This window comes from Pseudomonas sp. 313, from assembly GCF_000316965.1.
GTDB classification, from domain to species: Bacteria; Pseudomonadota; Gammaproteobacteria; order Pseudomonadales; family Pseudomonadaceae; genus Chryseomonas; species Chryseomonas benzopyrenica.
Genome location: NZ_ANBZ01000048.1, coordinates 1 through 53,738, shown reverse-complemented (window position 1 = coordinate 53,738; position 53,738 = coordinate 1). Strand labels below are relative to the sequence as shown.

Annotated in this window: 46 protein-coding genes, 2 tRNA genes and 1 other RNA gene; 39 read left to right on the top strand and 10 right to left on the bottom strand. The window is 64.1% G+C overall.

All coding sequences use genetic code 11. The features are described 5' to 3' along the window. Positions 1 to 379: 379 nt before the first annotated feature. Positions 380 to 3,214: an excinuclease ABC subunit UvrA gene (gene uvrA / locus C722_RS0111550; protein WP_026083795.1), complete on the bottom strand. Its 2,835-nt coding sequence runs from the start codon at positions 3,212 to 3,214 to the stop codon at positions 380 to 382. A gap of 269 nt (positions 3,215 to 3,483) precedes the next feature. On the opposite strand from uvrA, the gene C722_RS0111545 reads away from it, so the two are divergent. Together C722_RS0111545 and ssb are read left to right on the top strand one after the other, a co-directional pair. Next, positions 3,484 to 4,872 (top strand): MFS transporter, encoded by a 1,389-nt coding sequence (locus C722_RS0111545; protein ID WP_017640641.1) that lies wholly within the window; start codon positions 3,484 to 3,486, stop codon positions 4,870 to 4,872. Positions 4,873 to 4,897: 25 nt separating this feature from the next. After that, a complete protein-coding gene (gene ssb / locus C722_RS0111540; RefSeq protein ID WP_017640640.1) occupies positions 4,898 to 5,476 on the top strand; it encodes a single-stranded DNA-binding protein in 579 nt (192 codons plus the stop codon). Positions 5,477 to 5,521: 45 nt separating this feature from the next. Here the strand turns inward: ssb and ssrA are convergent. Then, positions 5,522 to 5,874, bottom strand: a transfer-messenger RNA (tmRNA) gene (ssrA, locus tag C722_RS25750). 81 nt (positions 5,875 to 5,955) lie between these two features. Beyond that, positions 5,956 to 6,432 (bottom strand): SsrA-binding protein SmpB, encoded by a 477-nt coding sequence (gene smpB, locus C722_RS0111535; protein WP_007162671.1) that lies wholly within the window; start codon positions 6,430 to 6,432, stop codon positions 5,956 to 5,958. Positions 6,433 to 6,604: 172 nt separating this feature from the next. Here smpB and C722_RS0111530 point away from each other — a divergent pair, with 172 nt between their 5' ends. Both C722_RS0111530 and C722_RS0111525 read left to right on the top strand, forming a co-directional pair. Then, positions 6,605 to 7,039 (top strand): type II toxin-antitoxin system RatA family toxin, encoded by a 435-nt coding sequence (locus tag C722_RS0111530; protein ID WP_017640639.1) that lies wholly within the window; start codon positions 6,605 to 6,607, stop codon positions 7,037 to 7,039. Next, complete coding sequence (locus tag C722_RS0111525; RefSeq protein ID WP_017640638.1) at positions 7,032 to 7,337, top strand: RnfH family protein; 306 nt, start codon at positions 7,032 to 7,034, stop codon at positions 7,335 to 7,337. Before C722_RS0111530 ends, C722_RS0111525 begins: the two co-directional genes overlap by 8 nt. A 7-nt stretch (positions 7,338 to 7,344) precedes the next feature. On the opposite strand, the gene C722_RS0111520 is transcribed toward C722_RS0111525, so the two are convergent. Continuing rightward, entirely contained in the window at positions 7,345 to 7,881 is a 537-nt protein-coding gene (locus tag C722_RS0111520) for an outer membrane protein assembly factor BamE (RefSeq protein WP_017640637.1), read from the bottom strand. Positions 7,882 to 7,975: 94 nt separating this feature from the next. Between C722_RS0111520 and fur the strand changes: the two genes are divergently transcribed. Then, positions 7,976 to 8,380, top strand: coding sequence for a ferric iron uptake transcriptional regulator (fur, locus tag C722_RS0111515; RefSeq protein ID WP_007162667.1), 405 nt, complete (start codon positions 7,976 to 7,978; stop codon positions 8,378 to 8,380). Positions 8,381 to 8,443: 63 nt separating this feature from the next. Here fur and recN read toward each other — a convergent pair whose 3' ends face one another. Further along, on the bottom strand, positions 8,444 to 10,111 hold the full coding sequence (gene recN / locus C722_RS0111510; RefSeq protein ID WP_017640636.1) for a DNA repair protein RecN: 1,668 nt from the start codon (positions 10,109 to 10,111) through the stop codon (positions 8,444 to 8,446). Between the two features lie 167 nt (positions 10,112 to 10,278). On the opposite strand from recN, the gene grpE reads away from it, so the two are divergent. From grpE to C722_RS0111465, 9 genes are all read left to right on the top strand, one after another. After that, complete coding sequence (gene grpE, locus C722_RS0111505; protein WP_017640635.1) at positions 10,279 to 10,845, top strand: nucleotide exchange factor GrpE; 567 nt, start codon at positions 10,279 to 10,281, stop codon at positions 10,843 to 10,845. A gap of 93 nt (positions 10,846 to 10,938) precedes the next feature. After that, the gene (gene dnaK, locus C722_RS0111500; RefSeq protein WP_017640634.1) at positions 10,939 to 12,867 is read left to right on the top strand and encodes a molecular chaperone DnaK; all 1,929 of its coding nucleotides are present in this window, start codon (positions 10,939 to 10,941) and stop codon (positions 12,865 to 12,867) included. A gap of 113 nt (positions 12,868 to 12,980) precedes the next feature. Continuing rightward, positions 12,981 to 14,114, top strand: coding sequence for a molecular chaperone DnaJ (gene dnaJ / locus C722_RS0111495; protein ID WP_007162663.1), 1,134 nt, complete (start codon positions 12,981 to 12,983; stop codon positions 14,112 to 14,114). A 54-nt stretch (positions 14,115 to 14,168) separates the two neighbouring features. Beyond that, positions 14,169 to 14,975 (top strand): 4-hydroxy-tetrahydrodipicolinate reductase, encoded by an 807-nt coding sequence (dapB, locus tag C722_RS0111490; RefSeq protein WP_026083794.1) that lies wholly within the window; start codon positions 14,169 to 14,171, stop codon positions 14,973 to 14,975. A gap of 176 nt (positions 14,976 to 15,151) precedes the next feature. Next, positions 15,152 to 16,288, top strand: coding sequence for a glutamine-hydrolyzing carbamoyl-phosphate synthase small subunit (gene carA / locus C722_RS0111485; RefSeq protein WP_017640632.1), 1,137 nt, complete (start codon positions 15,152 to 15,154; stop codon positions 16,286 to 16,288). A 21-nt stretch (positions 16,289 to 16,309) separates the two neighbouring features. Further along, positions 16,310 to 16,966 (top strand): leucine efflux protein LeuE, encoded by a 657-nt coding sequence (gene leuE, locus C722_RS0111480; protein WP_007162660.1) that lies wholly within the window; start codon positions 16,310 to 16,312, stop codon positions 16,964 to 16,966. A gap of 21 nt (positions 16,967 to 16,987) precedes the next feature. Beyond that, complete coding sequence (gene carB, locus C722_RS0111475; protein ID WP_017640631.1) at positions 16,988 to 20,209, top strand: carbamoyl-phosphate synthase large subunit; 3,222 nt, start codon at positions 16,988 to 16,990, stop codon at positions 20,207 to 20,209. Next, entirely contained in the window at positions 20,206 to 20,682 is a 477-nt protein-coding gene (greA, locus tag C722_RS0111470; protein ID WP_017640630.1) for a transcription elongation factor GreA, read from the top strand. Before carB ends, greA begins: the two co-directional genes overlap by 4 nt. 28 nt (positions 20,683 to 20,710) lie before the next feature. Beyond that, the gene (locus C722_RS0111465; protein ID WP_017640629.1) at positions 20,711 to 21,112 is read left to right on the top strand and encodes a hypothetical protein; all 402 of its coding nucleotides are present in this window, start codon (positions 20,711 to 20,713) and stop codon (positions 21,110 to 21,112) included. Here C722_RS0111465 and yhbY read toward each other — a convergent pair. Beyond that, positions 21,100 to 21,411, bottom strand: coding sequence for a ribosome assembly RNA-binding protein YhbY (gene yhbY / locus C722_RS0111460; protein WP_017640628.1), 312 nt, complete (start codon positions 21,409 to 21,411; stop codon positions 21,100 to 21,102). The genes C722_RS0111465 and yhbY overlap by 13 nt on opposite strands. Positions 21,412 to 22,030: 619 nt before the next feature. On the opposite strand from yhbY, the gene ftsH reads away from it, so the two are divergent. From ftsH to pnp, 14 genes are all read left to right on the top strand, one after another. Continuing rightward, on the top strand, positions 22,031 to 23,947 hold the full coding sequence (ftsH, locus tag C722_RS0111455) for an ATP-dependent zinc metalloprotease FtsH (RefSeq protein WP_017640627.1): 1,917 nt from the start codon (positions 22,031 to 22,033) through the stop codon (positions 23,945 to 23,947). 7 nt (positions 23,948 to 23,954) lie between these two features. Continuing rightward, positions 23,955 to 24,818 carry a dihydropteroate synthase gene (folP, locus tag C722_RS0111450; protein WP_026083793.1) on the top strand — a complete coding sequence of 288 codons (864 nt, stop codon included), beginning with the start codon at positions 23,955 to 23,957 and terminating at the stop codon, positions 24,816 to 24,818. Continuing rightward, positions 24,818 to 26,155, top strand: a complete 1,338-nt coding sequence (gene glmM / locus C722_RS0111445) for a phosphoglucosamine mutase (protein ID WP_017640625.1) — start codon at positions 24,818 to 24,820, stop codon at positions 26,153 to 26,155. The genes folP and glmM overlap by 1 nt, the downstream gene beginning before the upstream one ends. Before the next feature lie 66 nt (positions 26,156 to 26,221). Next, entirely contained in the window at positions 26,222 to 26,980 is a 759-nt protein-coding gene (gene tpiA / locus C722_RS0111440; protein WP_026083792.1) for a triose-phosphate isomerase, read from the top strand. Then, positions 26,980 to 27,360, top strand: a complete 381-nt coding sequence (gene secG, locus C722_RS0111435; protein ID WP_017640623.1) for a preprotein translocase subunit SecG — start codon at positions 26,980 to 26,982, stop codon at positions 27,358 to 27,360. The genes tpiA and secG overlap by 1 nt, the downstream gene beginning before the upstream one ends. A 16-nt stretch (positions 27,361 to 27,376) precedes the next feature. Then, a tRNA-Leu gene (locus C722_RS0111430) sits at positions 27,377 to 27,462 on the top strand. An 85-nt stretch (positions 27,463 to 27,547) separates the two neighbouring features. After that, positions 27,548 to 27,624, top strand: a tRNA-Met gene (locus tag C722_RS0111425). 127 nt (positions 27,625 to 27,751) lie between these two features. Continuing rightward, the gene (rimP, locus tag C722_RS0111420; protein ID WP_007162650.1) at positions 27,752 to 28,210 is read left to right on the top strand and encodes a ribosome maturation factor RimP; all 459 of its coding nucleotides are present in this window, start codon (positions 27,752 to 27,754) and stop codon (positions 28,208 to 28,210) included. Positions 28,211 to 28,259: 49 nt separating this feature from the next. Then, entirely contained in the window at positions 28,260 to 29,732 is a 1,473-nt protein-coding gene (gene nusA, locus C722_RS0111415) for a transcription termination factor NusA (RefSeq protein WP_017640621.1), read from the top strand. Positions 29,733 to 29,758: 26 nt separating this feature from the next. Next, entirely contained in the window at positions 29,759 to 32,314 is a 2,556-nt protein-coding gene (gene infB, locus C722_RS0111410) for a translation initiation factor IF-2 (protein ID WP_017640620.1), read from the top strand. 132 nt (positions 32,315 to 32,446) lie between these two features. Continuing rightward, a complete protein-coding gene (gene rbfA, locus C722_RS0111405) occupies positions 32,447 to 32,830 on the top strand; it encodes a 30S ribosome-binding factor RbfA (RefSeq protein ID WP_007162647.1) in 384 nt (127 codons plus the stop codon). A 2-nt stretch (positions 32,831 to 32,832) separates the two neighbouring features. Beyond that, positions 32,833 to 33,747: a tRNA pseudouridine(55) synthase TruB gene (gene truB / locus C722_RS0111400; protein WP_017640619.1), complete on the top strand. Its 915-nt coding sequence runs from the start codon at positions 32,833 to 32,835 to the stop codon at positions 33,745 to 33,747. Between the two features lie 93 nt (positions 33,748 to 33,840). Next, on the top strand, positions 33,841 to 34,110 hold the full coding sequence (gene rpsO, locus C722_RS0111395) for a 30S ribosomal protein S15 (protein ID WP_007162645.1): 270 nt from the start codon (positions 33,841 to 33,843) through the stop codon (positions 34,108 to 34,110). A 174-nt stretch (positions 34,111 to 34,284) separates the two neighbouring features. Then, on the top strand, positions 34,285 to 36,387 hold the full coding sequence (gene pnp / locus C722_RS0111390) for a polyribonucleotide nucleotidyltransferase (protein WP_017640618.1): 2,103 nt from the start codon (positions 34,285 to 34,287) through the stop codon (positions 36,385 to 36,387). A 274-nt stretch (positions 36,388 to 36,661) separates the two neighbouring features. On the opposite strand, the gene C722_RS0111385 is transcribed toward pnp, so the two are convergent. Further along, positions 36,662 to 37,546, bottom strand: a complete 885-nt coding sequence (locus C722_RS0111385; RefSeq protein ID WP_007162643.1) for a LysR substrate-binding domain-containing protein — start codon at positions 37,544 to 37,546, stop codon at positions 36,662 to 36,664. A gap of 113 nt (positions 37,547 to 37,659) precedes the next feature. Between C722_RS0111385 and C722_RS0111380 the strand changes: the two genes are divergently transcribed. The 9 genes from C722_RS0111380 (at position 37,660) to C722_RS0111340 (ending at position 48,671) form a co-directional block, all read left to right on the top strand. After that, entirely contained in the window at positions 37,660 to 39,150 is a 1,491-nt protein-coding gene (locus tag C722_RS0111380) for an aldehyde dehydrogenase family protein (RefSeq protein ID WP_017640617.1), read from the top strand. A 24-nt stretch (positions 39,151 to 39,174) separates the two neighbouring features. Beyond that, on the top strand, positions 39,175 to 40,452 hold the full coding sequence (locus tag C722_RS0111375) for an FAD-binding oxidoreductase (RefSeq protein ID WP_017640616.1): 1,278 nt from the start codon (positions 39,175 to 39,177) through the stop codon (positions 40,450 to 40,452). Positions 40,453 to 40,935: 483 nt separating this feature from the next. Continuing rightward, the gene (locus C722_RS0111370; protein WP_017640615.1) at positions 40,936 to 42,057 is read left to right on the top strand and encodes a branched-chain amino acid ABC transporter substrate-binding protein; all 1,122 of its coding nucleotides are present in this window, start codon (positions 40,936 to 40,938) and stop codon (positions 42,055 to 42,057) included. 96 nt (positions 42,058 to 42,153) lie between these two features. Next, the gene (locus C722_RS0111365) at positions 42,154 to 43,068 is read left to right on the top strand and encodes a branched-chain amino acid ABC transporter permease (RefSeq protein WP_017640614.1); all 915 of its coding nucleotides are present in this window, start codon (positions 42,154 to 42,156) and stop codon (positions 43,066 to 43,068) included. Between the two features lie 4 nt (positions 43,069 to 43,072). After that, positions 43,073 to 44,353 (top strand): high-affinity branched-chain amino acid ABC transporter permease LivM, encoded by a 1,281-nt coding sequence (gene livM / locus C722_RS0111360; protein ID WP_017640613.1) that lies wholly within the window; start codon positions 43,073 to 43,075, stop codon positions 44,351 to 44,353. Further along, positions 44,350 to 45,225 (top strand): ABC transporter ATP-binding protein, encoded by an 876-nt coding sequence (locus C722_RS0111355; protein WP_017640612.1) that lies wholly within the window; start codon positions 44,350 to 44,352, stop codon positions 45,223 to 45,225. Before livM ends, C722_RS0111355 begins: the two co-directional genes overlap by 4 nt. Then, positions 45,222 to 45,938 carry an ABC transporter ATP-binding protein gene (locus C722_RS0111350; protein WP_017640611.1) on the top strand — a complete coding sequence of 239 codons (717 nt, stop codon included), beginning with the start codon at positions 45,222 to 45,224 and terminating at the stop codon, positions 45,936 to 45,938. The genes C722_RS0111355 and C722_RS0111350 overlap by 4 nt, the downstream gene beginning before the upstream one ends. 2 nt (positions 45,939 to 45,940) lie before the next feature. Further along, complete coding sequence (locus tag C722_RS0111345; RefSeq protein WP_017640610.1) at positions 45,941 to 47,662, top strand: aconitase X; 1,722 nt, start codon at positions 45,941 to 45,943, stop codon at positions 47,660 to 47,662. Between the two features lie 250 nt (positions 47,663 to 47,912). Continuing rightward, complete coding sequence (locus C722_RS0111340) at positions 47,913 to 48,671, top strand: SDR family oxidoreductase (RefSeq protein WP_017640609.1); 759 nt, start codon at positions 47,913 to 47,915, stop codon at positions 48,669 to 48,671. Positions 48,672 to 48,727: 56 nt separating this feature from the next. Here the strand turns inward: C722_RS0111340 and C722_RS0111335 are convergent, their stop codons facing one another. The 3 genes from C722_RS0111335 to C722_RS0111325 all read right to left on the bottom strand — a co-directional run bounded on the left by C722_RS0111335 (position 48,728) and on the right by C722_RS0111325 (position 50,576). Beyond that, positions 48,728 to 49,438 carry an anti-sigma factor domain-containing protein gene (locus tag C722_RS0111335; protein WP_017640608.1) on the bottom strand — a complete coding sequence of 237 codons (711 nt, stop codon included), beginning with the start codon at positions 49,436 to 49,438 and terminating at the stop codon, positions 48,728 to 48,730. Next, positions 49,435 to 49,962 (bottom strand): sigma-70 family RNA polymerase sigma factor, encoded by a 528-nt coding sequence (locus C722_RS0111330; RefSeq protein WP_017640607.1) that lies wholly within the window; start codon positions 49,960 to 49,962, stop codon positions 49,435 to 49,437. The genes C722_RS0111335 and C722_RS0111330 overlap by 4 nt, the downstream gene beginning before the upstream one ends. A gap of 86 nt (positions 49,963 to 50,048) precedes the next feature. After that, positions 50,049 to 50,576 carry a DUF3455 domain-containing protein gene (locus C722_RS0111325; RefSeq protein ID WP_017640606.1) on the bottom strand — a complete coding sequence of 176 codons (528 nt, stop codon included), beginning with the start codon at positions 50,574 to 50,576 and terminating at the stop codon, positions 50,049 to 50,051. Positions 50,577 to 50,834: 258 nt separating this feature from the next. Between C722_RS0111325 and C722_RS0111320 the strand changes: the two genes are divergently transcribed. After that, complete coding sequence (locus C722_RS0111320; RefSeq protein WP_157225828.1) at positions 50,835 to 52,463, top strand: glycosyltransferase family 39 protein; 1,629 nt, start codon at positions 50,835 to 50,837, stop codon at positions 52,461 to 52,463. Between the two features lie 10 nt (positions 52,464 to 52,473). Next, complete coding sequence (locus C722_RS0111315; RefSeq protein ID WP_017640604.1) at positions 52,474 to 53,730, top strand: hypothetical protein; 1,257 nt, start codon at positions 52,474 to 52,476, stop codon at positions 53,728 to 53,730. The last annotated feature ends 8 nt before the right edge of the window (positions 53,731 to 53,738 follow it).

Sequence of the window (53,738 nt, the reverse complement as noted above, 5' to 3'; positions counted from 1 at the left end):
GGGTGCTTGGGGTTGCCCTCACCCTAGCCCTCTCCCGGGGGGGGAGAGGGGACCAGGAGCGGTGCGGCTGGGAGCTTGAGGGCTGCCTGACCGCCAAGGTGCGGCTTGAGGTCTGCAAGAGCACCGACAGCCCGGCTGCGCCGGGCTGTCGTGTTTGAAGCGCGGCAAGGGGCCGGTGTAGGTTGGTGCTGAGCGCAGCGAAGCCCAACGATCAGGTCTGCTGCAGGGATCAAGCGAGCTGCGACGGGGCGTTGAGGGGGCGAGGTTGGCTTCCGGATATTGGGCTTCGCTGTGCTCCGCCCAACCTACGACAGCGTTACGCGAGCAATAAAAAGCCCGGCATGTGCCGGGCTTTTTGCGTTCTGGTCAATACTCGGGACTACTCCCGATCACGTTCCAGCAAGGGCTTGAGGAAGTGGCCGGTATAGGACTTCTTGTTGGCCGCAACCTCCTCGGGGGTACCCGTCGCGATGATCTGGCCGCCTTTGGAGCCGCCTTCCGGGCCCAGGTCCACCAGCCAGTCAGCGGTCTTGATGACATCGAGGTTGTGCTCGATCACCACCACGGTATTGCCGTGATCCCGCAGGCGATGCAATACGTCCAACAGCTGCTGGATATCGGCGAAGTGCAGACCGGTGGTGGGCTCGTCAAGAATATAGAGTGTCTTGCCGGTATCACGCTTGGACAACTCCCGCGCCAGCTTCACACGCTGGGCCTCGCCGCCTGACAGCGTTGTTGCACTCTGGCCGAGGCGGATATAGGACAGACCCACATCCATCAGTGTCTGCAGCTTGCGCGCCAGGGCTGGGATGGATTCGAAGAAGGCATGGGCCTCTTCGATGGTCATGTCCAGTACCTCGGTGATGGTCTTGCCCTTGTACTTCACTTCCAGGGTCTCGCGGTTGTATCTCTTGCCCTTGCAGACGTCGCAGGCGACATAGACGTCCGGCAGGAAGTGCATCTCCACCTTGATGACGCCATCGCCCTGGCAGGCCTCGCAGCGGCCGCCTTTGACGTTGAAGGAGAAGCGCCCCGGGGTGTAGCCGCGGGAGCGGGATTCCGGGACGCCGGAGAACAGCTCGCGGATGGGGGTGAAGAGTCCAGTATATGTGGCCGGGTTGGAGCGCGGCGTCCGACCGATAGGGCTCTGATCGATGTCGACCACCTTGTCCAGGTGCTGCATACCGTCGAAGCTGTCGTGGGCCGCGACCTCCAGGGTCGTCGCACCATTGAGCGCCGTGGCGGTTAGGGGGAACAGGGTGTTGTTGATCAGCGTCGACTTGCCGGAGCCCGATACCCCGGTCACGCAGGTCAGCAGGCCAACGGGAATCTCCAAGTTGACGTTCTGCAGATTGTTGCCGCGGGCACCCTTGAGCTTCAGCAGCTTCTTCTTGTCTCGCGGGGTACGCTTGGCAGGCACCACGATCTTCTTGCGGCCCGACAGGTACTGACCGGTCACCGAGTCGGGGTGCTGCATGACCTGGTCCGGGGTTCCTTCTGCGATGATCTGACCACCATGGATGCCAGCGCCCGGACCTATGTCGATGACATAGTCCGCCAGGCGGATGGCGTCCTCGTCGTGCTCGACGACGATGACCGTATTGCCCAGGTCGCGCAGGTGAGTCAGGGTGCCTAGTAGGCGCTCGTTGTCGCGCTGGTGCAGGCCGATGGAGGGCTCGTCGAGAATGTACATGACGCCCACCAAGCCCGCGCCGATCTGGCTGGCCAGGCGGATACGCTGGGCTTCACCGCCGGACAGGGTATCGGCACTACGATCCAGGGTCAGGTAGTCCAGACCGACGTTGACCAGGAACTGCAGACGCTCGCGGATTTCCTTGAGGATCTTGTCGGCGATCTGTTGCCGCTGGCCCTTGAGGGCTAGATCCTGGAAGTACTGGGTGGCATCGCCCACTGGCAGGCGGGTGACCGCCGGCAGGGTCTTGTCGCCGACCCAGACATGCCGAGCTTCGCGCCGCAGGCGGGTGCCATTGCAGTCGGGGCAATGCTGGGTACTGAGGTACTTGGCCAGCTCTTCGCGCACGCTCTGGGATTCGGTCTCGCGATAACGCCGCTCCAGATTCGGCAGGATGCCTTCGAACGGATGGGCACGCTTGACGATGTCACCACGATCATTGAGGTAGCGGAAGTTGACGCTCTCGCGACCGGAGCCGCTGAGGACCGCCTTGCGATGCTTGTCTTCGAGACTCTTGAAGGGGGCGTCCAGACTGAAGCCATAGTGACTCGCCAGCGAACCGAGCATCTGGAAATAATAGACATTGCGCCGGTCCCAGCCGCGAATGGCGCCCTCACTGAGGCTCAGCTCCTCGTTGACCACTCGCCGCGCATCGAAGAATTGCTTCACGCCCAGGCCGTCGCAGGTTGGGCAGGCCCCGGCGGGGTTGTTGAAGGAAAACAGCTTGGGTTCCAGCTCACCGATGGAAAAGCCGCAGATCGGACAGGCGAAGCGCGCGGAAAAGACGATCTCCTCGCCCTTTTCACCTTCCATGGGCGCGATGATGGCGATGTCGTCGGCCAGCTTCAGGGCCGTTTCGAAGGACTCTGCCAGGCGCTGCTGGAGGTCTTCGCGCACCTTGAAGCGATCCACTACCACCTCGATGGTGTGCTTCTTCTGCTTGTCGAGCTTGGGCAGCTCGTCCATCTCGTGCAGGCGGCCATTGACGCGGACGCGGACGAAGCCCTGGGCGCGCAATTCCTCGAACACCGAGAGATGTTCGCCCTTGCGCTCGCGCACGATGGGGGCGAGCAGCATCAGTCGCTCACCTTCCGGCATGGCCAGGACCTGATCGACCATCTGGCTGACGGTCTGGGCTTCCAGGGGCACGTCATGCTCCGGGCAGCGGGGCGTACCGACGCGGGCATAGAGCAGGCGCAGATAATCGTAGATCTCGGTGATGGTGCCCACGGTGGAGCGTGGATTGTGCGAGGTGGACTTCTGCTCGATGGAGATCGCCGGCGACAGGCCTTCGATGGTGTCCACGTCGGGCTTTTCCATCATCGACAGGAATTGCCGGGCATAGGCCGACAGGGATTCCACGTAGCGGCGCTGGCCTTCGGCATAGAGGGTGTCGAAGGCCAGCGAGGATTTGCCGGAGCCGGACAGCCCAGTGATGACGATGAGCTTGTCCCGGGGAAGGGTAAGGTCGATGTTCTTCAGATTATGGGTGCGGGCCCCACGGATGAGGATTTTATCCACGTAGACTTCTGCCTCGTTTTGGCGACGCTTCAATAGAAAAGAGGTCTCTTCCCAGGCTGCGGCTATCTGCCGCGCCTGTGAGAGAGGGGGTAAGGCTGGTAAAATTAGTGGCCCGACAGCGGTGATCGGGCGTTCGTGATCCTGGCGGTCGGGAACGTTCGGACGAGCGCTCGGCTATCTTCACCGCTTCCTCCCTAAATGGTCATTGTCACGACTGTTTTAAAGCTGTGTGGCGACGTAAAAGCCTGTCGCCGACGAGAGGATTATCAATGCTCGACAAGCGCAGTGAAGCCATGAACGGCGTCGAACGCCGTGCCGCCTTTGGGCTGGCTCTGGTCTTCGCCTTTCGTATGCTCGGTATGTTCATGGTGCTCCCGGTCCTGGCGACCTATGGTCAGGAGTTGGCGGATGCCACCCCGGCGCTGATTGGCCTCGCCATAGGTGCCTATGGTTTGACCCAGGCGGTCCTGCAAATTCCCCTGGGGACGCTGTCCGATCGCATCGGCCGGCGCCCCATCATCATTGGTGGACTGCTGGTGTTCGCCCTTGGTGCCGCCATCGCTGCCAATGCCCACTCCATCTGGGGCGTCATCGCCGGACGTATCGTGCAGGGTGGCGGCGCCATTTCGGCCGCCATCATGGCGCTGTTGTCGGACCAAACCCGCGAGCAGCACCGTACCAAGGCCATGGCCACGATCGGCATGAGTATCGGGGTGTCCTTTGCCGTGGCAATGGTGGCTGGCCCCCTGCTGGCCCGTGCCTATGGTCTTGCAGGGCTGTTCTGGGCCACCTGCGGACTGGCGCTGGTCGGTTTGCTGATCGTGCTGTTCCTGGTCCCGCACCAGGCCTCGCCCTTCGCCCACCGGGAGTCGAACCTGGCGCGTCAGGCGCTGGGCGCGACCCTGCGCAATCGCGATCTGTTGCGGCTGGACTTCGGCATCCTCGCGCTACATACGGTGTTGATGGCCAGTTTCGTCGTCCTGCCGCTGGCCCTGGCCGACCATGCCGGCCTGCCAAAGGAAGAACACTGGTGGGTGTACCTTACGGCGCTGGTGGTCGGCTTTTTCGCCATGGTTCCCTTCATCATCTATGGTGAAAAGAAGCGGCGCATGAAGCGTGTGCTGGTAGGCGCCATCAGTGTGCTGGTGCTGTGCGAGCTGTACTTCTTTTTCTTCAGCAACAGCCTGGTGGCACTGGTCATCGGCATCGTAGTGTTCTTTACCGCCTTCAACCTGCTGGAAGCCTCGCTACCGTCGCTGGTGAGCAAGGTGGCCCCGGCCGGTGGCAAGGGCACCGCCATGGGGATCTATTCCACCAGTCAGTTCCTTGGTTCCGCTTTGGGCGGTATCCTCGGTGGCTGGCTGTTCCAGCATGGTGGCCTCTCCACCGTCTTCCTGGGTTGTGCGGCGCTTTGCCTGGGATGGGCGGTGGTAGCTGGTACGATGCGGGAACCGCCCTATGTCACCAGTCTGCGTTTGCCGGTTACGCCCGCGCTAGTCAACGACCAGGGATTGGTCGGACGCCTGTTGGCCCTGGCCGGAGTGACCGATGCGGTAGTGGTGGCGGAAGAACAGGCCGTCTACATCAAGATCGATACTAAAATCGTCGATCGGGCGCAATTGGAGCGACTGGTTAGCCAAACGCCAGTCGCCGCTTGATCGACAGCCCTATCAGGAGATTCATATGGCCCGTGGCGTCAATAAAGTCATCCTCGTCGGCAACGCCGGCGCCGATCCCGAAACCCGTTACATGCCCAATGGCAATGCGGTGACCAATGTCACCCTGGCCACTAGCGAGAGCTGGAAGGACAAGCAGACCGGCCAGCAGCAGGATCGTACCGAGTGGCACAGGGTGGTGTTCTTCGGTCGCCTCGCCGAGATCGCCGGCGAGTACATCCGCAAGGGCTCCCAGGTCTATGTCGAGGGCACTCTGCGTACCCGCAAGTGGCAGGGGCAGGACGGTCAGGATCGCTACACCACCGAAATCGTGGTCGATATCAATGGCAACATGCAGTTGCTGGGTGGTCGCGGTGGCAATGCCGGTGGCAACGATGAATACAACCAGAGCGCGCCGGCGCCCCAGCAACAGCGTGCTCCCCGTCCGCAGCAGTCGGCCCCGCAGTATGACAACGGTGGCAACGGTGGCAACGGTGGTAATGGCGGCAGCGGCAACAGCCGGCCCCAGCAGCAGCCGCAGTCTCGTCCGCAGCAGCAACCGGCTCAGCAGGACTACGACAGCTTCGACGACGACATCCCGTTCTAAACGACGGGCAAAGAAAAAGGGCAGCCAGTGGCTGCCCTTTCTTTTTGGTGGAGGCGGGGGGATTTGAACCCCCGTCCGCCAGCTCTCCGCTATCGGTTCTACATGCTTAGCCCTGTCTACTGAGTTAACCCATTGCGGCCCGACGGGCAGGGTGCTTTGGGCGAGCTGTATAAGTTTTAGCCGTTACGTCTACAGCGAACTTGGCGGCGATCCTGTTCTATCTGACAGTCGTTTCGGGTTTACAGGCATCCCCTAGCGACTGCTAGCCGCGTTAAGCAGCTAGAGCGTAGTTGTCGTCGTTGGCAACTATAAGTTTGCAGCAGCGAATTTACGAGTTCTGCTACCAGCTCGGCATGCCCCTCAAGTTTCGTTACCGGCGTCGAATCCTAATCGCCCCCAAAACTTGCTGGTCGTTCACTATAGGAATTCCGGCCGTCCGACGCAAGTCATTGCTGACGAAACGTTTTTCGGCCGCTTGGCTATTTGGCGTCCTTGCGGATGGCCCTTTGGATCTCGCGGTCGGAATCGCGCTCGCGCTCGGTGGCGCGCTTGTCGAACTCCTTCTTGCCCTTGGCCAGTGCGATCTCGCACTTGACCAGGTGCTTCTTCCAGTAGAGCGACAGGGCGACGCAGGCGTAGCCCTTCTGCTGCACCGCGCCAAACAGCTTGCCCAGCTCGCGCTTGTTGAGCAGCAACTTGCGGGTCCGGGTCGGATCAGCGATGACGTGCGTACTGGCGGTCTGCAGCGGGGTGATGTGGCTGCCCAGCAGCCAGGCTTCACCGTCCTTGAGCAGCACATAGCTGTCGGTCAGCTGTGCCTTGCCGGCTCTCAGGCTCTTGACCTCCCAACCTGCCAGGGAAACACCTGCTTCAAAGCGGGTGTCGACGAAGTATTCGTGTAGCGCCTTTTTGTTCTGCGCGATGCTGCCGGGGGAAACTTTCTTTTGCTTGGCCATGATTCCAGGGTACAGCGAGTCGGGGGAAATGTCGCCACGCGCTTGAGCGGGTATGAGCAAACACGGACAATACCGCGGTTCTGGACTGCGGCAGGCTGATGCGGGAGTAAATTGCGTGCGCCGCCCTCAAATTCAAGGTCCGACACCGAATTCGCTATTCTACGAGGTTCCGATGAGCACGCACATCCAACGTTCGGCGTTGCTGCCCTATCCTGCTTCGGCGCTCTATGCGCTGGTCAATGACGTGGACCGTTATCCGGAGTTCCTACCCTGGTGCTCGTCCGCCCAGATCCTGGAGCAGGACGAAGGCCTGATGCGCGCCGGTCTCACCGTAGCCAAGGGTGGCCTGAGCCAGCAGTTCACGACCCGCAATACCCTGGTGCCGGACGAATCCATCACCATGGATCTGGAAAAAGGTCCCTTCAAGCAGCTGCATGGCGTCTGGTCCTTCAAGGCGCTGGGGGACAAGGCCTGCAAGATCTCGCTGGATCTGTCCTTCGAATACGACAGCGCTATCGTGCGCGCGACCCTGGGGCCGCTGTTCAATCAGGCGGCCAATACCATGGTGGATGCCTTCTGCCAGCGTGCTCGAGCCCTCTATGGCTGAGTGCTTCGCCATCGAAGTAGCGCTGGCATTACCACAACGGCAATGGCTGCTGAGTCTGCAAGTGGAGGAGGGTGCCACTGTCGAGCAGGCGGTGCTGGCGTCGGGGTTGCTGGAACAGCTGCCACCCGAGCAGCGCGAGGGCTATCGGGTCGGTATCTTTGGCAAGCTGATCGTCAAGCCGGATGCGCGAAGGCTGGGAGAGGGGGACCGCGTGGAGATCTATCGCCCGTTGCTCGCGGATCCAAAGGAAAGTCGCAAGCGACGTGCGGAAGAGGCCAGGTTGAAGGCTGGCCTCTAGCTAGGGATCACTGGCCGTCGGTACGAATGCGTTCGGGAGTCGGTACGGCGGCTGGCCGCGCGCTGTCGATTTCCTTCTGGATGCTGTCTTCGGTCGAACCGGGCACGGCTGGCGTTTCCGGCGCTGCTGCAGGGGCAGTGGGTTGCGCTGGCGCAGTGGGATCCACGGTAGTGCCGCTATCGGTACCCATGATCTGCTGTTCACGGCTGGTACCGGGCATGAAATCGCCAGCCAGACCACTCAGCTGGTTTTCGCCATTGAACACCAGGCTGACACGCTCCTGTTTCCGCTGACCGCCGGCGGCCTGCAGGCTGTACAGATAGTCCCAGCGATTTGGATGGAAGGTGTCCTGGATCAGCGGCGAACCCATGATAAACCGGACTTGTTGTCGGGTCATTCCGGGGCGCAACTGGTCTATCATGTCCTGGGTGACGACGTTGCCCTGCTGGATGTCGATCTTGTAAACCCCCGGCAGAGAGCAGCCGGCGAGCATGGCTAGGCCCATCAGAGAGAGCCCGGTCAGCGTTTGCTTGAGGTTTTGCATCGGTGGGAGACTTCCACTATCTTGCTGGGCAACGAAGCACCGATCATACCCGTATTCCCGAGGGCTGCGAAAGCACTCGGCACCGAGAAAGAGCATGGTAGAGAACAACGAACTCCGCAAAGCGGGTCTGAAAGTGACCCTGCCGCGCGTCAAGATATTGCAGATGCTGGATACCACCGAACAGCGCCACATGAGCGCTGAAGACGTTTACAAGGCGCTGATGGAAGCGGGCGAGGACGTGGGGCTGGCAACGGTCTATCGGGTTCTCACCCAGTTCGAAGCGGCCGGTCTGGTGGTGCGCCACAATTTCGATGGCGGTCATGCCGTATTCGAGCTGGCCGACACCGGCCATCACGATCACATGGTGGATGTGGATACCGGCGAAGTCATCGAGTTCACCGATGCCTCGATCGAAAAGCGTCAACGCGAGATCGTCGAAGAACATGGTTTCGAGCTGGTCGATCACAATCTGGTGCTGTACATCCGTCAGCGCAAGTGAAGATCCAGATATGAAAAAGGCGACTCAGAGGTCGCCTTTTTCTTGTCTGTTGGTAGCCTGCTTCTAGCGGCTGACCACCAGTTTGCGGGCATGGGCGAGGGATTCGCGGGTCAGGTCGACTCCGCCCAGCATGCGCGCCACCTCTTCCACGCGCCGTGCGCGGTCCAGCTTGGCCACCGCCGTGCGCGTCTCGTCGGTGCCGCGCTCCTTGTGCACGAACAGGTGCTGATGGCCCTGGGCCGCCACCTGGGGCAGGTGGGTCACCGTCAGCACCTGGCCGCGCTCGCCCAGCTGCCGCAGCAGTTGGCCGACCACCTCGGCGGTCGGACCACCGATACCTACGTCTACCTCGTCGAATACCAGCGTGGGCGTGCGTGAGGTTTGGGCGGTGATGACCTGGATGGCCAGGCTGATCCGTGACAGCTCGCCACCGGAGGCAACCTTGGCCAGCGGGCGCAGGGGTTGGCCCGGGTTGGCGCTGACGCGGAATTCGACGCCTTCGTTGCCCAGCGGTTGGGGCTCACCGGTGCTGCCTGGCGTGAGGGTAATGCTGAAGCGGCCCCCCGGCATCCCCAGGCGCTGCATCTCAGTCTCGACCGCGGCAGCGAGCTCCGGCGCCCGCTGCTCGCGCAAACGACTCAGTTCGCCGGCCTTCTCTTGGTAGTGGCGCTCGAAGGCCGCCAGTTCTTCCTGCAGACGCTCCAGGGCGACGTCGTCGGCGTCCAAGGATTGCAGTTCGTTGCGCAGTTGTTCGTGCAGCTCCAGCAGAGCTTCGGGCTGGACCCGATGCTTGCGGGCCAGGCTGTAGACGCTGTCGAGGCGCTCCTGGACGGCCTGCTGGCGCTCCGGGTCGGCTTCGAAGTGATCGACGAAGCGATTGAGTTCGTTCATCGCCTCCTCGATCTGGATCTGGGCCGAGGCGAGCAGGTTGCTGGCTTCCTGGATCTGCGCCGGCGGGCGGTCGAAGGCGGTCAGGCGTGCCACGCTGGCATTGAGTGCCGACAGCGCATTGCCCTGCTCGTTTTCGGTACAGAGGTCCATGGCCTGGCGGCAGGCCAGCAGGATGTGCTCGGCACTCGCCAGATCGCTCTGCTCCTGTTCGAGCGCCTGCAACTCGCCTTCGGCCAGGGCGAGGTTGTCGAGTTCTTCGAGTTGATAGCTGAGCAGCTGATGACGGGCGCGTTGCTCGTCGCCATTGCGGGTAAGACGCTCCAGGGTCTGGCGCACCTGGCGCCAGCGTTGGGCGGCGAGCTGCACCTGACGGACCAGTTCGCCTGCGCCGGCGTACTCGTCCAGCAGGCGGCGATGGGTGTCGAGGCCGAGCAGCGACTGGTGCTCGTGCTGGTTGTGAATGTCGATCAGCAGGCCGCCGAGGGTCTTGAGATCAGCCAGCGGGCAGGGCGAGCCATTGATATAGCCACGCGAGCGTCCCTCGCGGGTGATGACGCGGCGCAGCAGACAGGGACCGTCCTGTTCCAGGTCGCGCTCGGCAAGCCATTGACGCGCCTCGGGGATATCGGTGGTATCGAAGCTGGCCAGCACATCGGCCTTGTCGGCGCCGGGTCTGACCGCGTCGCTGTCGGCGCGATCGCCCAGGGTGAGGCCGAGGGCGTCGAGCATGATGGACTTGCCGGCGCCGGTTTCGCCGGTAATCACGGTCATGCCGCGCTCGAGGTCGAGGTCGAGGTGTTCGACGATGGCGTAGTTGCGGACGGACAGATGCACCAGCATGCGACGATCTCCGAAAGCGGTTTTCTGGCTGTTTATACAGTGCCTCTTGGGCACTGGCAATCCATACAGCTCTTGAAGCGCCGGCCGGCGGCCCCATATAGGCGCCATCGATCAAGGCGTCGTCCATTAGAGGGCGCGCCCACCGGCAATATCACAGGAGGACTCCCATGGCCGACGAACAGAACTCCCAGAACCCCGAGCACGAGGCCGCGGCCCAGGGTGACGTCCAGCACGAGGACGTCGCCGCCCGCATCGCCACGCTCGAAGAGCAGCTCGCCGCAGCCCAGGATCAGTCGCTGCGCAGCGTCGCCGAGCTGCAGAACGTGCGTCGTCGCGCTGAGCAGGACGTGGAGAAGGCGCACAAATTCGCGCTGGAGAAATTCGCTGGCGATCTGTTGCCCGTGCTCGACAGCCTGGAGCGGGGCCTGGAGCTGTCCAACGCCACCGACGAGACCTTGAAGCCCATGCGCGAAGGCATGGAACTGACCCTGAAGATGCTGCAGGACACCCTCAAGCGCTATCAGGTCGAGGCCGTCGATCCCCACGGCGCGCCCTTCAATCCCGAACACCACCAGGCCATGGCCATGGAGGAGAGCGCCACCGCCGAGCCGGGCAGCGTACTCAAGGTGTTTCAAAAGGGCTATCTGCTCAATGGTCGCCTGCTGCGGCCGGCGATGGTGGTAGTCAGCAAGGCCCCTGCAGCGCAGCAGCCGAGCATTGACGAAAAGGCTTGAAATTCTTTCGCTCGGCCCCATCTGGTAGGCAAGCGAACATCAAAGGCCCCCTGAGCGGGCCGCGCGGAATCTGAGATTTCTGGAGAAGACTACATGGGCAAGATCATCGGTATCGACCTGGGGACGACCAACTCCTGCGTCGCGATCCTCGAAAACGGCAACGTCAAGGTATTGGAAAACGCCGAGGGCACCCGCACCACGCCGTCCATCATCGCCTACACCAACGATGGCGAGACCCTGGTTGGCCAGCCGGCCAAGCGCCAGGCGGTGACCAATCCGCAGAACACCCTGTACGCGGTCAAGCGCCTGATCGGTCGGCGCTATGAAGAAAACGTCGTGCAGAAAGACATCGAGATGGTCCCCTACAAGATCGTCAAGGCCGACAACGGTGACGCCTGGGTCGAGGCCAAGGGCCAGAAGATGGCGCCGCCGCAGGTGTCTGCCGAAGTCCTGAAGAAGATGAAGAAGACCGCCGAGGACTACCTGGGCGAGGCCGTGACCGAAGCGGTCATCACCGTACCGGCCTACTTCAACGACAGCCAGCGCCAGGCCACCAAGGATGCCGGTCGCATCGCTGGTCTGGACGTCAAGCGCATCATCAACGAGCCCACCGCGGCGGCTCTGGCCTATGGCCTGGACAAGGCCAAGGGCGACCACACCGTGATCGTCTATGACCTGGGCGGCGGCACCTTCGACGTGTCGGTCATCGAGATCGCCGAGGTCGATGGTGAGCATCAGTTCGAGGTGCTGGCCACCAATGGCGACACCTTCCTGGGTGGCGAAGACTTCGACATCCGCCTGATCGACTACCTCGTCGAGGAATTCAAGAAAGAAAGCGGCATGAACCTCAAGGGTGACCCGCTGGCCATGCAGCGCCTGAAGGAAGCTGCCGAGAAGGCCAAGATCGAGTTGTCCTCGGCTACCCAGACCGACGTCAATCTGCCGTACATCACCGCCGATGCCAGCGGTCCCAAGCACCTGAACGTCAAGGTCTCCCGCGCCAAGTTGGAGTCCCTGGTGGAAGAGCTGGTCGAGCGCACCATCGAGCCGTGCCGTACTGCCCTGAAGGACTCTGGTCTGGACGTCTCCGACATCCACGAGGTCATCCTGGTGGGTGGTCAGACCCGCATGCCGCTGGTGCAGAAGCGTGTGGCCGACTTCTTCGGCAAGGAAGCGCGCAAGGACGTCAACCCGGACGAGGCCGTCGCCATTGGTGCGGCCATCCAGGGCGCCGTGCTGGCCGGTGACGTCAAGGACGTGCTGCTGCTGGACGTGACTCCGCTGACCCTGGGCATCGAGACCATGGGTGGCGTGATGACCGCGCTGATCGAGAAGAACACCACCATCCCGACCAAGAAGTCGCAGGTGTTCTCCACCGCCGACGACAACCAGGGCGCCGTGACCATCCACGTGCTGCAGGGCGAGCGCAAGCAGGCCGCGCAGAACAAGTCGCTGGGCAAGTTCGACCTGGCCGAGATCCCGCCGGCGCCCCGTGGCGTGCCGCAGATCGAGGTGACCTTCGACATCGACGCCAACGGTATCCTCAACGTGTCCGCCAAGGACAAGGCCACCGGCAAGCAACAGTCCATCGTCATCAAGGCGTCCTCCGGTCTGTCCGAGGACGAGATTCAGCAGATGGTGCGTGACGCCGAGGCCAATGCCGACGAGGATCGCAAGTTCGAAGAGCTGGCCGCGGCCCGCAACCAGGGTGATGCCCTGGTGCACGGCACCCGCAAGATGCTGACCGAGGCAGGCGACAAGGCCACGGCCGAAGAGAAGAGCACCATCGAGAAGGCCATTGGCGAGCTGGAAGTCGCCGTGCGCGGTGACGACAAGGACGCCATCGAAGCCAAGATGAATGCCCTGTCCCAGGCCTCCGCGCCGCTGGCCCAGAAGCTCTACTCCGAGCAGGGCGCTGCCGCGGGTGCCGAAGGCGCCTCGGCCAAGGCGGACGGTGAGGCCAAGAAGCCCGGCGACGACGTGGTCGATGCCGAGTTCGAGGAAGTGAAGGACAACAAGTAAGCCCCGTGCTTACCGCACCTGACGGGCTTCGTGCCCGTCGGATCCGCTACGCGGGAGCCTGCTCCCGCGTTGGCGTGTCTGGAGGGTGAGAAAATTTAAGGTGCAGAAAGTCTATGGCCAAACGTGATTACTATGAGGTGCTCGGGGTCGAGCGCGGCGCTAGCGAAGCCGAGCTTAAGAAGGCCTACCGACGCCTGGCGATGAAATACCACCCGGATCGCAATCCGGGGGACGCTGCTGCCGAGGAGCAGTTCAAGGAGGCCGCCGAGGCCTACGAAGTGCTGTCCGATGCGGGCAAGCGCTCGGCCTACGACCAGTACGGCCATGCTGGCGTCGATCCGAGCATGGGCGGCGGCGGTTTCGGTGGTGCGGCCGGTGGCGCGAGCTTCTCCGACATCTTCGGCGACGTCTTTAGTGACTTCTTCGGCGGGCGCGGCGGTGCCGGTGGTCGTGGCGGTCCGCAGCGCGGCGCCGACCTGCGCTACACCCTGGACCTGGATCTGGAAGAGGCGGTGCGCGGGACCACGGTCACCATTCGCGTGCCCACCCTGGTCGAGTGCAAGGTCTGCGACGGCAATGGCGCCAAGCCAGGTACCTCGGCGTCCACCTGCCCCACCTGCGGCGGTATTGGCCAGGTGCGCATGCAGCAGGGCTTCTTCTCGGTGCAGCAGACCTGCCCGCGCTGCCACGGCAGCGGCAAGATCATTCCCGAGCCCTGCAACGCCTGTCATGGCCAGGGCCGCGTGGAAGAGCAGAAGACCCTGTCGGTCAAGGTGCCGGCGGGCGTCGACACCGGCGACCGCATCCGCCTGACCGGCGAAGGCGAGGCCGGGACCCTGGGTGGCCCCAGCGGCGACCTCTACGTGGTGGTCAATGTGCGCGAGCACTCGATCTTCCAGCGCGACGGCAAGCATCTCTATTGCGAGGTGCCGATCAACTTCACCGATGCCGCCCTGGGTGGCGAGCTGGAAGTGCCGACCCTGGATGGCCGGGTCAAGCTGAAGATCCCCGAGGGCACCCAGACCGGCAAGATGTTCCGCCTGCGTGGCAAGGGCGTGACGCCCGTGCGTGGCGGTGGCGCCGGCGACCTGATGTGCAAGGTGGTGGTGGAAACCCCGGTCAACCTGAGCCGGCGGCAGCGCGAGCTGCTCGAGGAATTCCGCAACACCCTGCAGAGCGACAGCTCCCATTCGCCCCGGGCCAGTGGCTGGTTCGACGGCATGAAGCGCTTCTTCGACGACCTCTAAACCGGCAGGGGCGTCGTCGCGAGGCGGCGCCCGGCCAGCAGCCTGGAGCTGATGATGCGACGTATAGCTGTAATGGGCGCCGCAGGGCGCATGGGTAAGACCCTGATCGAAGCGGTCCAGCAGACCCAGGGCGCTGCCGGCCTGACTGCGGCGGTGGATCGTCCCGAGAGCAGCCTGGTGGGTGCCGACGCGGGCGAACTCGCCGGCATCGGCCGTAACGGGGTGATGCTGTCCGGTGACCTGGCGCGGGTGCTGGATGATTTCGATGTCCTCATCGACTTCACCCACCCCAACGTGACCCTGCAGAATCTGGCGCTCTGCCGCAAGGCGAAGAAGGCCATGGTGATCGGCACCACCGGCTTCACCGCCGAGCAGAAGTTGACCCTGCTGGAAGCCAGCAAGGAAATCCCCATCGTCTTCGCCGCCAACTTCAGCGTCGGCGTCAATCTCTGCCTCAAGCTGCTGGATACCGCTGCCCGCGTGCTGGGTGACGAGGTCGATATCGAGATCATCGAGGCGCACCACAGACACAAGGTCGATGCACCCTCGGGTACCGCGCTGCGCATGGGCGAGGTCGTCGCCCAGGCACTGGGTCGCGATCTGGAAGAAGTGGCCGTCTATGGCCGCGAAGGCCAGACCGGCGCCCGTGATCGCCAGACCATCGGCTTCGCCACCGTCCGCGCTGGCGACGTGGTGGGCGATCACACGGTGCTGTTCGCCAGCGAAGGCGAGCGGGTCGAGATCACCCACAAGGCCTCCAGCCGCATGACCTTCGCCAAGGGCGCCGTGCGCGCAGCCCTCTGGCTCAAGGACAAACAGCCGGCGCTATATGACATGCAGGACGTGCTGGAGTTGCGCTGACCCGCTCGTGGGGGTGCAAGGCGTGATCATTTCGTGTACAATGCAGCTTTAGTGTATCCACTAAAAGCTAGCGCAGAATGAAATCACAACATTAAAACGGGATGACTCTTCGAGATGTCATCCCGTTTTTTTGCACCCTGCGTTTGCCCGCCAAGGCTTGATTTTCGGAGGTCTTCTTGACTAAGCCAGCCATACTCGCACTTGCCGATGGCAGCATCTTTCGCGGTGAATCCATCGGTGCCGACGGCCACACGGTCGGCGAAGTGGTGTTCAACACCGCCATGACCGGCTACCAGGAAATCCTGACCGATCCTTCCTATGCGAAGCAGATCGTCACCCTGACCTATCCGCACATCGGCAACACCGGCACCACGCCGCAGGATGGCGAGGCCGCCCAGGTCTGGGCCGCCGGGCTGATCATCCGTGATCTGCCGCTGCTGGCCAGCAACTGGCGCAACAAGCAATCGCTGCCGGACTATCTCAAGGAAAACGGCACCATCGCCATTGCCGGCATCGACACCCGTCGCCTGACCCGCATCCTCCGCGAGAAGGGCGCTCAGGACGGCTGCATCCTCACTGGCGAAGACGCTACCGAAGAGCGCGCCCTGGAACTGGCTCGCGCCTTCCCTGGCCTCAAGGGCATGGACCTGGCCAAGGAAGTCAGCGTCAAGGAGCGCTACGAGTGGCGCTCCAGCGTCTGGTCGCTGGAAACCGACAGTCACGCCGAGATCCCGGCCGAGCAACTGCCCTACCACGTGGTGGCCTTCGACTACGGCGTCAAGCTGAACATCCTGCGCATGCTGGTGGCTCGCGGCTGCCGCATCACCGTGCTGCCGGCCCAGACCCCGGCCAGCGAAGCCCTGGCGCTGCAACCCGACGGCATCTTCCTGGCTAACGGCCCGGGCGATCCCGAGCCCTGCGACTACGCCATCAAGGCGATCCAGGACGTTCTGGAAACCGAGATCCCGGTGTTCGGCATCTGCCTGGGCCACCAGCTGCTGGCCCTGGCTTCCGGCGCCAAGACGGTGAAGATGCCCAACGGTCACCACGGCGCCAACCATCCGGTGCAGGATCTCGACAGCGGCGTGGTGATGATCACCAGCCAGAACCACGGCTTCGCCGTGGACGAGGCTAGTCTGCCGGCCAATGTGCGGGCCACCCACAAGTCGCTGTTCGACGGCACCCTGCAGGGCATCGAGCGTACCGACAAGGTCGCCTTCAGCTTCCAGGGTCACCCCGAGGCGAGCCCTGGTCCGCACGACGTGGCACCGCTGTTCGACAAGTTCATCCAGGCCATGGCCGCGCGCCGCTAAGACGAGAGGAGGGTAAGGCTCATGCTGGCGAATCTGGGTGTCATCGACTTCTGGACCTATGTGGTCGGGACCCTGTTCGTCATCCTGTTGCCTGGCCCCAATTCCTTCTTCGTGCTTGCTACCAGCGCCCAGCGCGGCATCCGCAGCGGTTACCAGGCGGCCTCGGCCGTGTTCCTGGGTGATGCCGTGCTGATGTTGCTCTCGGCCCTGGGCGTCGCCTCGCTGCTCAAGGCCGAGCCGCTGTTCTTCCAGATCCTCAAATACCTGGGCGCGGCCTACCTGTTCTACCTTGGCTGGGGCATGTTGCGCGGCGGACTAAAGTCCTGGCGCAGTCCGGCCCAGGGCCAGGCCGAGGCGACCCTGCGCGAAGACGTCCACCAGCCATTCCGCAAGGCGCTGCTGCTGAGTCTGTCGAATCCGAAGGCGATCCTGTTCTTCGTCTCCTTCTTCATCCAGTTCGTGGACCCCGGTTACGCCCATCCGGCGCTGTCCTTCCTGGTGCTGGGCGCGGTACTGGAAGCGATCAGCTTCTGCTACCTGTCGTTCCTGATTTTCTGCGGCGTTCGCCTGGCGGCCTGGTTCCGTCAGCGGCGTCGCCTCAGCGCGGGCGCCACCGGTGGCGTCGGCGCCCTGTTCGTGGGGTTCGGTGTGAAGTTGGCCACCGCGACCCTGACCTGATTACCTGCATTCGAGAAGCCCATGCCTAAGCGTACAGACATCAAGAGCATCCTGATCCTCGGGGCCGGCCCCATCGTCATCGGCCAGGCCTGCGAGTTCGACTATTCCGGCGCCCAGGCCTGCAAGGCCCTGCGCGAGGAAGGCTTCCGCGTCATCCTGGTGAACTCCAATCCGGCCACCATCATGACCGACCCCTCCATGGCCGATGCCACCTACATCGAGCCGATCAAGTGGGCGACGGTGGCCAAGATCATCGAGAAGGAGCGTCCCGACGCTCTGCTGCCGACCATGGGTGGCCAGACCGCGCTGAACTGCGCCCTGGACCTGGAGCGTCATGGCGTGCTGGAGAAGTTCGGCGTCGAGATGATCGGTGCCAACGCCGACACCATCGACAAGGCCGAGGATCGCTCGCGCTTCGACAAGGCCATGAAGGACATCGGCCTGGCCTGCCCGGTCTCGGGCATCGCCCACAGCATGGAAGAAGCCTACGGCGTGCTGGAGAAGGTCGGCTTCCCCTGCATCATCCGGCCGAGCTTCACCATGGGCGGCACCGGTGGCGGCATCGCCTACAACCGCGAAGAGTTCGAGGAGATCTGCAACCGCGGTCTGGACCTGTCGCCGACCAACGAGCTGCTGATCGACGAATCCCTGATCGGCTGGAAGGAATACGAGATGGAGGTGGTCCGCGACAAGAAGGACAACTGCATCATCGTCTGCTCCATCGAGAACTTCGATCCCATGGGCGTGCACACCGGTGACTCCATCACCGTGGCCCCGGCCCAGACCCTGACCGACAAGGAATACCAGATCCTGCGCAATGCCTCCCTGGCGGTGCTGCGCGAGATCGGCGTCGAGACTGGCGGCTCCAACGTCCAGTTCGGCATCTGCCCCGACACCGGGCGCATGGTGGTGATCGAGATGAACCCGCGGGTATCGCGTTCCTCGGCGCTGGCCTCCAAGGCCACCGGCTTCCCCATCGCCAAGATCGCCGCCAAACTGGCGGTGGGCTACACCCTGGACGAGCTGCAGAACGACATCACCGGCGGGCGTACCCCGGCGTCCTTCGAACCGGCCATCGACTACGTGGTCACCAAGATCCCGCGTTTCGCCTTCGAGAAATTCCCCAAGGCCGATGCCCGTCTGACCACCCAGATGAAATCCGTGGGCGAGGTCATGTCCATCGGCCGTACCTTCCAGGAATCCCTGCAGAAAGCCCTGCGCGGTCTGGAAGTCGGCGTGGTCGGCTTCGATCCCAAGCTGGATCCGGCCGATCCCGAGGCCGACAGCACCCTCAAGCGCGAGCTGACCGTGCCCGGCGCTGATCGCATCTGGTTCATCGGCGATGCCTTCCGTCAGGGCTATAGCCTGGACAAGGTCTTCGAGCTGACCCGTATCGATCCCTGGTTCCTGGTGCAGATCGAAGACCTGATCAAGGACGAGGAGCGCATCAAGACCCTGGGTCTGGCCGATCTCGACTACGACCTGATGCGCAAGCTCAAGCGCAAGGGCTTCTCCGATGCGCGCCTGGCCAAGCTGCTCGGCGTCACCGAGAAGAACCTGCGGGCCCATCGCCACAAGCTCAAGGTGCTGCCGGTGTACAAGCGGGTGGACACCTGTGCCGCCGAATTCGCCACCGACACCGCCTACCTCTATTCCACCTACGAGGAAGAGTGCGAGGCCAAGCCCAGCGGTCGCGACAAGATCATGATCCTGGGCGGCGGTCCCAACCGCATCGGCCAGGGCATCGAGTTCGACTACTGCTGCGTGCACGCGGCCCTGGCCATGCGTGAAGACGGCTACGAGACCATCATGGTCAACTGCAACCCGGAAACCGTCTCTACCGACTACGACACCTCAGACCGCCTGTTCTTCGAACCGGTGACCCTGGAGGACGTGCTGGAGATCGTTCGCGTCGAGCAGCCCAAGGGCGTCATCGTCCAGTACGGCGGCCAGACCCCGCTCAAGCTCTGCCGGGCCCTGGAAGAGGCCGGCGTGCCCATCATCGGCACCAGCCCCGACGCCATCGATCGCGCCGAAGACCGCGAGCGCTTCCAGCAGATGGTCCAGCGCCTGAATCTGCGGCAGCCGGCCAACGCCACCGCGCGCAGCGAAGACGAGGCCCTGGCCCTGTCCAAGAACATCGGCTACCCGATGGTGGTGCGCCCCTCCTACGTGCTGGGCGGCCGGGCGATGGAGATCGTCTACCAGGAAGAAGAACTCAAGCGCTACATGCGCGAAGCGGTGAAGGTGTCCAACGATAGCCCCGTGCTGCTCGACCACTTCCTCAACTGCGCCATCGAGGTGGATGTGGATGCGGTGTGCGACGGCAAGACCGTGGTGATCGGCGCCATCATGCAGCACATCGAACAGGCCGGCGTACACTCCGGCGACTCCGCCTGCTCGCTGCCGCCCTATTCGCTGCCCAAGCACATCCAGGACGAGATCCGCGAGCAGGTCAAGAAGATGGCCCTGGAACTCGGCGTGGTCGGTCTGATGAACGTGCAGATGGCCGTGCAGGGCGAAGACATCTACGTCATCGAGGTCAACCCGCGCGCCTCCCGTACGGTGCCCTTCGTCTCCAAGTGCATCGGTGAATCCCTGGCCAAGGTGGCCGCCCGGGTCATGGCCGGCAAGACCCTGGCCGAGGTGGGCTTCACCCAGGAGATCATCCCGCCCTTCTTCAGCGTCAAGGAAGCGGTGTTCCCCTTCAACAAGTTCCCCGGTGTCGACCCCATCCTCGGCCCGGAGATGAAGTCCACTGGCGAGGTGATGGGGGTCGGCGACAGCTTCGGCGAAGCCTTCGCCAAGGCTCAGTTGGGTGCCAACGAGATCCTGCCGAATTCCGGTTGCGCCTTCATCAGCGTGCGTGACGACGACAAGCCCGAAGCCGTGCAGGTCGCCCGCGATCTGGTCGGCCTCGGCTTCGAGGTCGTGGCCACCGCCGGTACCGCACGGGTGATCGAGGCGGCCGGTCTGCCGGTGCGTCGCGTGAACAAGGTCACCGAGGGTCGCCCCCATGTGGTCGACATGATCAAGAACGACGAAGTCACCCTGATCATCAACACCACCGAAGGCCGGCAGTCCATCGCCGATTCCTATTCGATCCGCCGCAACGCCCTGCAGCACAAGCTCTGCTGCACCACCACCATTGCCGGCGGCCAGGCCATTTGCGAAGCTTTGAAATTCGGCGCCGAAAAGACCGTGCGCCGGCTGCAAGATCTGCATGCAGGAGTGAAGGCATGACCAAGTACCCGATGACCGTCCAAGGCGCTCGCGCCCTGGAAGAGGAGCTCAAGCACCTCAAGACCGAACTGCGCCCGCAGATCACCCAGGCCATCGCCGAGGCGCGCGAGCTGGGCGATCTCAAGGAGAACGCCGAATACCACGCTGCTCGCGAACAGCAGGGCATGGTCGAGGCCCGTATCCGCGACATCGAAGGCCGCCTGCAGAATGCTCAGGTGATCGACGTGGCCGCCCTGCCGCACACCGGCAAGGTGATCTTCGGCACCACGGTGGAGATCGCCAACACCGAAACCGACGAGACGGTGACCTACCAGATCGTCGGTGACGACGAGGCGGACATCAAGCAGAGCAAGCTGTCGGTGGGTTCGCCCATCGCCCGTGCCCTGATCGGCAAGGAAGAAGGCGACGTGGTGCTGGTGAAGACCCCGGGCGGCAATGTCGAATACGAAATTGTCGCCGTCCGTCACCTCTGATCCTCGCACCGGCGGCTGGCTCGCCAGGTTGCTCGCCGCAGCCTGGCAGCTGGCCCAGGTGTTCTGGGTCGGCCCGCTGGTCGCCCTGCACCTGTGCATCCCCGTGGCGCTCGCCCAGGCGGGCTGGGCGCCCCTGCTGATCCAGTCCGGGCGCGAAGAATTGCTGCGCATGATGCTCAGCGCCGCAGGCGGTGGGGTCTTTACCCAGATCGTGGTGCTGGTGTGGTGGGCGGGTGTGAGCGCCTTGTGGCGTGACCTGCGTGGCCAGCTGCTGCTGGCCAGCGCACTCGCCGTGCTGCTGCAAAACGAACTGGCGCGCTTCTGGGTCGGGCCGACCGCTCTGGCCGGCTACCTGGTCCTGCTGCTCTGCGGTCTGATCTTGGTGCTGCAGCCCGTTCCCGGGCGCGCGCCGGGCAATCAGACGGTATAGCGCACCACATTGGACAGGTTGCGGTTCTGCTCGCGAGCCTTGCGATAGATCAGCGCCATCTTGCCGATCACCTGCACCAGCTCGGCCTTGCTCGACGCGCACAGCTCATCGATCAGGGCGCGACGGTCTTCGCGCTCGGTGACGGCCAGCTTGATCTTGATCAATTCATGATCGTTCAGTGCGCGGTCGAGCTCGCCCAGCACGCCTTCGCTCAGGCCGTTCTCGCTGATGGTGACCACCGGCTTGAGTTGATGACCGATCGCCTTGAACCGCTTTTTAAGCTCGTTGTTGAGCGCCATAATTCACCCCAGATAAAAGCCGAACAGTTTATCCCAGCTGCCCGGTGCCGCCCAGCGATACGCGACAACTTGCCATTAGCCCGGTGGAACCTGCCTTATCCGCTCAAGGAGCACCTCGACAGGCGTAGCGTCGAGTCAGCCTGAAAGGATAGGGATGCTGAAGACTCCGAAGGCTGAGAGAACGCCGGCAGGATGCCGGCGTTGACCCTCCGCTTAGCAAGCTATCAAGTGCTTGCCAAGAGACCTTGTTATTTCCGACTTGGCCCCCATATGAGCGAGCTGAGTGCGTTGGGCTGCTCCAGGGTGCTCTGCTGCTAGGAAGCTGCCGCCTGTTTCAGGGCGGTTGAGTCCTGCGGGCAGAGGCTCAGGCGCCGCCTTCCGCGTCGCGGGACCAGATCGCGCCAGCAGTATCTATTGGGTCGCGGTTTTAGGGGCAATTGAGAGAATTGATGGCCGCAACGTCTGCCTTGCCCTAGAGTCAAAGGCAGAAGACTCATATAGCGTTACAGACGATGTCTGCCGTGGGCCAGGCTTTGTGTAGTAACTTACCGGTCACTGCCGGTTTCGCTTCGAACGGTTTACCCACGAAACCGGCGCAGAGGGTAGTCAATTGAACGACATGGCAAAGAATCTGATCCTGTGGCTGATCATCGCCGCGGTGCTCGTCACCGTGATGAACAACTTCTCCAGCCCCAACGAACCCCAGACGCTCAACTACTCCGACTTCATCCAGCAGGTGAAGGACGGGCAGATCGAGAGCGTGACCGTGGATGGCTATGTCATCACCGGCAAGCATCGTGATGGCGATCCCTTCAAGACCATCCGTCCGGCGATCCAGGACAATGGCCTGATCGGCGATCTGGTCAACAACAGCGTCACCATCACTGGCAAGCAGCCCGAGCAGCAGAGCATCTGGACTCAGCTGCTGGTGGCCAGCTTCCCCATCCTGGTGATCATCGCTGTCTTCATGTTCTTCATGCGCCAGATGCAGGGAGGTGCCGGCGGTCGCGGCGGCCCCATGAGCTTTGGCAAGAGCAAGGCGCGCCTGCTGTCGGAAGACCAGGTCAAGACCACCTTTGCCGACGTCGCCGGTTGCGACGAAGCCAAGGAAGAGGTCACCGAGCTGGTCGAGTTCCTCCGTGATCCGGGCAAGTTCCAGCGCCTGGGTGGCCGCATTCCCCGTGGTGTGCTGATGGTCGGTTCGCCGGGTACCGGCAAGACGCTGCTGGCCAAGGCCGTGGCGGGTGAGGCCAAGGTGCCGTTCTTCACCATCTCCGGTTCGGACTTCGTCGAGATGTTCGTGGGTGTCGGCGCCAGCCGTGTCCGCGACATGTTCGACCAGGCCAAGAAGCACGCTCCCTGCATCATCTTCATCGACGAGATCGATGCGGTCGGTCGTCATCGCGGCAACGGCATGGGTGGTGGGCACGACGAGCGTGAGCAGACCCTGAACCAGTTGCTGGTCGAGATGGACGGCTTCGAGATGAACGATGGCATCATCGTCATCGCCGCCACCAACCGTCCCGATGTCCTGGACCCGGCGCTGCTGCGCCCTGGTCGTTTCGACCGCCAGGTGGTGGTCGGCTTGCCGGACATCCGTGGTCGCGAGCAGATCCTCAAGGTGCACATGCGCAAGGTGCCGGTCGGCGAGCGCGTCGATGCCGGTGTCATCGCGCGTGGTACCCCGGGTTTCTCCGGTGCTGACCTCGCCAACCTGGTCAACGAAGCATCGCTGTTCGCCGCCCGTGCCAACAAGCGCACTGTCGACATGCGCGAGTTCGAGCTGGCCAAGGACAAGATCATGATGGGCGCCGAGCGCAAGACCATGGTCATGTCCGAGAAGGAGAAGCGCAACACGGCCTACCACGAAGCGGGTCACGCCATCGTCGGTCGTCTGGTGCCCGAGCACGATCCGGTCTACAAGGTTTCCATCATTCCCCGTGGTCGGGCCCTGGGCGTGACCATGTTCCTCCCCGAGGAAGATCGCTACAGCCTGTCCAAGCGGGCACTGGAAAGCCAGATCTGCTCGCTGTTCGGTGGCCGTATCGCCGAGGAGATGACCCTGGGTTTCGAAGGCGTTACCACGGGTGCCTCCAATGACATCATGCGAGCGACTTCGCTGGCGCGGAACATGGTGACCAAGTGGGGTCTGTCCGAGAAGCTCGGTCCGTTGCTGTATGGCGAGGAAGAGAACGAAGGCTACCTGGGTCGCTCGGGTGGTGGTGGCGCCGGCAACATGTCGGGCGAAACCGCCAAGCAGATCGACCTAGAAATTCGCCGGATCATCGATGACTGCTATGGCACCGCCAAGCGGCTACTGGACGAGAACCGCGACAAGCTCGAGCTCATGGCCGATGCCTTGATGAAGTACGAGACCATCGACTCCGATCAGATCGACGACATCATGGCCGGCAAGGTCCCGCGCGAGCCGCGTGATTGGCATGACCGTGGTGGTCCTACCGGTGATGCCCCAGCGCCCCAGAGTGGTAGCGATCGTCCGGAAACCCCCATCGGTGGTCCAGCCGGAGAACACTGAAACACCCATGTTCAATCCGTTTCCTTCGACCCGATTGCCTTGCGGCAATCGGGTCCTTGTTTTTGACGCGCCCAAGGTCATGGGCATCCTCAACGTCACTCCCGACTCCTTTTCCGATGGCGGCCGTTACACGGCAGTGGAAAGTGCCCTGCGTCATGCGGAAGCAATGGTGGCGGCTGGTGCGGCCATCATCGATGTAGGGGGTGAGTCCACACGGCCAGGGGCCCCAGCGGTATCCGAGGCTCAAGAGCTCGATCGAGTAATTCCGGTGGTTCAGGCGATCGCTCGGGAGTTGGATGTCGTTATTTCTCTGGATACCTCCGCGCCAGCGGTCATGCGCGCAGGCGCTCTGGCCGGTGCCGGCCTGATCAATGATGTGCGCTCGCTGCGGCGTCCTGGCGCTCTTGAGGCGGCTGCCGCGAGCGATCTGGCGATCTGCCTGATGCACATGCAGGGGGAGCCCAGCACCATGCAGCAGGCGCCCGTCTATACCGATGTCGCAGGCGAGGTAGGTGCTTTTCTGGCCGAGCAGGTCAGGCGCTGCGAAGCGGCTGGTATCGCACGCGAGCGGCTGGTGCTTGATCCGGGGTACGGCTTCGCCAAGACCCTCGAGCACAATCTCGAACTGTTCAAGCGACAAGCCGAGTTGCTCGCCTTTGGGCTACCCTTGCTGGTGGGCGTCTCGCGCAAGAGCATGATCGGCGCGGTCACCGGGCGGCCTGTGGAGGGGCGCCTGGCGGGCGGTCTGGCCCTGGCGGCCCTGGCGCTGGCCAAGGGCGCGCAGATCCTCAGGGTCCATGATGTGGCGGAAACGGTGGACGTGGTGAAGATGATCACCGCGGTCGAAGGCTTCAGGCAGGAACAAAACTGATGGCAAGAAAGTATTTTGGAACCGATGGCATTCGCGGCAAGGTCGGCACCTATCCCATCACCCCGGATTTCATGCTCAAGCTGGGCTGGGCGGCGGGCATTGCCTTTCGCAGTCGCGGCGGTTGTCGGGTGCTGGTCGGCAAGGACACCCGCAACTCGGGCTACATGTTCGAGTCGGCTCTGGAAGCCGGGCTGTCCGCTGCCGGTGCCGACGTCATGTTGCTCGGTCCCATGCCAACCCCTGGGATCGCCTACCTGACGCGGACCTTCCAGGCCAGTGCCGGCATCGTCATCAGTGCGTCACACAATCCCTACTACGACAATGGCATCAAGTTCTTTTCCGGCGCCGGCACCAAGCTGCCCGATGAGCTCGAAACCATGATCGAGGAGCTGCTTGATACGCCCATGACCGTGGTGGATTCGGCGCGTATCGGCAAGGTCTCGCGCATCAATGATGCGGCCGGTCGCTACATCGAGTTCTGCAAGAGCAGCGTGTCGACCGGGACCAGTTTCGCCGGCCTGAAGATCGTGCTCGATTGCGCCAATGGCGCCACCTACAAGATCGCGCCCAGTGTCTTCCGCGAACTCGGCGCCGATGTCAGCGTGCTGGGGGTGCAGCCGGACGGGCTCAACATCAACAAGGACTGTGGCTCCACTCACCTCGAGGGGCTGCAGCAGGCGGTGCTCGACCAGCACGCCGATCTCGGTATCGCCTTCGACGGCGACGGTGATCGGGTGCTGATGGTGGATCACACTGGAGCGGCAGTGGATGGCGATGAGCTGCTCTATCTGATCGCCCGCGATCTCAAGCGTCGTGGTCGCCTCGAGGGTGGGGTGGTCGGTACCCTGATGAGCAATCTCGGTCTCGAGCTGGGACTGGCGGAGCTGGAGATTCCCTTCGTGCGCGCCAAGGTAGGCGATCGCTATGTGATGGCCGAACTCTTGGAACGCAACTGGGTGCTGGGTGGCGAGAATTCCGGGCACGTGGTCTGCTGCCAGTACACCACCACTGGTGACGCCACCATCGCCGCCCTGCAGGTGCTGATCGCTCTGCGCAATGCCGGTCAGACCCTGGCCCAGGCGCGCATGGCGCTACGCAAGTGCCCGCAGGTGCTGATCAACGTGAGGTTCGGCGGCGGCCAGGATCCCTTGGAGAATCCGCGGGTCAAGCAGGCCAGTGCCGAGGTCACCGAGAAGATGGCCGGCAAGGGGCGGGTGCTCCTGCGCAAATCCGGTACCGAGCCGTTGCTGCGGGTCATGGTCGAAGGCGAGAACGAGCGTGAGGTGCGGGCCCATGCCGAGGCGCTCGCTCAGTTGATAACCGAGGTATGTGCTTGATTTGCTTGCATGCCGGTTTTCGATTGAGTAAGATCTGCGCCCACTTCGCTCCCTGAGGTAAAACGCATGCGTCGTTCCCTGGTTGCCGGTAACTGGAAAATGCATGGCTCGCTGCAAGGCGTGTCGGCGCTGGTCGCAGGCTTGAAAGGGTTGGATGACGCAGCGGGTGTCGATGTCGTGGTGATTCCGACATTGGTGCATCTGCCGGGGGTGGCTGAAGCGCTGGCGGCAACGTCGCTGATGGTGGGGGCCCAGACCTGTGCTCCCGTCGCGGGCGAGAAGGCTCTGACTGGCGAGGTATCCTCGACCCAGTTGGCAGAATTCGGTTGCCGTTACGTACTGGTGGGGCACTCCGAGCGGCGTGCTCTGCTGGGCGAGGATGATGTGGTGGTGGCGAAGAAATTCGCGGCCATCCAGGAGGGCGGGATGATTCCCGTGCTCTGTGTCGGCGAAACCCGTGAAGAGCGGGAGGCCGAGCGTACTCTGGATGTGGTGGGTGGCCAGCTGAAGGCGGTCATCGACGCAGTTGGGGTCGCGGCTTTCGCCAAGGCTGTAGTGGCCTACGAGCCGGTTTGGGCGATAGGTACCGGGCTGACGGCGACGCCGGAGCAGGCGCAAGAGATTCATGCGGCGATTCGCGCCCTGGTGCGCGAAGCTGATGCTGGGGTCGCTGAAGGCCTTCAGCTGTTGTATGGCGGCAGTGTCAAGGCTGCCAATGCTGCCGAGTTGTTCGGCATGCCGGATATCGATGGGGGGCTAGTGGGTGGGGCCTCCCTGAATGCTGAAGAGTTCAGTGCGATTTGCCGCGCTGCAGGACGTGGATAATGTTGGAAACTGCAGTTGTCGTGATCCACTTGCTGATGGCGCTTGGCCTGATCGTGCTGGTATTGATGCAGCAGGGCAAGGGTGCCGAAGCCGGTGCATCCTTTGGTGCGGGCGCCTCGGGTACCGTGTTTGGTAGTCAAGGTTCTGCTACCTTTCTGAGTCGCTTTACTGCTATACTAGCCGCGGTTTTTTTCGCGACTAGCCTGGGTCTGGCGTATTTCGCCAAAGACCGTGCGCTGGGTCTGCGTGAGGTGGGTTTACCCACTCAGCCGGTCCAGCAGGCTCCTCAGCCGAAGCAGGATGGTAACGATGTTCCCCTGAGTCAGCCCCGCGCTGCCCAGGGTGGTACTTCCGGGGACGTGCCCCAGGAGTCCAAGTAGGTTTCAAAGGTTTCATGCCGAAGTGGTGGAATTGGTAGACACGCTATCTTGAGGGGGTAGTGGCCACAGGCTGTATGGGTTCGAGTCCCATCTTCGGCACCAAATAGCAAAGACGTCCTGCAGGACGCGGCGAGAGAGTAGGTTGACTCCTAGAGTTCAGTTGAATATAATCTCGCTCCAGCTTTGACGCGGGGTGGAGCAGTCTGGTAGCTCGTCGGGCTCATAACCCGAAGGTCGTTGGTTCAAATCCAGCCCCCGCAACCAGTTATTTAAAGCCCCTTTATAGGGGCTTTTTGTTGGCTGGACAGTTCGGGTCGCGCTTTCTTGCGCAGACCTCTTAGGGATGGGCGTAATGCCCATTTTTTATTCTCAAAAAACGCGAGGCAACCAGGTGTCGAGCAAGCTAGAACAGTTGCAGGCCTTGCTGGCCCCCGTCGTCGAGGCGCTTGGCTATGTCTGCTGGGGTGTCGAGTACATCTCCCAAGGGCGGCATTCGCTACTGCGTGTCTACATCGATCATCCCAATGGCATTCTCGTTGAAGACTGCGAGGCTGTCAGTCGCCAGGTAAGTGGCGTACTCGATGTGGAAGATCCGATCACCAATGAATACACCCTCGAGGTGTCTTCCCCCGGTATGGATAGACCGCTGTTCACGCTGGAGCAATTTGCTGCCCATGCGGGTGAACAGGTCAAGGTCAAACTTCGGTCGCCCTTCGAAGGGCGACGTAATTTCCAGGGTTTGCTGCGCGGTGTGGAAGACCAGGACGTCGTGGTGCAGGTGGACGAGCATGAGTATCTGCTGCCCATCGAGATGATCGACAAGGCCAACGTCGTTCCCCGTTTCGAGTGATTTGAGCGCGAGACCGCGGATCCCAAGGATTGCGAATACGAGGCGTAAGATGAGCAAAGAAGTTCTGCTGGTAGTGGAATCTGTTTCGAACGAGAAGGGTGTTCCACCCGGCGTCATCTTCGAGGCACTGGAGTTGGCTCTCGCCACGGCTACCAAGAAACGCTACGAAGAAGATGTGGATCTGCGGGTGTCAATCAACAGACACAACGGCAGCTACGAAACCTTCCGCCGCTGGACCGTGGTGGAAGACCAAGACTATCAGTTGCCCGATTCGCATCTGACGGTGGAAGACGCCCAGGAAGAGCATCCCGGCGTCAAGGCCGGTGAAGTGATCGAAGAGAAGATCGAGTCCATCGAATTCGGTCGGATCGCTGCCCAGACCGCCAAGCAGGTGATCGTGCAGAAGGTGCGCGAGGCCGAGCGGGCTCAGGTGGTGGATGCCTATCGCGAGAAGGTCGGCGAGATCATCTCGGGTACCGTCAAGAAGGTCACCCGTGACAGCGTGATCGTCGACCTGGGCAACAATGCCGAGGCCCTGCTGCCGCGCGAGCACATCATTCCGCGTGAGACCTTCCGCATGGGCGTGCGTCTGCGTGCCCTGCTCAAGGAAATCCGCACCGAGAACCGCGGTCCGCAGCTGATGCTGTCGCGCACCGATCCGCAGATGCTGATCGAGCTGTTCCGCATCGAAGTACCGGAGATTTCCGAGCAGCTGATCGATGTCATGGCGGCTGCCCGGGATCCGGGTTCGCGGGCCAAGATCGCCGTCCGTTCCAAGGACAAGCGCATCGATCCCCAGGGTGCCTGCATCGGCATGCGCGGTTCGCGTGTCCAGGCGGTATCCGGTGAGCTGGGTGGCGAGCGGGTCGACATCGTGCTGTGGGACGACAACCCGGCGCAATTCGTCATCAACGCCATGGCCCCGGCCGAAGTCGCTTCGATCATCGTCGACGAAGACAGCCGCACCATGGACATCGCCGTCGCCGAGGACAACCTGGCCCAGGCCATTGGCCGTGGCGGTCAGAACGTGCGCCTGGCCAGTCAGCTGACCGGCTGGACGCTCAACGTGATGACCGAAGCGGACATCAACGCCAAGCAGCAGGCCGAGACCGGCGACATCATCCAGCGCTTCATCGACGAGCTGGATGTCGACGAGGAACTGGCGCAGGTGCTGGTGGAAGAGGGCTTCACTTCCCTTGAGGAAGTGGCCTATGTGCCCATGGAAGAGATGCTCAATATCGATGGCTTCGACGAAGACATCGTCAACGAGCTGCGTACCCGGGCCAAGGATCGCCTGCTGACCCGGGCCATCGCGACCGAAGAACAGAAGAGCCCCAGCGAAGATCTGCTGACCCTCGACGGTATGGATCCCCAGCTCGCCAGCGCGCTGGCCCAGCGTGGCGTGGTCAATCGCGAAGAGCTCGCCGAGCAGTCGATCGACGACCTGCTCGACATCAACGGCATGACCGAAGAGCGTGCCGGCAAGCTGATCATGGCTGCCCGTGCCCATTGGTTCGAGTAAGCGGCGCAGTCTGAGGAGAGAAGTGCATGACGCAAGTCACGGTGAAAGAACTGGCCCAAACGGTCAATACGCCGGTGGAACGTCTGCTACAGCAGATGCGCGAGGCAGGTCTGACGCATAGCAGCGCCGAGCAAACGGTGAGCGATGCGGAAAAGCAGGCGCTACTGACACATCTGAAGGGGACTGCGCAGCTCGACGAGCCCAGCAAGATCACCCTGCAGCGCAAGACCCAGACCACGCTGAAAGTGGCCGGCAGCAAGACAGTCAGTGTCGAAGTGCGCAAGAAGAAGACCTTCGTCAAGCGCAGCCCCGCCGAGCTGGAAGCCGAACAGCGCCGCGAACAGGAAGCCCTGCGCGCCGCCGAAGAGGCCGCCGCTCAGGCACGTGCCGCGGAAGAAGCTCAGCGCGCTGCCGAAGCGGCTGCCCAGCAGCAGGCCGAAGCCGCTGCTCAGGCCGCGCAGCAGGCGGTCTCCGCCGAGGCTGCAGCCCCTGCCGCGCCGGAAGCCCCGGCCGTGGTAGCTGAGCAGCAACCCGCTGCCGAGCCTGCCGTCGAGGTCAAGAAGGCGGATCCGGCCAGTGAGCGCAAGCGCGAAGAGCCGCGTCGTCCCGTGCATCCTGCCCCGAGCAGCAAGCGCGAAGAAGATGAGCGCCGTGAGCGCAAGAACGCCCAGCATCGCCCGTCGATCAAGGACAAGGTCGCAGCTCCCCGTACCGTGCGCAGTGGCGACGACGAGGAAGAGGGCTTTGGCCGGCGTGGCGGTCGCGGTGGCAAGTCGCGACTCAAGAAGCGAAACCAACACGGGTTCCAGAGCCCGACAGGACCTGTAGTGCGCGAAGTCAATCTAGGTGAGACCATCACCGTCTCTGAGCTTGCTCAGCAGATGTCGGTGAAGGCCGCCGAAGTCATCAAGTTCATGTTCAAGATGGGGTCCCCCGCCACCATCAACCAGGTGCTCGACCGCGAGACGGCGCAGCTGGTAGCCGAAGAGCTGGGCCACAAGGTCAAGCTGGTCAACGAGAACGCCCTGGAAGACCAGTTGGCCGAATCTCTCAAGTTCGAGGGTGGCAAGGCCCTGCACCGCGCGCCGGTGGTGACCGTCATGGGTCACGTCGACCACGGCAAGACCTCGCTGCTGGACTACATCCGTCGCGCCAAGGTCGCGTCGGGCGAAGCCGGTGGCATCACCCAGCACATCGGTGCCTACCACGTGGAAACCGAGCGTGGCATGGTGACCTTCCTGGATACCCCTGGCCACGCCGCGTTTACCGCCATGCGTGCCCGTGGTGCCAAGGCCACCGACATCGTCATTCTGGTCGTCGCGGCCGATGACGGCGTCATGCCGCAGACTGAGGAAGCCATCCAGCACGCCAAGGCGGCGGGTGTCCCCATCGTCGTGGCGGTCAACAAGATCGACAAGCCCGACGCCGATCCGGATCGCGTCAAGCACGATCTGGCTGGTCGTCAGGTCATCCCGGAAGAGTGGGGCGGCGACACCCAGTTCGTGCACGTCTCGGCCAAGGCCGGTACCGGCGTGGACGAGTTGCTCGAAGCCATCCTGCTGCAGGCCGAAGTTCTGGAGCTGACCGCTACGCCGGAAGCACCCGGTCGCGGTGTGGTCATCGAATCGCGCCTGGACAAGGGGCGCGGTCCGGTCGCTACCGTACTGGTACAGAACGGCACCCTGCGTCAGGGCGACATGGCCCTGGTCGGCGTCAACTTCGGTCGTATCCGTGCCATGCTCGACGAGAATGGTAAGCCGATCAAGGAAGCCGGTCCCTCCATCCCGGTCGAGATCCTCGGCCTGGACGGCACCCCGGACGCCGGTGACGAACTCACCGTGCTGACCGACGAGAAGAAGGCCCGCGAAGTGGCGCTGTTCCGTCAGGGCAAGTTCCGCGAGATCAAGCTTGCCCGCGCTCACGCCGGCAAGCTCGAGAACATCTTCGAGAACATGGGCCAGGACGAGAAGAAGACCCTCAACATCGTGCTCAAGTCCGATGTGCGTGGCTCCCTCGAAGCGCTGCAGGGCTCGCTGTCCGGTCTGGGCAACGACGAAGTCCAGGTGCGCGTGGTCGGCGGAGGCGTCGGTGGTATCACCGAGAGCGATGCCAACCTGGCGCTGGCTTCCAATGCCGTGCTGTTCGGCTTCAACGTCCGGGCCGATGCCGGGGCGCGGAAGATCGTCGAGCAGGAAGGCCTCGACATGCGCTACTACAACGTCATCTACGACATCATCGAAGATGTGAAGAAGGCGCTGACCGGCATGCTGGGCAGTGACGTCCGGGAGAACATCCTGGGTATTGCCGAAGTGCGCGACGTCTTCCGTTCGCCCAAGTTCGGCGCCGTCGCCGGCTGCATGGTCACCGAGGGCATGGTGCACCGCAACCGTCCGATCCGCGTCCTGCGCGAAGACGTGGTCATCTTCGAAGGCGAGCTGGAATCCCTGCGTCGCTTCAAGGATGACGTAGCCGAAGTGCGTGCCGGCATGGAATGCGGTATCGGCGTGAAGAGCTACAACGACGTCCGCGTCGGCGACAAGATCGAGGTGTTCGAGAAGGTTCAGGTCGCCCGTTCGCTGTAACGACGACTATGCACCAGGACGGCAGGTCGCGGACCTGGCAGACCCCTGCCAGGTCCGGACTTGCCGTTCGCGTTTCCAAGGTTCATGGCTGGCAGGCCTGGTGTCTGCGGCCTTTCGTACGAGAGTTTCGACATGGCCAAAGAATTCAGCCGTACCCAGCGCATCGGTGATCAGATGCAGCGTGAACTGGCACTGCTGATCCAGCGTGAGATCAAGGATCCGCGACTGGGCATGGTGACCATCACCGGCGTGGACGTCGCGCGCGACCTGTCCCATGCCAAGGTGCACATCACCGTCCTGGGCAAGGACGACGATGCCGACGCCATCAAGCAGAACATCGGCATCCTCAAGGACGCCGCCGGCTTCCTGCGTCAGCAGCTGGGTCGGGCGATGAAATTGCGCACCGTTCCGCAACTGAGCTTCCAGTACGACGAAAGCATCCGTCGCGGCGCCCAGCTGTCGGCCCTGATCGAGCGGGCGGTCGCCGAAGACCGTCGCCACGAAGGGGAGGAGTAGGGGTGGCCCAGGTCAAGCGTATTCGCCGTCAGGTACATGGCGTGCTGGTGCTGGACAAGCCGCGCGGCCTCTCTTCCAACGCCGCCCTGCAAAAGGTCCGCTGGTTGCTCAACGCCGAGAAGGCCGGGCACACCGGTAGCCTGGATCCTCTGGCCACCGGCGTACTGCCGCTGTGCTTCGGCGAGGCGACCAAGTTTTCCCAGTACCTGCTGGATGCCGACAAGGGCTACAGCACCGTGGCGCAACTGGGCGTCACCACCACCACCGGCGATGCCGAGGGTGAAGTGCTGGAGCGACGGGCGGTCGCAGTCGATGAAGCGGCCATCCAGGCGGCACTGCCGGCCTTCCGCGGCCAGATAGAGCAGATCCCGCCGATGTATTCGGCGCTCAAGCGCGACGGCCAGCCGCTGTACAAGCTGGCGCGTGCCGGGGAAGTAGTGGAGCGCGAGGCGCGTTCTGTTACTATTGCCCGTCTGGAACTGCTGGCGTTGCAGGAAGATCGTGCGACGCTGGAAGTGGCCTGCAGCAAGGGCACCTATGTGCGCACCCTGGTCGAAGACCTCGGCGCCCGGCTCGGTTGCGGGGCCCATGTGGCCGAGTTGCGCCGTACCCAGGCCGGCCCCTTTGGCCTGGCGCAGGCCATCAGCCTGGACGAGCTGGAGGCGGCGCACGCCGAAGGCGGTTCCGAGGCGCTGGATCGCTTCCTGCTGCCGGTCGACAGTGGCCTGGAGCACTGGCCGCTGGTGCAGCTGACGCAGCACAGCGCCTATTATTGGTTGCACGGCCAGCCCGTTCGGGCCGCCAATGCACCGAAATTCGGCTTGATGCGGGTGCAGGACGACCAGGGTCGTTTCATCGGCATCGGCGAGATTGATGACGAGGGGCAGGTTGCTCCCCGTAGACTGATTCGGTCCTAGACCGATACCGAGGGTGGCTGTCAGCAGGCACGGTCACACCTCTTTCCTTAAGCACGGGATCCATCCCGGCCTGTTCCTCAGAGGAGCCCTATCATGGCACTGAGCGTTGAAGACAAAGCCCAGATCGTAAACGAGTTCAAGCAGAGCGAAGGCGACACCGGTTCGCCGGAAGTGCAGGTTGCCCTGCTGTCCGCCAACATCGACAAGCTTCAAGGTCACTTCAAGGCCAACGGCAAAGATCACCACAGCCGTCGTGGTCTGATCCGCATGGTTAACCAGCGCCGTAAGCTGCTGGACTACCTGAAGTCCAAGGACACCTCTCGTTACAGCGCACTGATCGCTCGCCTGGGCCTGCGTCGTTAACACGATGCAGACCTGCTGCAAGCAGTCTGAAGCTGGAGGTCGGCTCGCGCCGGCCTCCGGCTTTTTTGCTTGAAAGGCCGGCAGAATCGGCCTGCGTCACCTGGAGATCAGCGAGGGTCCGAATCCCTCTGGTCGCCCCGATTTCCCCCAAGGCAATAAAGAGAAGGAAAGACTGTGAATCCAGTAATCAAGCAATTCAAGTTCGGTGAGCAGACCTTCACCCTGGAAACCGGCCGCATCGCGCGCCAGGCGACCGGTGCCGTGCTGGTCTCCACCGAAGACGTCAGCGTGCTGGTCACCGTGGTCGGTGCCAAGCAGCCTGCCGTTGGCAAGGACTTCTTCCCGCTGTCCGTGCACTACCAGGAGAAGACCTACGCCGCTGGCCGCATCCCCGGTGGTTACTTCAAGCGCGAAGGCCGTCCTTCCGAGAAGGAAACCCTGACCTCGCGCCTGATCGATCGTCCGATCCGTCCGCTGTTCCCCGAGGGCTTCCTCAACGAAGTCCAGGTGGTCTGCACCGTGGTCAGCACCAACAAGAAGTCCGATCCGGACATCGCCGCCATGATCGGCACCTCTGCCGCCCTGGCCATTTCCGGCATCCCCTTCGCCGGTCCGATCGCCGCTGCGCGCGTGGGCTACCACAGCGAGCTGGGCTACCTGCTGAACCCCAGCTACGAGCAGCTGCAGAGCTCCAGTCTGGACATGGTCGTGGCCGGTACCCGTGACGCCGTGCTGATGGTGGAATCCGAAGCCGACGAGCTGACCGAAGACCAGATGCTGGGCGGCGTGCTGTTCGCTCACGAAGAATTCCAGGTGGCCATCGAGGCCATCAGCCAGTTCGCTGCCGAAGCCGGCAAGCCGACCTGGAACTGGCAGGCGCCTGCCGAGAACACCGCCCTGATCGAAGCCGTCAAGGCCGAGGTCGGCGAGGCCGTGTCCCGTGCCTATACCATCACCATCAAGCAGGATCGCTATGCGGCCCTGGGCGCCCTGCGTGACCAGGCCATCGCCAAGCTGGCCGGTGAGAACGGTCAGTACAGCGAAGCCGAGGTCAAGGAGACCTTCGGTCTGCTGGAATACCGCACCGTGCGCCAGAACATCGTCGACGGCAAGCCGCGTATCGACGGTCGCGACACCCGCACCGTTCGCCCGCTGCAGATCGAAGTCGGTCCGCTGAAGAAGACCCACGGTTCGGCCCTGTTCACCCGCGGCGAAACCCAGGCCCTGGTCACCGCGACCCTGGGCACCGCCCGTGACTCGCAGCTGCTGGACACCCTAGAAGGCGAGCGTCGTGACAGCTTCATGCTGCACTACAACTTCCCGCCCTTCTCGGTCGGCGAGTGCGGCCGCATGGGCAGCCCGGGCCGTCGCGAGATCGGTCACGGCCGTCTGGCCCGTCGTGGCATCCAGGCCATGCTGCCGACCCAGGACGCCTTCCCCTACAGCATCCGCGTGGTCTCCGAGATCACCGAGTCCAACGGCTCCAGCTCCATGGCCTCGGTCTGCGGTGCCTCTCTGGCGCTGATGGATGCCGGTGTGCCGGTCAAGGCCCCGGTTGCCGGTATCGCCATGGGTCTGGTCAAGGAAGGCGAGAAGTTCGCCGTCCTGACCGACATCCTGGGTGACGAAGATCACCTGGGCGACATGGACTTCAAGGTGGCCGGTACTGCCAAGGGCGTCACCGCCCTGCAGATGGACATCAAGATCAACGGCATCACCGAAGAGATCATGGAAATCGCTCTGGAGCAGGCGCTGGAAGCGCGTCTGAACATCCTGGGTCAGATGAACCAGGTGATCTCCGAGTCGCGTGCCGAGCTGTCCGAAAATGCCCCGACCATGCTGGCGATGAAGATCGACCAGGACAAGATCCGCGACGTGATCGGCAAGGGGGGCGCCACCATCCGTGGTATCTGCGAGGAGACCAAGGCCTCGATCGACATCGAAGACGACGGCACCATCAAGATCTACGGCGAGACCCGCGAAGCCGCTGAAGCAGCCAAGCAGCGCGTCCTTGGCATCACCGCCGAGGCCGAGATCGGCAAGATCTACGTCGGTAAGGTGGAGCGCATCGTCGACTTCGGCGCCTTCGTCAACATCCTGCCCGGCAAGGACGGCCTGGTGCACATCTCGCAGCTGAGCGATCAGCGCATCGAGAAGGTCACTGACGTGCTGAAAGAAGGTCAGGAAGTGAAGGTGCTGGTGCTGGACGTGGACAACCGCGGTCGCATCAAGCTGTCGATCAAGGACGTGGCGGCGGCGGAAGCCTCCGGCGTCTAAGACGACCTCGCTTAATGAAAAAACCCGGCCTAGGCCGGGTTTTTTCATTTCTGATGGAGGGAGGGGCGCGCCGGATATTTCATCGAGGTCCTGGCGGTCCGCTTCTACCGTCCATCGGAGCCCCACATGGCCCAAGTGCCTGCAATGTTGGGCTTCGACGATAGAGCCGTCTCAACCCAACCTACCTTATATCGCCGCCGAGGCTGCGATAAGACAGTTGCTCCTACGACAGAACTACCGGTAGGAGCGGCCCATGGCCGCGATTGGCCCCGTGCTAGGCCTTCTCGCGAATCCATTCGATGAAGCTGCGCACCTTGGGCACCTCGGCCATCTGTTCCGGATAGGCCAGCCAATAGGCGTGGGGGCTGGCCAGACGGTGGGGCCAGGCGAGCACCAGGCGGCCGGAGGCCAGCTCTTCGGCGACCAGGAATTCCGGCAGCAGGGCCACCCCGCAACCTTCCTGGGCGGCGCGGGCGCAGAGGGTGAAGGTATCGAAGCGCGGCCCATGATGGCTATGGACCTCCTCGCGTCCGAGGCTGGCGTACCAGTCGTGCCAGGATTCCGGGCGGGTGGTGTTCTGCAGCAAGACGAAGTCCACCAGTTGCTCCGGTCCGGCGATGCCCTCGGCGGGCAGCAGGTCCGGCGCGCAGACCGCGACCATGTGTTCGTGCAGCAGCAGTTCGCACTCGGCACCCGGCCAGCTGCCATGGCCATAGAACAACGCCACGTCATGGCGAGGATCGCGGAAGTCCACCGGTTCCAGGGCGCTGGAGACATCCAGGTGGATGTTGGGAAAGCGCAGGCGCCAACCCTTCAGTCGCGGTACCAGCCAGCGCTCGCCAAAGGTCGGCGGGGTGGCCACGCGCAGTACCTCGGTCTCGCCGCCATAGGATCTCAGGTAGCGTGCCGACATCTCCAGCTGGTTGAGGATCTTGTCCACCTCGGCCAGGTAAAGGGCGCCGGCCGGGGTCAGTTGCAGGCGGCGCCGGACCCGGCGAAACAGGCTGTGCTGCAGCAGATCCTCCAATTGGGCGACCTGTTTGCTGACGGCGCTCTGGGTCAGCGCCAGCTCGTCGGCCGCGCGGGTAAAGCTCAGATGACGCGCGACCGCCTCGAAGCACTGCATGGCGGTGATGGACGGCAGGTGGCGACGTTGCATGAGCGGACTCGCGGCATGAAAAAAGGGAATGATATGCCGAGCAAAGGTCGGTTGTCCGGCGCCGCTGGCCTGACCATACTCAGGGACGATTTCCTTTCTGCGGAGACCTCAGCATGAGCAAGGCCCTGTTGGAACGCCTCGGCGTTTCTGCCCAGCACTACACCCAAGGCGAGCATCGGGTGAATTCCCCCATCGACGGCAGCCAACTGGGCAGCGTCGCCCTGGAAAGCGCCGCCGAGGTGGAGCAGAAGATCTCCCGGGCCGAGCGCGCCTTCCAGGCCTGGCGTGCGGTGCCGGCGCCGCGCCGTGGCGAACTGGTGCGGCTGCTGGGTGAAGAGCTGCGTGCCCACAAGGCCGATCTCGGCGAGCTGGTGTCCTGGGAAGCCGGCAAGATCACCCAGGAAGGCCTGGGCGAAGTCCAGGAGATGATCGACATCTGCGACTTCGCCGTAGGCCTGTCGCGCCAGCTCTATGGTCTGACCATCGCCTCCGAGCGTCCCGGTCACCACATGCGCGAATCCTGGCAGCCGCTGGGTGTGGTGGGCATCATCAGCGCCTTCAACTTCCCGGTGGCGGTCTGGTCCTGGAACGCCGCCCTGGCCCTGGTCTGTGGCAATCCGGTGATCTGGAAGCCCTCGGAAAAGACCCCGTTGACCGCCCTGGCCTGCCAGGCGCTGTTCGAAAAGGCCCTGGCGCGCTTTGGCGATGCCCCGGCCTATCTGAGTCAGGTCATCGTCGGCGACCGCGCCGCCGGTGAGGCCCTGGTGGACGATCCGCGGGTGGCGCTGGTGAGCGCCACGGGTAGCACCCGCATGGGGCGCGAGGTAGGACCGCGGGTTGCGGCGCGCTTCGGCCGCAGCATCCTCGAACTGGGCGGCAACAATGCCATGATCCTCGCGCCGAGCGCCGATCTGGACATGGCGGTGCGCGCCATCCTGTTCAGCGCCGTGGGTACCGCCGGCCAGCGCTGCACCACCCTGCGCCGGCTGATCGCCCATCGTTCGGTCAAGGACGAGATCGTCGCCCGGCTCAAGACCGCCTATGCCAAAGTCCGCATCGGCCATCCGCTGGAAGGCAACCTGATCGGCCCGCTGATCGATGCCGCCAGCTTCCAGGCCATGCAGGGTGCGCTGGAACAGGCGCGCGGCGAAGGCGGCGTGGTCTACGGCGGCGAGCGGCAGCTGGCGGAGCGGTATCCCGAGGCCTACTACGTGGCACCGGCCATCGTCGAGATGCCCGAGCAGAGCGAGGCGGTGCGCCACGAGACCTTCGCGCCCATCCTCTATGTGCTGACCTACGACGATTTCGACGAGGCGGTGGCGCTAAACAACGCCGTGCCCCAGGGGCTGTCGTCCTGCATCTTCACCACCGACGTGCGCGAGGCCGAGGCCTTCATGTCGGCGACCGGCAGCGACTGCGGCATCGCCAACGTCAACATCGGGCCTAGCGGTGCCGAGATCGGTGGCGCTTTCGGTGGCGAGAAGGAAACCGGTGGCGGTCGTGAATCCGGCTCCGATGCCTGGAAGGCCTACATGCGACGCCAGACCAACACCGTCAACTATTCCCGCGAATTGCCGCTGGCCCAGGGCATCGTCTTCGACTGAGTGGATCCGCCAGGAGCGCCGAGAATGCAGTTGCGTGAGGAGTGCCTGTGGGAGCGGCTGTATCCGGCGGTGCCGGGCGCCCCGTTGCAGGGCGAGCGTGACACCGAGGTCTGCGTCATCGGCGGTGGCTTCACCGGACTCTCCACCGCCCTGCACCTGGCCCAGGCCGGGCGGCGGGTGGTGGTACTGGAGGCCCATGGCGTCGGCCATGGCGGTTCCGGGCGCAATGTCGGGCTGGTCAATGCCGGCATGTGGATCCCGCCGGACGAGGCGGTGGCCATCCTGGGGCCGGAGGTGGGGGAACGCCTGCTGGGGGTGATGGGCGATGCGCCCAGCCAGGTATTCGGCCTCATCGAGCGCTATGGCATCGACTGCCAGCCACGCCGCGCCGGCACCCTGCACATGGCGCACAGCGCCAAGGGCCTGGCCGATCTGGGGCAACGTGCCGAGCAATGGCAACGGCGCGGTGCCCGGGTCGAGCTGCTGGAAGGCGAGGCCTGCTACAGCGCCTGCGGCACGCGCGATATCAGCGGGGCCCTGCTCGATCACCGCGCCGGCACCCTGGTGCCCATGGGTTATGCCCTGGGTCTGGCCAAAGCCCTGCGCCAGGAAGGTGGCGAGCTGTTCGAGCGGAGCACGGTACAGCGCCTGCAGCGGGTCGGCGATCGCTGGCAGGTGGAAACCCTTCAGGGGCGGGTGACCGCCGACCAGGTGGTGATCGCCTCCAACGCCTATACCGAAGGCGAATGGACCAGCCTGCGCAAGCAGTTCTTTCCCGGTTACTACTACCAAGTGGCCTCGCGGCCCCTCGGGCCGGAGGCGGACTTCATCCTGCCCCAGGGGCGTGGGTCCTGGGATACCCGCACGGTGCTCAGCAGCATCCGCCGCGATGCCGACGGCCGCCTGTTGCTGGGTAGCCTGGGCAACATGGCGGGTCGGCCGGCCAGCTTCATCCGCGCCTGGGCCGATCGCATCCAGCGGCACTATTTCCCCGCGCTCGGGCGGGTGGAGTGGGAGTGCACCTGGACGGGCCGCATCGGCTTTACCCCCGATCACCTGATGCGCCTGTTCGAGCCGGCGCCGGGCTTGCTGGCGGTGACCGGTTACAACGGTCGCGGGATTACCACGGGCACGGTGGTGGGGCAGGCCTTTGCCCGTTATCTGTGCAGTGGCGATCGCCACGCGCTGCCAATGCCGCTGGCGTCGTTGGATGCCAATCCGGTCGGGCAATGGCGCAGCCTGATGTACGAAGCCGGTTTTACCCTCTATCACGCGGGGCAATGCCTGCGCGTCGTCCTCTAGCGACCCGCCAATCTCTGGCCATGCCTGGCTTCTTGGCCTGGCGATAGTTTTCTCAAGCGGCCGATTTGCGCATCTTCCTCTGTGCAAACCGGCCGCTTTGCCTTGCTCAGGCATACGTCGAGAATCAGATGGCTCCCGCGACCTTGGATAGGCGCGACCATGGTTACTTTGGTGGCACAGTGTGGGGACGGTGTTACGTTTTGGTGCGAAACAGGTGCAACCGGGTTGCTATCTGGTAACAAACCGCTGCCTTTTGCCTGTTCCGCTGCTACCGCTTTGCGGAATTATCCAGACTAATGAGCCAGTTAAGACAAAAGTCTAAAGGGCGGTCCGGACCACTGGCTGCGGCCCTCGCCGTAGGCAGACGGCGGTTTTGACTTGTCGCGGTGGCGGCAAATGGCCTTTGCGCCCGGTACACAACTGGGTGATGGCACAGGCTTTGCTCCGGCGAACAGGCCAACCACCCTCTGGAGCAAACCTCCCATGTCGAAGATTTACAGAAAAGGCATTCTGGCTCTCGCTATCGGTTCTGCGTTCACTCTCTCCTCCCTGGCGCATGCCGACATCGTGATCGGTGTCGCCGGTCCCTATACCGGGGCCAGTGCCGCCTACGGCGAGCAGTTCTGGAAGGGGGCCACCCAGGCCGCGGCGGACATCAACGCCGCCGGTGGTATCAATGGCGAGAAGATCAAGCTGGTGCAGGGCGACGACGCCTGCGAGCCCAAGCAGGCCGTGGCCGTGGCCAACCGCCTGGTGGACTCCGAGAAGGTCAAGGCCGTCATCGGCCACTTCTGCTCCTCCAACACCATGCCCGCCTCGGAGATCTACGACGAAGCCGGCATCATCTCCATCACCCCGGCGTCCACCAACCCCAAGATCACCGAGCGTGGCCTGACCGGGGTGTTCCGCATGTGCGGACGTGACGACCAGCAGGGCATCGTGGCCGGCGACTACATCGTCGATACCCTCAAGGCCAAGAAGGTCGCCATCATCCACGACAAGGACACCTACGGTCAGGGCCTGGCCGATGCCACCAAGGCGCAGCTCAACAAGCGCGGCGTGAAAGAGGTGCTCTACGAGGGCCTGACCCGCGGCGAGAAGGACTTCAACTCCCTGGTCACCAAGATCCGCGCCTCCGGTGCCGACGTGGTGTACTTCGGCGGCCTGCACCCCGAAGCCGGTCCGCTGGTCCGCCAGATGCGCGAACAGGGCGTGACCGCCAAGTTCGTCTCCGGCGACGGCATCGTCTCCGCCGACCTGGTCACCACCGCCGGTGGTCCCCAGTACACCAAGGGCGTGCTGATGACCTTTGGCGCCGATCCGCTGCTGAACCCGGCCGGCAAGACCGTGGTGGAAGCCCTGCGCAAGTCCGGCTACGAGCCCGAGGGCTACACCCTCTACTCCTATGCCTCGCTGCAGGCCGTGGCCGCTGCCTTCAACGGCATCAAGGGCACCGACGGCGCCAAGGCCGCCGAGTGGCTGAAGTCCCACAGCGTCAACACCGTGCTGGGCGAGAAGAGCTGGGACAGCAAGGGCGACCTCAAGGTCTCCGACTACGTGATGTACGAATGGGACGACAAGGGCAAGTACAACCAGCTGCCCTGATCCTCGCGTGAATCCGCTGGCCGCCTTCTCGTCTCCGCCCCAGGACGAGAGGGCGGCCGGCGGCCCTCGTCATCCATCCAGCGCGAGACTGCAAACGTGGACGGTATCTTCCTGCAACAACTGGTCAACGGCCTGACCCTGGGTTCGGTCTACGGACTCATCGCCATCGGCTACACCATGGTCTACGGCATCATCGGCATGATCAACTTCGCCCACGGCGACGTGTACATGGTGTCGGCCTATCTCGCCGCCATCGGCATCGCCTTGTTGAGCGTGTTCGGCCTGCACTCCTTTCCCGTGCTGATCCTCGGCACCCTGATCTTCACCGTGGTGGTCACCTCCGTGTACGGCTGGGCCATCGAACGCATCGCCTACAAGCCACTGCGCAACTCCACGCGCCTGGCCCCGCTGATCTCGGCCATCGGCATGTCGCTGATCCTGCAGAACTACGTGCAGCTCGCCCAGGGCGCGCGCCAGCAGGGCGTACCGACGCTGCTCGACGGCGCCCTGCGCCTGCATATCGGCGAAGGCTTCGTGATCATCACCTACACCAAGATCTTCATCATCGTGGCGTCCATCATCGGCATGGGCCTGCTCACCTACGTGATCCAGAAGACCACCCTCGGCCGCATGTGCCGCGCCACCCAGCAGGATCGCAAGATGGCGCAGATCCTCGGCATCAACACCGACCGGGTGATCTCCTACGTCTTCATCATCGGCGCGGCCATGGCGGCACTGGCCGGGGTGCTCATCACCCTCAACTACGGCACCTTCGACTTCTATGCCGGCTTCATCATCGGCATCAAGGCCTTTACCGCGGCGGTGCTCGGCGGCATCGGCTCGCTGCCCGGCGCGATGCTCGGCGGCATCATCCTCGGCATCTCAGAAGCCCAGTTCGCCAGCCTGGTGAACTCGGACTACAAGGACGTCTTCAGCTTCTCGCTGCTGGTGGCGATCCTGATCTTTAGGCCCCAGGGGCTGCTCGGCAAACCCCAGGTCACGAAGGTGTGAATCCATGAGTCAGACGTCTTCCTCCTTCGATCTCAAGGTCGTGCTGCGCGACACCCTCATGGTCGGCCTGGTCTCGCTGATCCTGTTCGGCCCCATCGTCGGCATCGTGCTCGACGGCTATGGCTACAATGTCGAGCCCGGCCGCGTCGGCATCATGGTCGCGGTGGTCATGGCCGGCCGCTTCCTGCTCAGCCTGTTCGGCCAGACCGCCAAGGGGCGCGACTGGATCGAGTCCTTCAAGCGCAACGACGGTGGCGTCCATGTGCTGCCGCCGGGGCACAAGTCCAATCTCAGATTCATCCTGCCCATCATCATCCTGGTCGCCATCGCCTTTCCCTTCCTGGCCACCAAGTACTGGCTGACGGTGATCATCCTCTGCCTGATCTATGTGCTGCTGGGCCTGGGGTTGAACATCGTGGTGGGCCTGGCCGGTCTGCTCGACCTCGGCTACGTCGGCTTCTATGCCATCGGCGCCTATGGCCTGGCGCTGGGTTACCAGTACCTGGGGCTGGGCTTCTGGACCATGCTGCCGCTCGCCGCGATCCTGGCCGCGGTGGCGGGGGCGATACTGGGGTTCCCGGTCTTGCGCATGCACGGGGACTACCTGGCCATCGTCACCCTTGGCTTCGGCGAGATCATCCGCCTGGTGCTCAACAACTGGCTGGAGGTGACCAAGGGTCCCAACGGCATCGCCGCGCCGTCGCCGACCTTCTTCGGCATCGAATTCGGTCGGCGCGCGAAGGAGGGCGGGGTGCCCATCCATGAGCTGCTGGGCATCAGCTACAACCCCAACGCGACCATGATCTTCATCTACACCGTGCTGTTCCTGGTGGTGCTGCTGGTGCTCTACATCAAGCACCGCCTGACCCGCATGCCGGTCGGACGGGCCTGGGAAGCCCTGCGTGAAGACGAGATTGCCTGCCGCGCCATGGGTCTGAACCACGTGCTGGTCAAGCTCTCGGCCTTCATGATCGGTGCCTCCACCGCGGGCCTCGCCGGCGTGTTCTTCGCCACCTACCAGGGCTTCATCAACCCGGCCTCGTTCAACTTCTTCGAGTCGGTGCTGGTGCTGGCCATCGTGGTACTGGGCGGTCTGGGCTCCACCGTCGGGGTGGTGGTCTCGGCCTTCGTCATGACCCTGCTGTTCGAACTGCTGCGCGAATTCGGCGACATCCGCATGTTGGTGTTCGGCGTGCTCATGGTGGTGATGATGATGTGGCGGCCGCGGGGCCTGATCCGTATCGCCCGCAGTGGCTTCGCGATTCGCAAGGGAGTGGCGCCGTGAGCGACAACATTCTGACCGTAAAGGGTCTCGGCATGAGATTCGGGGGCATCAAGGCCCTCTCGGACGTGAGCTTCGAGATCCAGCGCCAGTCCATCACCGCGCTGATCGGCCCCAACGGTGCCGGCAAGACCACGGTGTTCAACTGCCTGACCGGCTTCTACAAGGCCACCGATGGCGAGATCCGCCTGGACACCGCCGATGGTCGCTCGACCCGCGTCGGCAAGATCATGGGCGAGCGCTTCCAGGCCACCGACTTCGTCAACCCGGTGCAGTTCGGCAGCCGGCTCTGGTACAAGATGTTCGGCGGTACCCACCTGGTGAATCGCGCCGGTCTCGCCCGCACCTTCCAGAACATCCGCCTGTTCAAGGAGATGTCGGTGGTGGAGAACCTGCTGGTGGCGCAGCACATGCAGTGCAACCGCAACCTCATCACCGGCATCCTCAATACTCCCGGCTATCGCCGCGCCGAGGAAAAGGCGCTGGACACGGCCTTCTACTGGCTGGAGGTGGTGGACCTGGTGGACCACGCCAACCGCCTGGCCGGCGAACTCTCCTACGGCCAGCAGCGCCGCCTGGAAATCGCCCGGGCCATGTGCACCCGCCCGGAGATCGTCTGCCTGGACGAACCCGCCGCCGGCCTCAACCCGGCCGAGACCGAGGCCCTGGCCGGCATGATCCGGCTCCTGCGCGACCAGCACCGCATCACCGTGGTGCTGATCGAGCACGACATGGGCATGGTGATGAACATCTCCGACCACATCGTGGTGCTGGACCATGGCCAAGTCATCGCCCGCGGCCTGCCGGCCGACATTCGCAACGATCCCAAGGTCATCGCCGCCTACCTCGGCGCCGAAGAAGAGGAGGTGGCATGACCACGCCGATCCTGGAGTTTCGCAACGTCGACGTCTTCTACGGGCCGATCCAGGCCCTGAAAGGCGTCTCCCTATCCATCAACGAAGGCGAGACGGTGAGCCTGATCGGCGCCAACGGTGCCGGCAAGTCCACCCTGCTGATGTCCATCTTCAGCCAGCCCCAGGCGCGCAATGGGCAGATCCTCTACCGCGGCGAGGACATCACTCGCAAGAACGCCCACTACGTGGCCTCCAACGGCATCGCCCAGTCACCAGAGGGGCGCCATGTGTTCCCCGACATGACGGTCGAGGAGAATCTGTTGATGGGCACCATCCCCATCGACACCCGTTGGGTGGACGAGGACATGCAGCGCATGTTCGAGCTCTTCCCACGGCTCAAGGAACGCCGCAACCAGCGCGCCATGACCATGTCCGGCGGCGAACAGCAGATGCTGGCCATCGCCCGGGCGCTGATGGCGCGACCCAAGCTGCTCTTGCTCGACGAACCCAGCCTGGGCTTGGCGCCCATCGTGGTGAAACAGATCTTCCAGATCCTGCGCGAACTGGCGCAGAGCGGCATGACCATCTTCCTGGTGGAGCAGAACGCCAACCATGCCCTGCGCCTGTCCGACCGTGCCTATGTGATGGTCACCGGCGAGATCCGCATGACCGGCAGTGGTCAGGAGTTGCTGGCCAATCCCCAGGTGCGCGAAGCCTACCTGGGCGGTCACTAACGATGGCGGCGGTCCGCGGGCGCGCTCTGGTCGCGGGCCATGCCCGGGGACGCCTGGCCTGGGCGCCCCTGGGCCTGAGTTTCTGGGGTGGCGTCGATCCAGCCAGCGGTCGGGTGATCGATCGCCACCATCCCCTGCACGGCCTGGAGCTGGCCGGTCGCATCCTGGCCATCCCCAGCGGACGCGGCTCCTGTACCGGCAGCGCCGTGCTCCTGGAGCTGTTGCTGGCGGGACGCGGACCGGCAGCGCTGGTACTGTCCGAGCCGGACGAGATCCTCAGCCTGGGTGCCATCGTCGCGGAAGAACTCTTCGGTCGCTCCCTGCCAGTGGTCAGCCTAGGCGCCGCAGCCTTCGCGGCCCTGGCCGAGTGCGACGAGATCGCGGTAGCCGACGGTTGGGTCGGCGCACCTGAAGACCCTTTCCCCGCTACTCCGGTCGATACCCCACACGAGTTGCAGCTGAGCGCGACCGATCGGGCCAAGCTCGCGGGCGCCGAGGGCCAGGCCGTCCAGGCAGCGATTAAGATCCTGGTACGCATGGCGCAGCTGCAGGGCGCCCGCGAATTGCTCGACATCACCCAGGCCCATATCGACGGCTGTATCTACACCGGCCCGGCCAGTCTGGCCTTTGCCCAGCGGCTGGTGGCGTGGGGCGGTCGGGTACGGGTACCCACCAGTCTCAATGCGGTGTCGGTGGATCAGCGTCGCTGGCGTGAGCAGGGCATTGACCCGGCGCTGGGCGAGCCGGCCAGTGCCCTGGCCGAGGCCTATGTGGCCCTGGGCTGTCGCCCCACCTTCACCTGCGCGCCCTATCTGCTGGACAGCGCCCCGACTCTGGGCGAGCAGGTGGTCTGGGCCGAATCCAATGCCGTGGTCTTCGCCAACAGCGTGCTGGGCGCGCGCACCCAGAAGTACGCCGACTTTCTCGATATCTGCACCGCCCTGACCGGACGGGCACCCCGGGCCGGCTGCCATCTGGACAGCGGCCGCCGCGCTGCCAAGGTGTTCCGGGTCAGCATGCCCGCGGGCCATGACGACGCCTTCTATCCGCTGCTCGGCTACTGGATCGGCCTGCGCTCGCCCACCCGGATTCCCGCGGTGCTGGGGCTGGAACACGCCCAGCCCAGCCGCGACGATCTCAAGGCCTTTGGCGCCGCCTTCGCTACCACCTCGGCGGCGCCGCTGTTTCATCTGGTCGGGGTAACGCCCGAGGCGCCGACCCTGGCTGCGGTCGCCGCGCCTGAGCTGGAGGTCGAGGACATAGAGCTGGCCGATCTGCGTCGGGCCTGGGCCGAACTGGACAGCGCCACTTCCCGCGAGGTCCAGCTGGTAGCCTTGGGTAATCCGCATTTCTCTGCCGAGGAATGCCAGCGGTTGGCCGAACTATGCCGGGGCCGGTACAAGCATCCCGGTGTAGCCCTGGTGATTACCCTCGGGCGGGACGTGCGCGAAGCGGTCGGGCGGAACGGTAGCCTGTCCGAACTGGAAGCCTTCGGTGCCCAGCTGGTGGGGGACACCTGCTGGTGCATGCTCGGCGAACCCCTGGTGCCGCCCCAGGCCCTTACCCTGCTGACCAACTCCGGCAAGTTCGCCCACTATGGCCCGGGCCTCACCGGTCGCGAGCTACGCTTCGCCGGTCTGGCCGCCTGCGTGGAAGCGGCCTGCACCGGACTGGCGCCGGCCGGACCGCCCGCCTGGCTCGCATCGGCAGACTTATCCAGCTGATAGTGGGCTCGGGTTCTGTACAGGAATTCCGTGGATCGTCCTGTGGATAAGCTTGGCATGGCCGGACGCGAAGCCCAGGGCGCCTGGTCTGGCGGGAACTGTTCAAAAAATCGCCAGTACACGAAAAACCTCGAGATACCAAGGCGTTATAACTGATCCGCTGGATTCCCGGCGATCTGAGTATTCGCCTGACCAACGTCCCTGAGCTATCGTTGGCCTCGGCCAAACTCCCTCGCAGAAGGAATCTTTCATGTCTTCGATCTTCATCACCGGCGCCACCTCCGGGTTCGGCGCCGCCACCGCTCGCCGCTTCGCCAAGGACGGCTGGTCGATCGTCATCACCGGCCGCCGCGAGGATCGCCTGCACGCCTTGGCCGAGGAATTGTCCGGGCAGGCCAAGGTGCTGCCGCTGGTGCTGGACGTCCAGGATCGCGCCGCCGTGGAAGCCGCGGTCGCCGGCCTGCCGGAGGAATTCAACCAGCTGCGCGCCCTGGTCAACAACGCCGGTCTGGCGCTGGGCAACACCCCTGCCCAGAGCTGCGACCTGGACGACTGGGACACCATGGTCGATACCAACATCAAGGGCATGCTCTATTGCACCCGCCTGCTGTTGCCGCGACTGATCGCCCATGGCGCCGGCGCCGGCATCGTCAACCTGGGCTCGGTGGCGGGCGACTATCCCTATCCGGGCAGCCACGTCTATGGCGCTACCAAGGCCTTCCTCAAGCAATTCAGCCTGAGCCTGAGATCGGACCTGCTGGGCACCGGGGTGCGGGTGACCAACATCGAGCCGGGCCTGTCGGAAAGCGAGTTCTCGGTGGTGCGCTTCGGTGGCGACAAGGCCAAGGCCGATGCGGTCTATGCCGGTACCGAACCCCTGACCCCGGACGACATCGCCGAATCCATCCACTGGACGCTGAACCAGCCCAAGCACGTTAACATCAACCGCATCCAGCTGATGGCGACCTGCCAGGCGTTCAGCAACTTCAACATCCATCGCAACAGCTGAGGCCGCTCGCTCGGTTCTGATCAAACATCGCCGAGCACCGCACTGTTCGTAGTGGACTAGAGCACCTTGACCGCCCGGCCGATGAACTGGATCGGTCCGGTGGGTCGGCCGGTGGGCGACCCGCCCTGGTCTTCCAGGGTGAGTTCGAACAGCTGATTGGCTTCCAGCGGCGGCAGCTGGTCCAGCGGCACCTGCAGGGTACGCCCCGGCTCGACCAAGCCCAGCGACACCGGGCCTTGCCAGGCATCGGCCTTGGTCCAGAATTGCAGCGCCTTGCCGCTCGGCACGGCGTCGCGCCCCAGGGGAATCAGCTGCAGGTCACGGGCACTGGCGGTCTGGATCACCCAACCGGGCGTACGGTCGTCAGGTGCTGCCAGCACCACCAGGTAACTTGGCGTGGGTACCGGGCGCAGCAGTAGCAGCACCGCGAGCACCAGACTGGCGGCCAGCCCTGCCGCGCTCAGGCCCTGCCAGAGCGCCAGGCGCTGCCACAGCGACTCGCGCCGGAAGGGGACCTTGGCGTCGGCCTCGCCCAGACTGCGCTCGATGCGCGGCCACAGATTCGCGCCGGGCTGGACGGGTGGCACCCGCTCGGCCAGTGGCTGCAGACGCGCCTCCCAGCGCGCCACGGCGGCGGCCAGCAGGGCGTCCGTCGTCAGCGCACCTTCCACCCGACGACGCTGCTCCGCGTCCAGGGTGCCGAGCACGTATTCGCCGGCCAGGCGTTCGCGCTCCTCGTCCGGGGGCAGGGTGGTGTCGCCGTTCATGTCATGCACTCCCTGAGCGCCTTGAGGCCGCGCGTGATCCAGCTCTTCACCGTGCCCAGCGGCGCCTGCAGGCGCTGGGCGATCTCGCCATGGGAGCAGCCGTCTAGGTAGGCAGCCAGGATGGCCTCCCGCCGCGGCGCCTCCAGGTTCTGCAGGCAGCCCTCCAGGCGGCGGCCGTCAGCCTCTCGCACCGGATCGGCAGACTCGGCCAGGGGTTCCCAGCCGTCCGCCAGGGGCACCAGCCGCTGGCGATCGCGCAGGGCGTTGAGCGCGAGGTTGCGTGCCACGCTGCACATCCAGCCACGCGCCGAACCACGCTCCGGGGCGAACCCGGCGGCGCCGCGCCAGATGCGCAGAAAGGCGTCGTGGAGGATGTCCTCGGCCAGCCCGCGATCACGCACCAGGCGCAGGACGATGCCCAGCAGCAGCGGCGCCTCGGTCTGGTAGAGCCGCTGCAGGGCGGCGCGCTCGCCCCGAGCGCAGGCGGCGAGCAGGGCCTCAGGGTCATGGGGACGGTCGGTCACTAGGTCACGCCAGGCTAGGGGGCGCCAGGGGTGGCGACCGGATCAGCCGAGCCTAGCCGATCCGGTCGTGGCTGTCCCCCTGGACCTCAGCCCTTCTTCCAGAACAGATAGTCCGCCTGGTAGTTCACGGTCTGCTGTTCGCCCTTGTTGGCCGAGGTGCAGGCCTTGGCCGGCGCGACGCCACCCTTGAGCGCGGTGCGCTGGATGTAGGTGGTGCCCTGGAAGGCGCCCTTGCGCTCGGCAGGCGCGGCCTCCACCAGTTGATAGGGCAGGTTGCCGGCGCCGGCGGGGGCGACGGCCAGTTGCTTGCCGACCACCTTGGAGCCGTCGCTGGCTTCCCAGGTCGCCGGCGGACCGTAGTAGCGCCCCACCTGCTTGCCCTGGCGATCATGCAAGTCGGCCTTGGGGCCCACGAAGAACCACTCGGTCTGGCCGGGCATGTCCTTCTTGTCACGGCACTCGTAGACGATGGTGCCCTTGCCCACGGTTTCCAGCATCAGGCTGTTGCCGGCGGGGACACGGACGGCCTCGGGCAACTCACCCTGGGCCAGCAGCGGGGTGCTCAACAGGGCGGTCAGGGCCAGGATGCTGCAACGGCTGGAGATATTGTTCATGCGCTTGCTCCGGATTGAGAGGGGGCACAGTCGGCTGGACTGTAGGGGCTATACCCGGCAGCCGGGGCCTTGGATGCAGCTGTCATAAAAAATTTTCAATTCAGCGGCATAGTCGCCACCGCCTCGCGGCCGAACCGCTCTGTACTGCGGCTTCTGTCAGCCTGCCGTCAGCCTGGTTTCAGGGATCCCTAAGGTTGTTTGGCGATAGTGGCGGCGGGTCGCGAGCCCGTCTTTCCCAGCCTGCCGGAGTCCTGCCGCGTGTCGTCCATCCCGAGTCCGGCGCGCCTGCGCCTCGAAAGTCTGGCGCTGTGCCTGCTGGCGGTGCTGCTGTTCACCCTCGGACTGTGGGAGCAGCCTTTCATCGGCTTCGACGGCCGCTTCGCGCTGTTCGCCCAGGAGATGTTTCGCCACGGGGCCAGTGCCTTCCCGACCAGTTACGGACAGCCCTATCCGGACTATCCCGCCACCTCGACGCTGCTGATCGACGTCTTCGCCCAGCTATTCGGCGAGGTCAATCGCCTGGCCACGGTGATTCCCACCGCGCTGGCCTCGGCGGCCATCGTCGGTCTGCTTTATCGCCTGCTGGCCGAGCGGTCCCGCGCCTGGGGCCTGCTGGCGGTACTGGTGCTGCTGCTCACCAACGGCTTTCTGGCCAAGGCCCGCTCCATCTGCCTCGATCAGTTCGTTACCCTGGCGGCGCTGGGCTGCTTCTATCTGCTGTGGAGCGCCGACCAGCGCGGCCTGCCCCGGCGGCGCGCCCTGGTGTTCCTGTGCCTGGCCGCCGGCTTCGCCGTGCGCGGACCCCTGGGCTTGATCGAGCCCTGTGGTGTGGTCTGCGTCTACTGGCTGCTGCAGGGCGACTGGCGGCGCAGCTTCGGCTACGGGCTGGTGGGCGCCGTGGTGCTGGCGCTGTGCTGCGCCCTGTTGTTTGGCCTGGCCTGGCGTACCAGCGGCCCGGTCTTTGTCGAAGACGTGCTGCGCATGCAGGTCTCCGGGCGGCTGGACGACACCGACGGTGCCGGCTATCCCTGGTGGTACTTCCTGCAACTGGGGCTCTATCGCTATGCGCCGGCCTTTCCCCTGGCACTGCTGGCCTTGCCGACACTGAGGCGGCACTGGGGGCTGCGCCATGAACAGGCGGACAGCCGCCTGCTGCTCCAGCTGGCCGGCTTCGCCACGCTGATCGTGGTGGCCCTGTCGATACCCACCTTCAAGAAGCCCTATTACATCCTGCCAGCCATCCCGGCCTGCGCCGCCCTCGGCGCCTGGGTGCTGCTGCAAGGGCAGGGTGCCCTGGCCTGGGTACGGCGGCTGTTCCTGCCGCTGCTGGTGATCTTCCCGCTGGTGCTCGGGGTGCTGGTCAAGCTACAGCAGCCCAAGCTGCAGGCCGCGGGCTGGTGGCCTGAACTGGATCTGCGCTTCCTGCTGGGCGCCTTCGCCATCCTGACGCTGTTCGCCCTGGTGGCCGCCTGGCGCGAGCGCGGCGCCTTCCGCCTGGGCATGCCCCTGGCCGCGGCAGCCTTGGCGCAATGGCTGCTGGTGGTGCTGGCGCTGGATCCGATGCAGGCGCTGCGCTACGACACCCGGGCCTTCGTCACCCGCCTGGAAAGCCTGCGCCAGGGGGAGCCCGGGCAACTGGTGTTCCTTGGTCTGGGCCAGGACACCAAGGCCTTTCGCTACCTGATGAATCTCGACTACGACGTGCCCCTGCCGACCTTCCTCGATATCGGCCAGGCGGCGCAGCTCGCCCAGGTCACCCGACCCGCCTATGTGCTGCTCGACGCCGACAGCCAGTCCGCTCTGGCCGGCACCCCGTTGGCCAGTCGCCGACCGGTGCTGGAAGGGCGCTTCAACGACAACCGCTGGCAGGCCTACTACCTGCCTTGAGGCCGCTGTGATGACCGATTTGCCCGATTTCAAACGTCGCCGGCTGTGCCTGGCGCTAGCCGGTTTGCCGTTGCTGGCCGCCTGCAAGCCGACCCAGCGCTACGGCCTGCCGGAACACCGCGCACTCTGGTTCGAACGGCATGCCTTCGAACCCCTGGCGCCGCTGCCGTCGCGCAGCAGCTTCCTGCTCGGCGTGCTGCCCGATACCCAGTACTACAGCGAGAACAACCACGAGATGCAGCCCAACGGTCGGCGCATAGAGCGTTATGGTCACCTGGGCTATCCGCCGGCGCTGGCCTTTCATGCCCAGACCCATTGGCTGGCGCACAATGCCGCGGCCCTGAACCTGCCCTTTGTGGTGCACCTGGGCGATCTGGTGGAAAACGCCGAGCAGCGTGGCGAATGGGCCTTGGCCAGTCACGCCATGGCACGGCTGGAGCAAGCGGGGGTGTCCTACAGCGTCATGACCGGCGACCATGATGTCGTCGAGCTCTACACCGAGGATCGCCTGCGCGATGGTCGCGAACTCTTCACCCAGTACTTCGGCCGCGAGCGGGCGGCGCGCCAGGCCACCTTCATCGAACGCGATGTCACCGGCCTCAACGAGGCCCATCGTTTCTCGGCCCTGGGGCAGGGCTTCCTGCTGCTGACCCTGGACTGGTGCCCCTCGGACCAGAGTCTGGACTGGGCCCAGGGGATGCTGGATCGCTATCCGCACCTGCCGACCATCCTGGCCTCGCACAACATCGTCGACCTGGTGAACGGCCAGGCCGTGCTCTCCACCCGGCGCAACGACACCGGGGTGCGGCTATGGCATCGACTGATCCGCCGCAACGATCAGATCTTTCTGACCCTCAACGGCCACAACCACGGCAGCGGTCATCTGCGGCTGACCAACGACCTGGGCCATCCGGTGGATCTGCTGCTGATCAACTACCAGACCGAATACGCCGGCGGCAACGGCCTGCTGCGCCTGCTGGAACTCGATCTGGCGCGGGGCAGGCTGGAGGCCTTCACCTATTCGCCCTGGGTCGCCTATCGCCAGCAGAGCGGCGACCTGCCCGTGCGCCTGGGCAGCGATCCACGCGACACCTATTCCGCCGAGGTGCTGGCGCCCCTGGCCTCGCCGCAGTTCGACAACAGATTCGTGCTCGAGGTGAATTTCGCCACACGCTTCGCCGGCTTTGGCGGCTATACCGCGCAGTTGCCGGCGGTGGCGGAAGAGGGCGTGCTGGCGCGGCTGCGCCAGCAGTTGGGGATCACCTAGGAGCCTGC

What these genes read in the sequence shown, in the direction of transcription:
- C722_RS0111545 (WP_017640641.1), top strand. Translation starts at nt 3,484, where the DNA reads ATGCTCGACAAGCGCAGTGAAGCCATGAACGGCGTCGAACGCCGTGCC.
- ssb (WP_017640640.1), top strand. Translation starts at nt 4,898, where the DNA reads ATGGCCCGTGGCGTCAATAAAGTCATCCTCGTCGGCAACGCCGGCGCC.
- smpB (WP_007162671.1), bottom strand. Translation starts at nt 6,432, where the DNA reads ATGGCCAAGCAAAAGAAAGTTTCCCCCGGCAGCATCGCGCAGAACAAA.
- C722_RS0111530 (WP_017640639.1), top strand. Translation starts at nt 6,605, where the DNA reads ATGAGCACGCACATCCAACGTTCGGCGTTGCTGCCCTATCCTGCTTCG.
- C722_RS0111525 (WP_017640638.1), top strand. Translation starts at nt 7,032, where the DNA reads ATGGCTGAGTGCTTCGCCATCGAAGTAGCGCTGGCATTACCACAACGG.
- C722_RS0111520 (WP_017640637.1), bottom strand. Translation starts at nt 7,881, where the DNA reads ATGCAAAACCTCAAGCAAACGCTGACCGGGCTCTCTCTGATGGGCCTA.
- fur (WP_007162667.1), top strand. Translation starts at nt 7,976, where the DNA reads ATGGTAGAGAACAACGAACTCCGCAAAGCGGGTCTGAAAGTGACCCTG.
- recN (WP_017640636.1), bottom strand. Translation starts at nt 10,111, where the DNA reads ATGCTGGTGCATCTGTCCGTCCGCAACTACGCCATCGTCGAACACCTC.
- grpE (WP_017640635.1), top strand. Translation starts at nt 10,279, where the DNA reads ATGGCCGACGAACAGAACTCCCAGAACCCCGAGCACGAGGCCGCGGCC.
- dnaK (WP_017640634.1), top strand. Translation starts at nt 10,939, where the DNA reads ATGGGCAAGATCATCGGTATCGACCTGGGGACGACCAACTCCTGCGTC.
- dnaJ (WP_007162663.1), top strand. Translation starts at nt 12,981, where the DNA reads ATGGCCAAACGTGATTACTATGAGGTGCTCGGGGTCGAGCGCGGCGCT.
- dapB (WP_026083794.1), top strand. Translation starts at nt 14,169, where the DNA reads ATGCGACGTATAGCTGTAATGGGCGCCGCAGGGCGCATGGGTAAGACC.
- leuE (WP_007162660.1), top strand. Translation starts at nt 16,310, where the DNA reads ATGCTGGCGAATCTGGGTGTCATCGACTTCTGGACCTATGTGGTCGGG.
- carB (WP_017640631.1), top strand. Translation starts at nt 16,988, where the DNA reads ATGCCTAAGCGTACAGACATCAAGAGCATCCTGATCCTCGGGGCCGGC.
- greA (WP_017640630.1), top strand. Translation starts at nt 20,206, where the DNA reads ATGACCAAGTACCCGATGACCGTCCAAGGCGCTCGCGCCCTGGAAGAG.
- yhbY (WP_017640628.1), bottom strand. Translation starts at nt 21,411, where the DNA reads ATGGCGCTCAACAACGAGCTTAAAAAGCGGTTCAAGGCGATCGGTCAT.
- ftsH (WP_017640627.1), top strand. Translation starts at nt 22,031, where the DNA reads ATGGCAAAGAATCTGATCCTGTGGCTGATCATCGCCGCGGTGCTCGTC.
- folP (WP_026083793.1), top strand. Translation starts at nt 23,955, where the DNA reads ATGTTCAATCCGTTTCCTTCGACCCGATTGCCTTGCGGCAATCGGGTC.
- glmM (WP_017640625.1), top strand. Translation starts at nt 24,818, where the DNA reads ATGGCAAGAAAGTATTTTGGAACCGATGGCATTCGCGGCAAGGTCGGC.
- tpiA (WP_026083792.1), top strand. Translation starts at nt 26,222, where the DNA reads ATGCGTCGTTCCCTGGTTGCCGGTAACTGGAAAATGCATGGCTCGCTG.
- secG (WP_017640623.1), top strand. Translation starts at nt 26,980, where the DNA reads ATGTTGGAAACTGCAGTTGTCGTGATCCACTTGCTGATGGCGCTTGGC.
- nusA (WP_017640621.1), top strand. Translation starts at nt 28,260, where the DNA reads ATGAGCAAAGAAGTTCTGCTGGTAGTGGAATCTGTTTCGAACGAGAAG.
- infB (WP_017640620.1), top strand. Translation starts at nt 29,759, where the DNA reads ATGACGCAAGTCACGGTGAAAGAACTGGCCCAAACGGTCAATACGCCG.
- rbfA (WP_007162647.1), top strand. Translation starts at nt 32,447, where the DNA reads ATGGCCAAAGAATTCAGCCGTACCCAGCGCATCGGTGATCAGATGCAG.
- rpsO (WP_007162645.1), top strand. Translation starts at nt 33,841, where the DNA reads ATGGCACTGAGCGTTGAAGACAAAGCCCAGATCGTAAACGAGTTCAAG.
- C722_RS0111385 (WP_007162643.1), bottom strand. Translation starts at nt 37,546, where the DNA reads ATGCAACGTCGCCACCTGCCGTCCATCACCGCCATGCAGTGCTTCGAG.
- C722_RS0111380 (WP_017640617.1), top strand. Translation starts at nt 37,660, where the DNA reads ATGAGCAAGGCCCTGTTGGAACGCCTCGGCGTTTCTGCCCAGCACTAC.
- C722_RS0111375 (WP_017640616.1), top strand. Translation starts at nt 39,175, where the DNA reads ATGCAGTTGCGTGAGGAGTGCCTGTGGGAGCGGCTGTATCCGGCGGTG.
- C722_RS0111370 (WP_017640615.1), top strand. Translation starts at nt 40,936, where the DNA reads ATGTCGAAGATTTACAGAAAAGGCATTCTGGCTCTCGCTATCGGTTCT.
- livM (WP_017640613.1), top strand. Translation starts at nt 43,073, where the DNA reads ATGAGTCAGACGTCTTCCTCCTTCGATCTCAAGGTCGTGCTGCGCGAC.
- C722_RS0111350 (WP_017640611.1), top strand. Translation starts at nt 45,222, where the DNA reads ATGACCACGCCGATCCTGGAGTTTCGCAACGTCGACGTCTTCTACGGG.
- C722_RS0111345 (WP_017640610.1), top strand. Translation starts at nt 45,941, where the DNA reads ATGGCGGCGGTCCGCGGGCGCGCTCTGGTCGCGGGCCATGCCCGGGGA.
- C722_RS0111340 (WP_017640609.1), top strand. Translation starts at nt 47,913, where the DNA reads ATGTCTTCGATCTTCATCACCGGCGCCACCTCCGGGTTCGGCGCCGCC.
- C722_RS0111335 (WP_017640608.1), bottom strand. Translation starts at nt 49,438, where the DNA reads ATGAACGGCGACACCACCCTGCCCCCGGACGAGGAGCGCGAACGCCTG.
- C722_RS0111325 (WP_017640606.1), bottom strand. Translation starts at nt 50,576, where the DNA reads ATGAACAATATCTCCAGCCGTTGCAGCATCCTGGCCCTGACCGCCCTG.
- C722_RS0111315 (WP_017640604.1), top strand. Translation starts at nt 52,474, where the DNA reads ATGACCGATTTGCCCGATTTCAAACGTCGCCGGCTGTGCCTGGCGCTA.